Genomic DNA, 41,389 nt, shown 5'->3' with positions numbered 1-41,389 from the left:
CCACATGAAACAGGTCTCTCTCGAAATGAGTCTCTGAACCCATTTGCGTGGAGAGACCGGAACTGGATCCTTTCTGTCGCTTTGGCCCCACCATTCGCCGCGTGCTTGAACCTGACGTTGCGTCAGGTTGTACCGTTCGCCGGCGATGAAGAAACGAGCGACGAGCCAACGCCGCTGGCGGATCGGCGAGCTGGCGGATGCCACCGGCCTGACGGTGCGCACCCTCCACCACTACGAGCACCTCCGGCTGCTCGCGCCCGCGGCGCGCACGGAGGGACGCCAACGGCTCTACGACGAGAACGACGTGCGGCGCCTCTACCTCATCCGCGCGCTGCGCGACCTGGGGCTGTCACTCGCGGACATCGGCCGTATGCTCGATGACGACCGCGCCGCGCTCGCCAACACCCTGCGTGCCCACAGGGCTCGCGTCGATGCCGAGATCGAGCGGCTCGAAAGGCTTCGGACGCTCCTCGACCACGCGTGCGCGCACGCGGACCGCGACGCCGAACCCGACGACGTGCTCGCCACGATCGAGGCGATGTCCCGGGTCGTTCGCCGTGGCGAGGCACGCCAGAAGAAGGGGAAGGCCCCGGCGGATGCCGAGGCCCGGTGGCGGGAACTGGGCGACGCGCTTCGTGCCTGCATGGAGGCGGGTGAGGCCCCCTCTGCCCCGCGCCCTCGCGCCCTGGCCCGCGAGGCCCTGGCGCGGATCGTCGAGTTCGCCGGGGGTGACCGCGCCACGTTGGAGGCGCTCGCACACCTTCGCCGGCACACCCCCCCGAAGAATCTCGCCGGGTGGAACCCGGCGCTGATGCACTACCTCGACCAGGCACTGGCCAGCCTTCCCAAGACGGAGCACGAACCATGTTGAACGAACAGATCGCGAAGGACGTCGGACCGGCACATCTCGACATCGCCTGGGAGCAACGCGGTGATCCGAACCACCCGACGGTGCTGCTCCTGATGGGAATCGCCGCCCAGCTCGTGCACTGGCCGCCCGGCTTCCTGGAGGCGCTCGTGGCGCGCTCCCTCCACGTGGTGCGCTTCGACAACCGCGACTCGGGGCACTCCACGCACCTGCGCGATGCCCCGCCTCCCAATCTGCCCGCGGCGCTCCAGGGAGATCTGTCATCGGTGTCATACACGCTCTCCGACATGGCCGCCGACGCGGTCGGTCTGCTCGATGCCCTGAATATCGACGCCGCGCACCTCGTGGGAGCTTCGCTGGGTGGTGCGATCTCGCAGACGATCGCGATCGAACACCCGTCACGGGTGCGCTCGCTCACGACGATGATGTCGACGACTGGCGACATGTCCGTCGGGCAGGCACACCCCGCGACGATGAAGGCATTGTTTGGAGGGCCGCCCGCACGCACGCGCGAGGAGGTCGTCGCGCGCGCCGTGCGCAGCTACGAGGTGGTGGGCTCTCCAGCGTTCCCGGTGGATCCGGCGGCCGTGGCCGAGACCGCGGGGCTCGCGTACGACCGCGATTACGACGAGGTCGCCATCGCACGCCAGGCCGTGGCGTCGGTCGCGTCGGGTGACCGCACCCGGCTGCTGCGCGCGCTCGACGTGCCAGCGCTCGTGCTGCACGGGCTCGCTGACACGCTGTGCGACCCGAGCGGTGGGCGAGCCACGGCCGCCGCGATTCCGGGGGCCGAGCTCGTGCTCATCGACGGAATGGGTCACAACCTTCCCCCCGGGCTCTGGGAGCGGCTCGCCGATCACATCGCCGCCATCGTGCGCAAGGGAGAGGCAAAGGCGGCCAGGGCATCACCGCGGCGTTTGGAGGGTCGATGAGCCGAGGCGGGGTGTGGGCTTCTGAGCAACATGTCAGCCGAAATATCTGACATGTCAATGCCATCACTTGCGTTTTCCCATACGGCAGAACGCCCAGGCCTTCACAGAACTCCCAGGCCCTCACATTGGGAATGAATCGTGCTCAAGCAGCTGGCCAAAGAGAAGGAAGTGCAGGAATGAAGTGCGGAGATTGGTTGAGGCGATCGGGGCGAAACCTAAGTCCAGTTAAGCAGAGGGAGCACCTCTTGCGACTTTGGCCCCGCTCCCTCTCGACCCCATCTGCCGCCCCTAGCACACGCGGTGGATTCATATTATGGAGCTTCAGGAATGTAGCTTAATGCGCTGGGGTTAAAATCGGTGGAGGATCTTCATCGTGCCCTGGCATCCGAGGCAGCTGACGACCGAGCAATTGGAAGAGAGGCGGCTTGCCGCAGCCAAGCTCCTAGAAAAAGGGTATTCTCAGGTAGATGTTGCACGGAAGATAGGCGTCAGCCCGGCATCTGTGTGCTACTGGGCCAAAGCGTTGAAACTACGGGGTCGAGCAGGCTTGAGACAGCGTGTTCGGACCGGGCGTCCACCGCAACTGACGCAAGCTGCTTGGGGGGAAATAGCTCAGCTCCTCTCCCGGGGAGCGAGAGAATTCGGCTTCGAGACTGAACGCTGGACGCTCAAGCGCATTGCACAACTCATCTCGCGACGCTTTGGAGTACACTACCATCCCAACTATCTCGCTGTGCCACTGCATCGTATGGGATTTAGCCCTCAACGTCCTTTGCTCCAAGCGCGGGAGCGAGATGAAGAACTCATCAAAGCATGGTTGAAGCGGGATTGGCCCCGCATAAAAAGGGGGCTCGACGTAGAGGGGCAGCCATCGTTTTCGTGGACGAGACAGGACACTCGTTTCAAGGGCCCCCAACCACCACATGGGCTCCCGTCGGCCATGCGCCTGTTCTGAAGCGTGTAAGCAAGAGACGAGTAATCTCCAGCATTGTGGCCCTGGTCGCTCCATTGAATGACCGACCGCCAGCACTCTACGCTCGCCACTACAAGGGCAGCATACATGGCGCGGAGGTTGTTCAAGCGCTACGGTACTTTCGTCACATGGTCGGTCAGCCGTTGATTGTCGTGTGGGATCGGCTGCAAGCCCACAGAGCAAAGCTGGTAGCAGAATTCGTTGCCGCCCATCCCGATGATTTTCAGATAGAGTGGCTCCCAGGCTACTCTCCGGAGCTCAATCCAGAGGAAGGATGCAATAGCGTGGTCAAGCGAGAGCTGAAAAACATGCGACCAGCCAACGCAGATGAACTACAAAGCATGGCTCGGAGGGGTTTTGGGCGCCTACAGCGTCGTCATGACGTTCTTCGCGCATTCTTTCGCCGCACCCATCTCATTAAGCGACATACCTGAAGCTCCATACACGCTGAATTTCTCTAATGCAGAGATTGGGTAGCCCGAGTGCCTGCAGATTTTGCCGCCCAAGCCATTGCAACACCTCAGGACGATCCATTGATTGACGGGGAGCCAATGCGGACATAATCCCTGCCGTAGTGCGGGAAAGCCCAATACTTATCAAACTTACCATCGTCTGCGACGAAGCCCCCAATTCCAAGAAAAGTGGCAGCGGAGGAATCTGCTCAACAAGCTCAACCTGACCAACAGAACGAAAAGCAAATGAAAGCAAGTCCGAGTAACATTTGGTGAATTTGACGTACCTAAATCGCAGATCTTTCTCAATCAGGCCGAACACCTCCCGAATGGTCGTACCGATTGCTGGCTCACGTGTCTTGCTCTTGCGTTGTTTCATGCGTCGTTTATGTGCATCGTCGATTATTCTGGCCATCGACTCGCCGCGCATCCATCGAAGAGCCATTGTGGCATAATAGGTGTGAGAGCGATCTTCGGCACTCCGCCCTTCCAAGTGCATATGAATATTCTTAAACACCTCAGAAAGACCGAGATAGGGATCGCGCACTCTGCTTAGAGGATGGACTGGCAGTAGTTCCTTTCCCTTATTCCCTCTGACAACATGAAAGAAGTGCTCGTACAATGCCTGTTGCCTAATAGGGGATACAGTCGGATTCTTCTCAATTACCTCGACTGGGAGTGATATCCGCGTTGAGACCTGCTTGATGGCCGTTCTGATTTCATTCAACTCCTGACTTGTTAGGGGCTCTTCCACTTTAGACAATACTTGATCTAACCGACCGCTTTCATAAACCCCAAACAACTTGCTGAATGTGCTTTCGAGTTCCGGATCGGCACCTGATCGGTGCTCCTCATCTCGAATAAATTCGACGAGTTCCTCCCGACGCTCTCCAATCGCAGAGTAGAGCGCTGGCTGGATCTCTTGCTTACGCTCTCCATGGGTTGGGTCTTGTAGCCAATTCTTGTGGTCCAAGAGATAGACATACCCCTCGAACTCTTTGCCCATTCGACCAGCCCGCCCTGCCAGGTTCCAAAAATCCGCAGGCGATATTGGAGTATCTTCTCTCGTATCGCGATCTCGCCCCCTCGTTGGATTCAGCAGGAAAAGGTTTCGCGCCGGAAAGTTAACACCGTGCAATAAAGTGCTTGTACAAACCAGAAAATGTATTTCGCCATCCGCAAAAAGATCCTCGACTCCTGTACGAACGACCGAGGGCATGTTTCCATAGTGGAATGCAACGCCCTGTTCTATGGTTTGCGCCAACAAGAATTGGGGGTGAATATGAACCCTCAGGAATTGAGCGAAATCCCTAAGGGCTGGTGTCGCACCCTGCTTATCCTCTCTTGCATAGGCCTCTGCTTCAAGGTCGGAGATTCGTCGGGCAATATCTTCGCAAGCGGCAGGCCCACCGGAATAAACAAGGTTCTGTTGGTTCCTGCCAAAGTGCCAACTAAGGTTTGAGAGCATTTCGCTAGAGTCGAACAGTGGAGCTGAAAGAAATTGGGATCCAATTGTTTCGACTTTACCGCCGAGCGCTGCTCGAATAATGAACTCGTTATCTTGGCTACCACGATCGACAAAAACCAAGTGTTGAGACACCGATGGTTCGTTCGAAACGCTTTGCTGAAGCACTTCGAGATCAAACACCTTCTGAAATATCTCCGGGTTGGATATCAGTGGCGATATAAACAAAAGCTGAGGTGCCTGGGAGCGGTCCAATGCTCGTTCAATGACGCTTTGGAGCAGAACTCCGCGAGCCTCATCCCCAATCAAATGAGCTTCGTCTACTGCGATCAATGAAAAACCCAGACTTGGAGCTGCATCCAAAAGAATCTGCAAGCGCTCCTGAGTCAACACATAGAGCAATCGCTTCTCTTCGACATCTTCCGGTGGAACAGGAACTGTCGAAACAATGCTTTTTGGAATTCCAACTTCGTAGAGTATTTGCTCAAGAGAGCTAGCAACTTGTGTAATCAGCGCTCTCGTTGGAACAATATAAACAGCAGCCGCAGACGGAGACGAGGCTACACTGAGCGCAACGAAGTGCTGTAGCGCATATGACTTTCCGGCCGATGTTGGAGCAACAACAGCCGTTGGCTTTTTGTTGCTGAGGGTATTCCAAAGGTCGCGTTGGAAGTCAGTCAGAAGGAGTGACTTGCCTTGCGAAAGCGGAACCAAGTTTGTCTCTCGATGAGCTTCTGCTTCAAACCAGATGCCCAGCGGCAAATCGGCAACTGAATCGTAACCGTCTTGGCGACTTTGAAGATGCGCAGAGGCAGCAAAGTTCCCAAGCCGAGAGAATATGCACTCTAGCACGGATGCTAACTCTTTCGCTCCTGACGGACTGCAGTTCCAGGCAGCAACACCAATTTCATACGCAGCTTGACGAAATTCCGGATTGTAGGTGCCAGCAAAATGCACGGCCGACTGAAGAAGCCGGGTCACTGCCAACTCATCAGGGAAAATGATTTCGTCGCCAGGAAAGCCGAGGGCCAGCTTCGTATTCGCTTCAAGAAGTGTTCGATAATCATGCTGGAACTCAGCATGCGACCAGATGCGCTGTGAGAGTTCATCAAGCATCGCTCATTCCTAACCGCTTGAAAAACGCTTTTCGCAGCTCTTCGACATCGGGGAATGGAAGCAAGAAGAGGATAAACTCAAGCTCATCCAGGCCGCGGTTAACGATTTTCCCGCAAAACAACTCGCAAGCAGACTTGATTCGGAACAGAAATTCACTCTCAAATTTCTGCCTAGCATCTGAATCAGACAACCCCATCAACCCATCAAACTTATCAAAATCAAAACCAACAAAGCAGGCATAAACCTCCTTGCGCTGGTTGGCCTTCTCTGAATATGGGTCGAAATACTCAAGTAATGCCGCCTTTATTTTTGGATCGGAAATATTTGCATGATCGTGCAGAACGTCAATATCTCGCTCGCGTGGAGGGCGATCAGCATCGTGACCGAGAAACTCCTCGATTGAGTCGAGAATGGAATCCAAGGCTGAGGAAAGAACGGCGTAGAGCTTCGATTCTCCCCAGTACAGCACAAGACTATTTTGCTCTGCGTCCCACTGTACATGAATACTATCCGTGCCATGCACAGGCACATTTTCATTTGTTTTGAGATACATCTTTGAAACCAACTGCGGAGCTTTGAGGAATCCTTCCAACAGGATGAACAGAATCAACTCGCCTGGCTCACCAGAGGTCTTTTGTGACTTGATTGCCTTAGCAAAGAGGTTTCGAGCCTTATCGGTTAGCTCATGAATATAGCGTTCGTCGTTTGTCGCGATGAAGAGTGACTGCTTCTCCATCCGTTCGCGCCTAGTGATGCAAAAGGGAATGATTTTCCAGTAGATAAAATTGACAAATTCCTCAAGGGTCGGCTTCCCATTCTGGAAGGCTAAGTAGAAGAAACGCCCAGTTGCGCGAATGCCGTTTGCATCCCATGTGTAAACGACCTCTTTAAGGCGCGCTTCCAACCCTGTGTATACACCGGCAAGCGCAAGCGTGGTCTGAGCTGCATCTTGAGTGGGTGCTTGCATTCCAGTTGCTGGCTTTGCCGGAACGTGCGCAGCAGGTGCTGCCGGCTTCGCCGCAGGCACTGTCGGAACGGGTGCTGCTGGCTTCGCCGCAGGCCCTGCCGGCTTCGCCGCAGGCACTATCGGAACGGGTGCTGCCGGCTTCGCCGCAGGCCCTGCCGGCTTCGCCGCAGGCGCTGTCGGAACGGGTGCTGCCGGCTTCGCCGCAGGCCCTGCCGGCTTCGCCGCAGGCCCTGTCGGAACGGGTGCTGCCGGCTTCGCCGCAGGCCCTGCCGGCTTCGCCGCAGGCCCTGTCGGAACGGGTGCTGCCGGCTTCGCCGCAGGCCCTGCCGGAACGGGCGCTACCGGCTTCGCCGGACTAGGTGCTGCTGGCTTCGCGGAAGGATCTACTGGGGGTTTGTCAGGCATGCGTTATCTACTTCGCGACGTGGCTACCTGGGTAGAGAGCAGACGAGCGAGGAGCATGATTGTCAAGGCGCCTTAATGGACCTCGCCTGTCCCAAGTATCGGAAGTAAGCCGCGTCCCACCTCGCTCGCCTCACCATTCCCTCTGGCAGCCTGCGCCGGTACGCCCACCCGTGCTCCCCCACTGTTAGTGGCTACCGCCACGGGCTCCCACGAAACGCCGCCAGGCCCGCTCCAGGGCGCGTAGCATGCGCGGCGTGAGCACGGCCGGAGTCCTCCTCTTCCTGCTTCTGTTGGCCCTGCTCCTGGCGGGGATGCTGTCCATCGTCTTCCACACGTTGAAGATGGGCATCTCCCCCATGCCCACCTCCGGGAAGGTGCGCCGCCAGTTGCTCTCGCTGCTCCCCTCGGAGTTCGAGGGCACGCTGCTGGAACTCGGCTCCGGCTGGGGCACGCTGGCCTTCGCGCTGGCGGACCATTGCCCTCGTGCCCGCATCGTGGCCTTCGAGCTATCCCCCCTTCCCTACGCCTTCTCGCGCCTGCGCCTGCGCCTCGCCCCCCGTCCCAACCTCCAGCTCGTGCGCGAGGACTTCTTCCGCGCCTCCTTCGCGGGGGCATCGGCCGTGGTCTGCTACCTGTACCCCGGCGCCATGAGCCGCCTGGCGCCCAAGCTGTCCCAGGAGCTCGCTCCCGGCACCCGCATCCTCAGTCACACCTTCGCGCTCCGCGGGTGGAAACCCCTGCGCACGCTCGTCGTCGACGACCTGTACCGCACGCCCATCTACCTCTACGAGGTGCCGGCCCGGGAAGGTTGAGCCCTCCCTTCCTTCCCTCGGAAGTCATCCCGCCGAACCGCCCTGAGAGGTCCTCCGCACCCGTCAGACCCACCGGATACGATTCCCCTCGTCGCCGCCAGCCAACCGCGGCGCATCAAGGGAGGGACTCGTGGCGGACATCGCGGACGGCGCCCAGGTCGAGGTACAGGGCTCTGGTTCCAAGCCGTACATCCTGAAGAACACCGGTGGTGTGTACTCGTGCTCGTGCCCGGCGTGGCGCAACCAGTCCATCGCCATCGAGCGGCGGACGTGCAAGCACCTGCGCAAGGTCCGGGGGGATGCGGCGGAAGACGCCCGGGTGGGCGGCTCGGACGCCAGTGCTCCGGCCCGGCCGGCGGCGCGCAACGTCCGCCCGAAGTCCGGCGCCAACACCGTCGCGGGCGCGGAGTCCGACGCCGCCACGGCCCCCTCGCTGCTGCTGGCCCACTCGTGGGAGAACGACGTCGACCTCACGGGCTGGTGGATGAGCGAGAAGCTCGACGGCGTGCGGGCCTACTGGGACGGCAAGCAGTTCTTCTCGCGCCAGGGCAACCTGTTCCTCGCGCCCGACTGGTTCACCGCGAAGCTGCCCGACCATCCGCTCGATGGCGAGCTGTTCGGCGGCCGCAAGAAGTTCCAGCGCACCGTGAGCGTCGTGCGGCGTCAGGACCGGAGCGATGACTGGAAGGAGTTGGCCTTCGTCATCTTCGACGCGCCGAGGCTGGAGGCGCCCTTCGAGGAGCGGCTCGCGTATTGCCAGCGGTACGTGGAGGACGTGGCGCCCCCGTACGCCGAGTGGCTGGAGCACCAGACCTGCAAGGGCGTGACGCACCTGCGCGAGGAGCTGGCGCGCGTGGAGGGCCTGGGCGGCGAGGGGCTCATGCTGCGCAAGCCGGGCTCGCGCTACGAGGCGGGCCGCTCACACACGCTGCTGAAGGTGAAGAGCTTCAAGGACGACGAGGCCCGCGTGGTGGGGCACGCGGCGGGTGCGGGCAGGCACAAGGGCCGGCTGGGAGCACTGGAGGTGGAGCTGCGCGACGGCACCCGCTTCTCCGTGGGCACCGGCCTCTCGGACAAGGAGCGGGAGAACCCGCCGCCGGTGGGCACCATCATCACCTTCCGCTACCAGGAGCTCTCCAACGACGGCGTGCCGCGCTTCCCCTCGTATGTGGGCGTGCGCATCGACGCCGCGCCCTTCGAGCCCACGGCGCGGCGCAAGCGCGCCTGAGCCGGGATTTAACCTTCCGCGGGCTCCAGGGTTTTGACGAGCAGATGACGCCGGGCAACCGTCCCGGCGCGTCCCCCTGAAGGAGTCTCCGCCATGCGTCTGAAGCTCGCCCTGTCCGCCGCCGTTGCCTCGCTGTTGTTCTCCGCGCCCGTGCTCGCCCAGCAGCCCGCCGCTCCCACCGGCAACGAGGCGCACCATGGCAAGCACAAGCACAAGAACAGGGAAGCGAGGATGCTCCACAAGCTCGAGCGCATGGAGCACCGGCTCAACCGCGCCGTCGAGCGCGGCCGTCTCACGCGCCAGCAGGCGGACGGGTTCCTCGCCGAGGCCCGGCAGCTCCGCGATGACACCCAGGCGCAGCTCCAGGCCAGCGGGGGTCAGTTCACCGAGGAGCAGAAGCAGCAGTTCCGGGAGCGCAAGAAGGCCCTGCGCGACAAGGTCCGCGCGGCCATGAAGGCCACCCAGCCCCAGAGCCAGCCACCCACCCAGGCCCCCTGAGGGCCCCGGTGCGGCGGCGTCGAGCCAGCACCAGGAGCCTTCCCCTTCCACGGATCCAGGGAGCCCGGCCGGCCGTCACCGGCTCCCTGTCACGGGGCGCCCTACTTCGCGTCCTGGGCCGTGCCGTTGCGCATCGTGGGGTCGCCGAGGAAGCCGGAGAACATCAGCCGGTTGGGCGAGCACCTGCCCGCCTCGGCCACCTTGCCAGGCGTGGAGTTGGAGATGAGCGCGGAGGTGACGGCGTCGGGAACGGCGACGGGGTTGCGCTCCAGGAAGAGCGCGGCGAGCCCCGCGACGTGCGGCGAGGCCATGGACGTCCCGCTGATGGAGCGGGTGGCGGAGTCATCGGAGATCCACGCCGAGGTGATCTTGTCGCCCGGAGCGAAGACGTCCACGCAGGCGCCCCAGTTGGAGAAATTGGCGCGCTTGTCGGCATCCGTGGTGGCGCCCACGGTGACGGCGTTGGGGCTGCGGGCCGGGGAGCGCGAGCAGGCATCCTGGTTCTCGTTGCCCGCCGCGACGACGAAGGTGACCCCCGAGGCGATGGCCTTGGCCACGGCCTCGTCGAGCGCATCGCTCTTGCCACCGCCCAGGCTCATGTTGGCCACGGCGGGGAGCAGCCGGTTGTTGGTCACCCAGTCCACGCCGGCGATCACCCCGGCGGTCGAGCCGGAGCCGCTGCAGTTGAGCACGCGCACCGCGTGGAGCTGGACGTTCTTGGCGACCCCGTAGACCTGGCCACCCACGGTGGCGGCCACGTGCGTGCCATGGCCGTTGCAGTCGTTGCCCTTCTGCCCATCCGAGAAGGCGTCGAAGACGACCTGCGCGCGCCCACCGAACTCGGCGTGCGAGACGCGGATGCCGGTGTCGATGATGTAGGCGTGCACGCCCTTGCCACTGGCGCTGTAGAGATAGGTCTGGTCCAGGGGCAGGTCGCGCTGATCGACGCGGTCGATGCCCCAGGTGGCCTCGGGCTGGCGCTCACCGATGGCGCGCATCACCCCGTTCTCCTCCACGTACTCCACCGACGCATCCGCGGCCATCGCCCGGGCCTGCTCCGGAGTCATCCGGCTGGCGAACCCGCGCAGCGCGTGCTCGTACGTGAGGAAGGCGCTGCCTCCGTAGCGCGCCGAGAGGCTCTCCGCGATCATCGCCGGAGCAATCCCCTTCTCCCCCACGCGAGGGGGCTTGAGGACGACGATGTACTCGCCCTGGACGGGCTGGGCGGCGGCGATGAACTTCCCGTCGCGGGCCATGGATTCCACGGAGGCGGTGGGGCAAGGCGAATCAGCAGGTGGCGCGGGAGGCTTGGGCAGAGTCGCAGCCGGGCACCCCAGCAGCACGGACACGGACACCGCGGATACGACCATCCAGGATACGGTACGAAGACGCATCGATTCCCCCTATTGCTTGATAATAAAAGTCTACCTGTTTCAGTTTAATCCGACGTCTGACGCCCCATTTCCTGTCCACACCTTCCACCATCTGTTCAATAGCAGACGTCCATGGGCCGCTACTTCCGGGGTGGCGGCTCCACGGTGCGCGGCTCCTCCGGGGAAGGCTCGCGCTTGAAGGGGCTCCAGGAGACGACCACCTCCTGGCCCACCGCGTCATGGCCATACAGCTGGTCGAGGAGTTGTTTGATTTCCGGCAGGGCCTCGGAGGCGCGCACCGTCACGTAGCCGCGGAAGCCGCCATTGCCGAGCTCCTCCTCCACCTGGAGCACCTCGCGCCAGGGCCGCATGGAGGTGTCCGCCTGACCATCCCAGTGGAGGGAGATGCGCTCGAGCCGCTCCCAGGTGACGGCCTTTCCTTCCGGGACGCGAACCACCACGTCGCTGCGCCAGCCGCCCTCGGGAAGCGGGCGCCAGCGGGAGACGCGCAGCTCGACGGGAGGAGGCTCGGAGGGAGGCTGCCCGCGAGTGAGCGCGAACGCCGTGGCCTCCAGGGGCCCACCCCGGTCGAGACGGGCCTGGAGCCGCACGGTGAAGCTCTTGATCTCCTGGGGGCCGATCGCCTCGAGAGGATAGGTGTGTTCGACGCGGGGCTCGGAGGTGGTGGAGGTCGTGCCATCTCCGAAGTCCCACGCGTACGCCATGATGCGCGCACTGCCCTGATGGAGGGCCTCGAAGGAGAAGCTCCCCTGCCCTCGCTGGGAGACCCGGATGCGCAGGGGTTCGTTGCGCTGGGCCTGCTGCTCACCGCACCAGCGCACGTCGAGCTCCACTTCGCGCTCGGCCAGCACGCCGACACGCCGTCCGCCGAGATCCCTGCAGACCTGGAATCGTACCCGGTACCTGCCCGCCGTCTCCGGCGCCTGCCATTGGAGCGCCGGCCCGGGATGAAGCTCGGCGCCACTGCCGGCAACCGGCCAGACCCACCGGTAGACCGCGCCCGGCTCGGGCTCCCCGCCGAGACGGGCGGACAGATGGAGCGATTCGCCCGCGCACACCCACGAACGGTCCATGTCGATTCCCTCGATCACCACACTGGACGTCAGTGACACCCGCTCTTCGTTGAGGGCCGCGGAGAGCGCCTCGCCCGAGGCCGCCAGGGAAGTGGGTACGGGGGGCGGCGGTGGTGACGGAGCGGGAGGCGCCGGAGGCCGGACCTCCGGGGCGGAGAGACGGCGCTCGGGGACAGCGGGAGGCCGGGGTGGCTCCTCGCTGACGGGCCGGGGCCACACCGCGACGACGAGCACGAGCAACAGCGCCGTGGCGGCGAGTCCCACGGCGACGCGAGCATGCATCCTGGTGGCAGGACGCTCCGGGTTTCCAGGGGGCGCGGGGGCGTTGGGCACGGAGGACTAGAACCCGAAGTCGTTCAGGTGGCGGCGGTAGCCCTGCGAGTTGGGCCGGTACCACTGATCATCCCAGCCCTTGAACTCCACATCATCGAGCAGACGCTCGGTCTTGCTGTTGAGGGTGACGGAGTTGATGAGCTGCACCGTCGTGGAGCCCACGTTGCGGGAGACGAGCCGGTTCGAGGTGGCGGTGTCGAGGTATTGATAGGTCGTGCGGCTGCAATAGTCCTGGAGGAAGCAACCACTGTCACAGGTGCTCAGGTTGTTGTAGGTGGCGTGTTTGTCTTCGGCGACGTAGAGCGTGGGCCAGCCGCGAGAGGCATTGCGCGAGTCGATGGCCGTGTCGTACTCGAGCTGTCCATACGAGTACCAGGCCGACGAGTCACAGCTGCTCTTGCGATGGGCGGACAGGTAGGCCCAGTCCAGGTACCACCTGCCACCGGAGTAGTGGACCTCGAGGATCTGGAACTCGGGGTCCCCGTCGTGGCCGGTGGTGACACCGGTGTCCTCGAGGAAGGTGTCCATGTAGAACACCTGGAGCGTGCGGGTGGAGAAGCTGGTGCTCTTCACGGCGTAGTACGGGCGCCGGTCGAAACCGCTCTCGCCGCTGTCGAACCAGAAGAGGGGCATGAACCAGAAGGCGACCTGGTGCTCACAGTCGTCGTTGAGCCCATCGCGGTCGGCATCGGTGCCGGTGCCCCAGCAGTTGTCTCCGTAGGGGATGGTGGAGAGGCCATCGGCGCGGGCCGGGCCTGGCAGGGCGAGGAACAACCCCAACGCCACGACGACGATTCGGGTGAAGCGATGCATACGAGCCTCGGGGGAAGGAGGGCTCGTATGGTACACGTCCGCGAGACGGAAGAGGACCCGGTCCGTCCAACGAGGTAGAACGCGACGACCATGACGCCCAGACTGCGACGACACTTCGAGCACGAACTGAACCAGTCCGGAGAGGCCGAGATGCGCGGAGACCATGCCTCGGCGTGGACGTTCCTCGAGCGCGCGCACATCCTCAGCCAGGCCCATGCCGGACCGCACATCCGGGTGCATTGCGCGATGCTCGCCTTCGCCTGGCGCAGAAGGAACGTCCGTGAGTTCCTGGGTCAGATTCCGCGGGTACTGCTCGCCGGACCCGGCTCCCTGTTCGGCCGTGCACCCCTGGGCAACACGGGCGGTGCGAACGTGGGCATCTTCACCCCCATGCCCATCCCCGAGGATCTCCAGGCGCTGCTCCGCGACACATCGCCATGAGCATCACCCGGTCCGAGCAGTGGGATGTCTTTCTGAATCACAACAGCAAGGACAAACCTCTCGTCGAGCAACTGGCCCGTCGATTGCTCGAACAGGGGATCCGGCCCTGGTTCGACAAGTGGGACCTGGTGCCAGGAGATGAGTGGCTCCCCGTCATCACGGGTGCGGTGCGGGAGATTCGCTGCATGGCGGTGTGCATCGGCCCGAAGGGATGGGGGCCTGTGCAGGACTCCGAGATGCAGAACGCCCAATACCGGGCCATGAGCGACCCTGGGCGCCGGGTCATCCCGGTCCTGCTCCCAGGGGCCGAGCAGACCGAGCTGAGAGGCCTGCTCGAGAACCGGACCTGGATCGATCTGCGTCAGGACGATGCCGAGGAGTTCCGCCGTCTGTGCTCCGCGATTCATGGCAGGGCACCGGGTCCCGGCCTGCTCTCTTCCCCGGAGTGCCCCTACCGCGGCCTGCAAGCCTTCGAGCGTGAACATGCGCGAATGTTCTTTGGCCGCTCCGACGACACGGCGCTCCTGCTCGACAAACTGCGTCAATCCCAACGGCTGCTACTCGTCGTGGGCCCTTCCGGAAGTGGTAAATCGTCGCTCGTGCTGGCGGGCCTCCTCCCCGCCGTCGTCACGGGACAGCTCAACGGTTCGTATGACTGGCGCGTTGTCTCCCTGCGGCCGGGGACGCGGCCCTGTCATGCACTCGCACTCGCCCTGGGCCCGCTCGAGCCCAGAACGAACCAACCCATCGACACGACGCACTTGCAAGCACGGCGACAGCGCCTGTTGAGCAGCCCGGAGACGCTCACGGATCATGTCGATCTCGCACTCGCGCACGAACCACGCTCCCCCCGGCTGCTCCTCGTGGTCGATCAACTGGAGGAGGTCTTCTCGCAATGCCGGGATGCGGCCGATCGCGCGGCCTTCCTGGACAATCTCCTGCGCGCGGGAGCCGTGCCAGACGGGCGCGTGCACGTCATCGCCACCCTGCGCTCGGACTTCCTCGGCCATTGCCAGGAGCAGAAAGGGCTGGCGGAGCATCTGAACCGCGCCACGTTCCTCCTACGGCCCTTGACCGAGCTCGAGCTGCGCGAGACGGTGACCCGGCCAGCGGCGCTCTCCGGGCTGCGCTTCGAGTCTGGGCTCGTCGACGCGCTCCTGGCGGCCGTGCAGGCCCAGCCTGGCAATCTGCCCCTGCTTCAATTCGCACTGCTCCAACTCTGGAACGAGCGGGCGGGAGACCTGCTCACCTGGGAGGGATACCGCCGCATCGGAGAGTTGCCGGGAGCCATCGCCCGCAGCGCGGAGCAGGTCTTCCATGGACTGACGAAGACGCAACAGCAGACGGCACGGCGCGCGTTCAGCAAGCTCATCATCGTGGGAGATGGAACCGGGGATACGCGACGCCGTGTTTCACGTGCGGAGCTCGCGGAAGCCGGAGCCGATGTGTCGGACCTCCTGGACCGGTTCATCATCGAGCGGTTGCTCGTGGCGGACGGCGATGACATCGAGCTGGCGCACGAGGCGCTGGTGCATGGATGGAAGCGGCTCCGCGATTGGTTGGATGAGGATCGCGAGCTCCTGCTGCTGCGTCAGGAAGTGGCTCGCGCCACGGAGGCCTGGCAGCGCTCCGGGAGAAACGCGGACGAGCTGTGGCGAGGCACGCGGCTGGCACGCGCCAGGGAGCTGGAGACCCCCCTGGCGCCCCTGCTGACTAACGAGGAGCGTGCCTTCCTCCAGGAGTCGGTGGAGGTCCTCCAGAGAGCCGAGGAGGAAGCGGCGGCGCGGCGGAAACGAGAGACCGAGCTGACCCGGTTGGCGGTGGCTCGAATGCTGGCGATGCGCTCGGCGCAGGTGCGGCCACGACAGCCCATGTTGTCGCTGCTGCTGGCTCGTGAGGCCGTGCGCTCCCGTGGCGATGAGGAGACACGTTCGGAGCTGTACGCTGCGTTGCTGGGCAGCCCGCAGCGCAAGAGCATCCCGTTGGAGGCAGAATACCCCGCCCCCTCGGCCTACTTCCGTCCGAGCCCGGATGGAAAGACGCTGCTGGCCCTGATCGGCCGGAAGGCCGCGCTCCTGACGCTCGATGGAAAGCTGCTCACGTGGCTCCCCGTGGAGAGCAACCATGTCGGGTCCGCACGCTTCAGCCCGGACGGTGAGGTGGTCGCGATCATTCCCAGCCTTTCGTACAAGGATCGCTCCATCGCGGCGTGGCTCTTCAACACGCGCGGCGAGCTCATGTCGACGCTCCGGGATGGCGGTCAGGAGGAGTCTTCGAGCTGCGGGGAATTCAGCCCGGATGGGCAACTCCTCCTCACCGCGCGCATCGACGGTGCGGTGCGCCTGTGGAGGCGTGGCGGAGAGCTCGTGGCCCGGTTCAACATTGGCGGAACCTGGCCCTACGGTTACTTCAGTCCGGATGGCACATGGATCCTCGTCATCGCATCCGAGAACCGTATCGCGGCCCTGTGGAACAGCCGGGACGGGGAGGTGCACAAGCTCGAGGGTCACGAACACCGCATCATTGACGGTGATTGGAGCCCTGATGGCCAGCATGCCCTGACAGTGGCTCGAGACAACACAGCGCGAATCTGGGGCCGCGATGGCCAAATGGTGGCCACACTCACCGGACATACCTCGCCGCTCAGCGGTGGCGAGTTCCACCCATCGGGGAAGCGCGTGCTCACCGTCAGCGAGGATGGCACCGCGCGTGTGTGGGATCTGACAGGGAAGAGCCACCTGATCCTCCATGACGCGAGTTCAGCCCTCCAACGAGGCTCGTGGAGCCCGAGCGGCCGGCACCTGTTGACCGAGGAGGGTGATGGCACGGTGCGCATCTATCGCGCCAACGGAAGACTCCTCACCACCCTCCAGAATCAGGATGTGCAGGGATGGTTTCAGGTGAGCGTCTTTCCGGCCTGGAGCCCTGACGGCACCTCGTTGCTGACGTCGAGAGAGGATCGTGCGACAGATGGCTCACGGATAGACGTATGGGCTGTCGAACCCGGGCCAGCGCTGGCACTCCAGGGGCACGAATCGGACGTCCGGCACGTCGACCCGCAGCCACGGGGGAACCGATTGCTCACGGTGTCCTACGATTGCGTTTGCTTGTGGAATGAACACCATGCGCTGCTACGCCGTCTCGAGCCCCAGCACGATGAATCCGGCAAGACCCTCGGGTTCCAGAACGCCCGCTGGGCGCCTGGCGGCGAGCGATTCCTGACCTATGGATTCGCCGATTTCGTGCAACTGTGGGACCGGGACGGCAACGCCCTGGCCGTGCTGCGAGGAGAAAAGCGGCATCAGCACGACATCAGGCACGCGTGCTTCAGCCCCGATGGAACCCGGGTGCTCACGGTGTCGAACGATGGAACCGGGAGGCTTTGGAGCCTGGAGGGCGTGGAAGTCGCGCGGATGGGAGACCACTACTGGGGAGTCGAATACGGAGAGTTCTCCCGCTCCGGAGACCGGGCCCTCACCCGTAATGCACATCAAGAGGTTTTCGTCTGGGACCTGCGGCCTCCCTTCCTGGAACTCGATGACCCGTACAGGCCTTTCGGCGTGCATCTCCATAAGAACGGCGTTGGACCCGACACGCCCCTGGTCATCCATCATCGAGCAACGGGTGACGAGCCCACGAGCGAACCGATAAGAGAGGAAATCCATCCTGGGCCCATTGCTCCGTACAAGGCGGCCCGGCTCCTCTTTCACCGCCCCAACAAACTCACTGACCACATCGACGGTGCGCACCTGCTCCCCGATGGCACCCACATCCTGTTGCTGGAGCAGGGTGCTCCCCGCGTGAGCATCGAGAGCGGGATGAACGAGAAACCGCGACTCCTCGCGCCGGGTCGAAAGGTGACCTGCTGCACCCTGAATCCGGAGGGAGCCCGCCTCTATCTTGGCTATGCGGATGGAGTCGCGGAGGTGAGGAGCTCGAACGGCGAGGAGGTCCTCCTGAAGCTCCATGGACACGAGAAGGCCGTGCGGAAGATCGGGTCTACTCCCGATGGCCTCCGCCTGTTCACCGCGGCCGAGGACGGGACGATCTGCCTCTGGGAGTCGGACGGCTCGCGGCTGGCGACGTTGAGAGGACACCTGGACCCGATCTCGGATGTGGCCTTCCTCGGCGATGGACAGACCCTGGTCACAGCGGCGGGCCCGGTGGCGTGGCTCTGGCCCGCGACGAAGAAGGGACTGCTCGCATTGGCCAGGAGCCGGAGTCTGCGAGAGCTGACGCCCGAGGAGCGCGAGCGTCATCTGGTGCGAAAGCACTGAGACGCCAGTCTCACCCCTGGCGCAGCACGAGCAGCCGCAGCTCGGTCATGTCCTCGATGGCGTACTTCACGCCCTCGCGCCCCAGTCCCGAGCCCTTCACACCCCCGTAGGGCATCGTGTCGACGCGGAAGCTCGGCACGTCACCCACGACGACGCCTCCCACCTCCAATTCGTCCCACGCCCGCATCGCCCGCGACAGGTCGTTCGTGAAGACGCCCGCCTGCAGCCCGTAGCGCCCGGCATTTACCTCGCGCAGCGCGTCCTCGAAGGAGCCGAAGGGCTGGAGCAGCACGACCGGCCCGAACGCCTCCTCCGCGCTCAGCGGCTCGTCTGCGGGCACGCCCTCCAGCACGGTGGCCTCGAGCAACGCGCCCCGCCGCCCTCCCCCGGCCAGCACGCGTGCCCCGCGCTCCACGGCGCGGTGGATCCATCCCTCCAGCCGGCGCGCGGCGGCCTCGTCGATCATGGGGCCGAGCGTGGTGGCCTCGTCCCGGGGGTTCCCCGCGCGCAGCGCCCGAGCCCGGGCAACGAGCCGCTCGCGCAGGGCCCCGTACAGCTCCTCGTGCACGAGCACGCGCTGCACCGAGATGCAGCTCTGCCCCGCCTGGAAGAAGGCCCCGTGGGCGATGCGGTCCGCGACGAAGTCCAGGCGCTCACCCTGGTCTCGGTCCACCACGCAGGCCGCGTTGCCGCCGAGCTCCAGCACTACCTTCTTGCGTCCCGCGCGAGCCTTGAGCTCCCAGCCCACCTTCTCCGAGCCCGTGAACGACAGCAGCTTGAGCCGGTCATCCTCGATGAAGGGCCCCACGTCCTCGAGGCGCGTCGGGAGGACCGAGAAGGCGCCCTCGGGGAGGTCCGTCTCGGCGAGCACCTCGGCCATGATCATCGCGCTCACGGGCGTGCGGTCCGACGGCTTGAGCACGAACGGGCAGCCGGCGGCGATGGCGGGCGCCACCTTGTGCGCCACCAGGTTGAGCGGGAAGTTGAACGGCGTGATGAACGAGCACGGACCCACGGGGACGCGCTGGGTGAAGCCCCGGTAACCCTCGGCGCGCTTGGACACCTCCAGGTTCAGCACCTCTCCCCCGCCGCGCACGGCCTCCTCGGCCGCGGCCTTGAACGTGTCGATCAGCCGGGTGACTTCACCCCGTGCGTCGCGCAGGGGCTTGCCCGCCTCGATGCAGAGTGCGAACGCGAGCTCCTCGGCCCGCTCGCGGAAGCGGCGCACGCAGTGCTCGAGCACCTCCTGACGCGCATACGGAGCCAGACGCCGCATCGGGCCGGCCGCTCGCACGGCGGCGGCGATGGCCTCCTCCACGGCGGCGGCATCCGCGAGCGCGACGCGCGTCACGACCTCGCCCGAGTATTTGTCGGTCACGGCCAGCTCCGCGTTGGGCTGCCGCGGGCGGTTGGCCAGGTAGTACGGGTAGCGTTCTGCCAACATGGGGGTCCTCACTTTCTCTCTCTCAGGTTCGTGGCTCAGCGCACCGCGGGGTCCTCGGCACTGGCTCCGAGCGCGCGCGCGTTGTCCGAGTAGTCGATAGGCAGGTCGATGACGTGCACGCCGCCCGATTCCAGGCAGCGGGCGAGCGTGGCGCCGAACTCCGAGGCGCTCGCCGGGCGGTGCCCCTTCGCCCCGTACGCCTCCGCGTAGCGGACGAAGTCCGGGTTGCCCAGCTCCATTCCGAAGTCCGGGAGCCCCATCTCGCCCTGCTTCCAGCGGATCATCCCGTAGCCATCGTCGCGCACCACGACCACGGTGAGATCCAACTTCAGGCGGACCGCCGTCTCGAGCTCCTGCGAGTTCATCATGAACCCGCCGTCACCGCAGACGGCGAGCACCTTGCGGCGCGGATGGACCAGCTTCGCGGCGATGGCGGACGGAAGCCCCGCTCCCATGGTGGCGAGCGCGTTGTCGAGCAGCAGCGTGTTGGGCCGGCGGCAGCGGTAGTAGCGAGCGAACCAGAGCTTGTACATGCCGTTGTCCAGGCACACGATTCCGTCATCCGGCATCGCGCGCCGCACCTCGGCGACGAGCCTCGCGGGGTAGATGGGGAAGCGATCATCGCGTCCCCCCTCCGCGAGCTGTGCGTCGAGTCCCGCCCGAGCGCGCTCGAAGGAGGAGAAGTCCCAGTGCGACCGGGGGCCGACCCCCTCCGCGATGCGCCATACCGCGTTGGCGATATCGCCGGTCACCTGCACCTGCGGGAAGTACACGGGGTCGACCTCGGCCGAGGAGAAGTTCAGGTGGACCACCGTGCGGCGGTGGTCGCGCATGACGAACGGCGGCTTCTCGATGACGTCATGGCCGACGTTGATGATGCAGTCCGAGGCCTCGATGGCCCGGTGGACGAAGTCTCCGTCGGAGAGCGCGGCCGTGCCCATCCAGAGCGGATGCGTCTCATCCACCACGCCCTTGCCCATCTGGGTGCTGAAGAAGGGCACGCCGACGCGGTCCACGAAGACGCGGAGCATCTCCGAGGTGAGCTTGCGGTTGGCGCCCGCGCCGATCATGAGCAGCGGGCGGCGGGCGGACGCGATGGCCTCGACGGCCTGGGCGATGGAGGCTTCATCCGCCACGGGCCGGCGAAGGACAGCGGGTGCGAGGGGCGCGGCGTCCGTGGACTCGCGGGCCACGTCCTCGGGCAGCTCCAGGTGGGTCGCGCCGGGACGCTCCTCCTCCGCGCGGCGGAAGGCCTCGCGCACCGCCGAGGGGACGTGATCCGCGGAGACGAGCGTCCGGGTGGACTTGGTGAGCGGCCGCATCATTCCCACCACGTCGACGATCTGGAAGTGGCCCTGCTTGCTGGCCTTGATGGGCTTCTGGCCGGTGAGCATGACCATGGGCATGGCGCCGAGCTGGGCGTACGCGGCGGCCGTGACGAGGTTGGTCGCGCCGGGTCCGAGCGTCGCGAGGCACACGCCCGCCTTTCCGGTGAGCCGCCCCCACGTCGCGGCCATGAAGCCCGCGGCCTGCTCGTGACGCGTGACGACGAAGCGCACGCCCGAGGCGCGCATCGACTCGAGCAGGTCGAGGTTCTCCTCGCCGGGAAGTCCAAAGACGCAGCGCACGCCCTCCGATTCCAGGGCCTTGACGAACAGATCCGATGCTTTCATGGGCTCACTCTCCTCCGGTACGCGACAAGATCTACGCGCGGCCGGCGATTCGTACATTCGTTTGTTCCCATGGAGCCGATAGGCATTGCCTATGATGGGAGAATGGAGCTCCGACACCTCCGCTACTTCTCCGCCGTCGCCGACACGCTGCACTTCGGACGTGCCGCGAGGCGCATCCACGTCTCGCAGCCCACGCTGTCGCAGCAGATCCGCCAGCTCGAGGAGGAGCTCGGCTCACCCCTCTTCGAGCGCGCTCGCAGTGGCGTGCGGCTGACACAGGCAGGGGAGCTGTTCCGCACCTATGCCTCACGGGCGCTGGAGGACGTGGATGCCGGCCGGGTGGCGGTGAGCGCCCTACGGGGACTGACCACGGGAGCGCTGCGCGTGGGTTACCCGCCGAGCATGCGAGGGGTCGTCGTGCCGGCCCTGGCCGCCGTGCTGCGCAAACACCCGGGTCTCGCGCTGAGCGCCGAGGAGGCGGTCGTGCGGCGGTTGGAGCGGCGGCTCTCGGACGGCAAGCTGGACGTGGGGCTGGGGTATGCGCCCGCGCGCGCACCGGACCTCGACGCCGAGCCCGTCTTCGACAGCAAGCTCGCGCTCTTCGTGGCCAAGGGGCACCCCCTGGCGGGAGCGGAGTCCGTGGCCTTGCGGCAGCTCAAGGACGAGCCGTTCGCGCTGCTCTCACCCGGGCTGCGCGTGCGTGCGCGCGTGGACGTCTGGTTCGATGCCATGCGCTTCACGCCGAACATCGCGCTCGAATCGAACGCGGTGGCCACCGTGCTCGCCATCGTGCGCGCGGGCCTCGCCGTCACCGTGCTCCCCGAGCCCCGGCTGGCCGACGCCGAGCGCCTGGTGGTGAAGCGTCTCTCCCCCGCCCCACGCTCCGAGCTCGCGGCGCTCCTGTGGCGCAAGGGCGCGCCCCGCCCGCCCGCGGCCGAGCTGTTCGCCACGGAGGTGCGCGAGCGCGCGAAGGAGGTGGGAGCGTGAGAGCTCAGCCGCCCTTGGGGAAGTTGCGGCAGGCCTCGTCGTAGTCCCGCCACCATGCCTCCAGGGCCTTCATGTCGGTGGCCCGGGGCTCGTCTCCGGCGCCCGCCATGTCCAGGTAGGCGTGCAGCAACGGGCGGAAGTGCGGGTGCGCACACCGCTCGATGATGTCCACGGCGCGCCGCTTGGGCGAGCGGATGTCCATGTTGAGCGCGTAGCCGTGCTCGGTGACGACGCACTTGATGTCGTGCTCGGTGTGGTCGATGTGCCTCACGTACGGCATCACGCAGCTCACGACACGCCCGTCCTTCAGCGGCCGGGTGGACGGCGTGTGCACGATGCTCAGGTAGGCGTTGCGGAAGAAGTCACCCGAGCCCCCCAGCCCGTTGACGATGCGCGAGCCGTCGATGTGCGTGGAGTTCACGTGCCCGTAGATGTCCACCTCGATGGGGGTGTTCATCGCGATGACGAACAGCCGCGAGATGATCTCCGGGCTGTTGGACAGCCACATGGGCCGCAGCACCAGCTTGTCCCGGCAGCGCTCGAACATCTCCAGGAAGCGCTGGCGCCCCTCGGCCGAGAAGGAGACCGCCGTGGCGGACGCGTTCTCGAACTTCGCGTCGTCCTCCACGTAGCGCAGCATTCCGTCCTGGAAGACCTCGGTCCAGAAGCGGATCTTCTGGAAGGGGGATGCGTAGAGTTCGCCGATGATGGCGTTGGCCACGTTGCCCACGCCGGACTGGATGGGAGGCAGGCGCTTGCCCCAGCCGAACTGCTGGCGGCACTGCATGAGGAAATCGATGACGTTCTGGGCGATGCGGCGATCCGTGTCGCTCGCGGCCTTGAAGGGCACCGGGTGATCGGGCGTGACGGACTCGACGACGGCCACCACCTTGCTGCGGTCGAACTCGACGTACGGAGTGCCGATGCGGTCGCGCACGTTCACCAGGGGCAGCGGCCAGCCCACCTTGGGGTGCACGGCGGGCAGGACGATGTCATGGAAGCCCGTGTAGTCCGGCACCGCGGTGTTCACCTCGAGGATGACCTTGCGCGCCCGGGCGAGCGCCTCGGCGGAGACACCCACCGACGAGGAGAGGACGACACTGCCGTCCTCGCGGATACGCGACACCTCGACGACGGCGACGTCGATCTCCCCGTAGAACCCGTACATCAGGTTGCGCGCGAAGGCGGACAGGTGGACGTCGGTGAAGTCCATCTCCCCCGAGTGGATGAGCTTGCGCGAGATGGCCGAGGACATGTACGGCCCGCGCTTGCGGATGAAGGGGGCCATGGGGCCCTCGACGTCGTCCGACAGCGAGGCACCGCTCAGCAGGGTGATGCGGGCCTCGGGCGCCGTCTGGGCGAGGTGACGGGCGAGCGCCGGGAAGAAGGTCTTTGGCTCGCCCGACTTGGTGAAGCCGCTGATGGCCACCGTGCTGCCATCGGTGACGTGCTTCACCGCCTCCTCCACCGGAACGACCTTGGCCAGCAGTTCAGCGTTCTCGATTCGGTCCCGCAGTGTGGTCATGCCCTCATGCTGCATCCTCCGGCATCCCACGCAAGCGATCTCAGCAAGCCTCCAGGCCCATGGTGGGGAACTGGCGCGCCATGGCCTTCCAGATGGGCATGGCCACCGCCGGACGCGCGGCCAGCACGTGATCGAACGCCAGCAGGGCGAAGATCTCGGAGAGGACCGGGACGTTGTAGGCGATGGGCCGGGGGCCCGCCTGATCCGGAATGGACAGGAACCGGCCATCCGCCTGCTGCTGGCGGACGAGGTACCTCACGCCGCGCTCGAGCGTGGCGGGCTCGTCGAAGTGGCTGAGGGCAATCAGCGCGTACGACGTGCTGATGGGATCGCTGACGTCACCGGCCCGCTGCCCCCAACCGCCGTCCACGTTCTGCGAGCGCCGCAGGTAGTCCAGGCAGTACTCCTCGGCGAGCTCCATCGTCATCCTCAGCCCGGAGGCGCTCTCGGGCAGCAGCCTCATCGCCAGCAGGGCACGGAAGATGGCGTTCGTCTCGCTCAGGCTCCAGCTCCGCTCGAAGGAACCATCCGCCTTCTGGTGGGTGACGATGTAGCGGATGCCCCGCGCGATCAGCGCGGCGTGCTGCTCCCGGTTGGGGGCCAGGGCGTTGAGCGCACCCGCCGTCATGGCGACCTCCGACTTGCTCCCCGCGACGAACGTCGGGAAGCCGCCGTCAGCGCCCTGCATGTCCACCAGGTACGCCTCGGCCCGCTCGATGGCGTGGGCATGGCGCACCGGATCCAGGGCCCGGAGGAACTCCAGGCAGTACGCCGTGTCGTCCACGTCCGTCTGGTGCACGTCCTCGGCGTAGGCCCAGCCCCCATCGGGCTGCTGCTCGCCCACGAGGTAGTCCGCCATGCGGTACAGCAGGGACTTCCGGGTCCCGGCCTCCACCAGCGCCAGCCCCGCCGTGGCCGTGCAGAAGATTTCCATCCCCGTGATGAAGGGGATGCCACCATCCGCGTTCTGCACCGAGATCAGCAGGCCGATGCCGTTCTGGAGCGGCTGGCGGTGCCGCGGGAAGTGACGCAGCGCCAGCAGCGCGAGGATGTTGGCCAGCAGGTGCTTCTCCCAGGCCCCTTCCGTGCTCTGGGTGGCCGTCAGCAGCTCCACGTCCTCGGCGCGGATCCACTCGGGGAATCCGCTCCCCACCGCATGGAGGATGCGCAGCGAGGCCACCGTCACGCCCACCCAGCTCTGGTACTTCTCCTCGCCGCTGTTCGAGAAGTCCTCCGGCGTGAGCACGGAGTCGAACGGCGCCAGCCCCAGCTCCGCCATGAGCACGCTGAACATCATCCGCTTGCGCCGGTTGGTGAAGTGGTCGAAGCCCGCCAGGTACGCCCTGACCGCCTCCGCGTCCTGGCTCGTGCTCTCCCCCAGCGCATGCCGGCGCAGCACGGCGTGCAGGGGATCCTCCCGCTCGTCGATGCACTGGGCCCGCAGGTAGTCTTCGATCCGCCCCCGCACCTCCGAGAACAGGCCCAACTGCTGCAGCAGGTGCAGGCTCAGCACCGACTCCAGGACGCGGCTCTCACACTGGCCCCGCACACACCCGTCCTCCCCCACCTGCGTCTCCAGGTACTCCCGGAGCTGATCCCTCGCGACCACGGCACCAGGCTCCGACGGGCCGCGGGCCGGCCGACCCATCTCGAATGCGGGGACGTTCATGTACGGGGAGGTGCGCATGGGGGAGGCCCTGTGAAAGAGGGAGCGCGACAGTCGACGAACAACCAGACTGAATAATTTCAATAAGCCAGAAAAGGGTGTGAGGCAACCCTCTTGAGTCAGTTTCTACTCACTGACGACCTCCTACCTTGAGCGCCAGGCACAACATTGGATCCGGCTCCTGAAAAGCCCAGGAATTGAGAGCCTTTACGACGCCAAGGGCTCACGACCACGCGATGGAAAAAAACCGTGGAGCGAAATTCGCGCAAAAATATGGGTCCAGATACACCCAGCCCCGGCGAAGCCGAGCTTCAGGGCTCGGCCACGATGAAGGCGGACGCGTGGCGACAGGCCCGCGGAGAGGGGCCCGGCCTACCTGAAAGGTGAAGTGGTCAGCCTCGGGGCGAGGACCCGAGAACGGGGGCCGCGAGCAGCATCCGGGTGCGCTCGAGCACATCCTCCCGGGTGGCCACGGCCCACCCGCGCTGCTGGGCGAGCACCCGCAGGGCGGGCTCGGGCTCGAAGGCCAGGGGCAGGCCCAGGCGCTCGAAGAGGACTGAATCGGTGATGGAGTCACCCAGGGCGAAGCACCGCTCCAGGCGCACATCCTGTCCGCGCGTCACCGCATCGAAGATCCGGCTCTTCTCGCCCAGGGCGCCCGAGGACAGGTCCACGCTCCCCGTGTAATAGCCGTCGCGGCGGGTGAACAGGGCGCCACAAGCCTGGGAGATGCCGAGCTCGTCGGCGACGCACTGGATCATCTCCTGGGGACTTCCCGAGATGATCACGCTCCAGTAGCCCGACTCCCGAAGCAGGCCGACCAGGGGCCGCACGAAGCCGAAGAGCTTGCTCCGCTCCTCCTCCCACACCTTCCGGGCCAGGGCATCGACGGTGTCACACCGGATGCCCTCGAGGGCCTGGGCGTAGAGGGTGTAGGCGCGAGCGGCCATGGTGGGGAAGTCGATGGCCCCCTGCTTGTACTGGCGGAGGACCTCGAGGACCCCCTCGGCCCGGGGACGGTGACAGGCGCCCGTGGCCATGAGGGCCCGCAGCAGCTCGACGCCCAGGGCTCCCGGGTAGAGTGTTCCATCGACGTCGAGAACCGCGGCCTTCAGTTCGTTGCTCATCCCCATCGCGCCTCTGGGGCGGTTATATCCGAATCCAGCGGACGAACCCACCGCCAGGCCAGACCTCCGAGGTCACGTCCCTTCATTGACACCCTGGCGACAGGCTGACTACCGTCATGGGGACATGCCGGACACGTCGACTCGCGGGTTGTTCAAGCAGTTATTCCTGGTGCAGCAACTCAACAGCCTCTCCTGCATGCCAGTGGTGGTCTGGCTGGTGTCGCTGGTCATGGGCCTCACGCCAGACCAGGCCTTGCGGACGGCGGCCGTGCTGCTGCCACCCGCGGCGTTGATCTTCGGGCTCGGCCTGCCCGTGGCGCTCATCTCCACCACCTGCCGGTGGGCCCTCAGCGAGCGCCCGGGTGAACGCGCCGGTGCGCGTCTGGCGAGGATCCTCAAGGTTCCGCGGGTGTTGGAGGTGGGGTGCCTGCTCATCTACATGACGGGAGCCGCCACCTACACCGGGATTCCCGGCGTCTATTACGGCAAGGGGCTGCTGGCCATGCCGGTGGCCATGATCGTCATCGGGCTGATGGCCAGCCTCAACATGGTGTGGACGCGCATCTCCTTCGAGCGGGTGCTGCGGCCCCTGGCCCTCGCGGAGTTCAACCAGTACCCCAACCTGGAGCTCAAGGAGCAGGGTCTGCTGTGGCCGCGCTATGGCTGGTACCTGCCCTTCGTCTTCGGGCTGTTCGTGGCCACCACGCTCACCACCACGGTGGTCATCATCTGGAAGATCGCCGAGGAGAACATCACCGACCTGCTGGCGCGCATCTACACCGTGCCGGACCCGGGGGTGGCGATCCGCGAGACGGTGAGCCTGCTGTTCGAGCAGCTCGCCCTTCCGCTGCTGCTGGTGGGCCTGTTCCTGGTGGGCATCGCCGCGCTGGGTGCCTGGAGCGTGGCCAAGCACCTGGAGACCGGAGCCAACGCCGTGCGGAGCGCCATCGAGGGCCTGGCCTCGGGCAAGCCCCGCTTCCCGGAATGGGTGACGACCGACGAGGTGGGAGATCTCTCCCAGGCGACGGCCCGCGCCTTCGAGCGGCTCAAGCTGCTGACGCAGACGCTCGGCGAGTCCGCCCAGCGGTTGGGCACCTCGGCACGGGAGCTGGGCAGCTCGAGCCAGCAGCAGAACGAGACCATCACCCGCCAGGCGGCCGCGCTGCACGAGACCCATGTGACGGCGCAGGAGCTCAAGGACACGTCGCAGCTGGCCTCCAAGCGGGCCGAGACCATCCTCCAGCAGATGATCGAGGCGGAGTCCATCGCCCAGACGGGCGAGACGGTCATCGAGGGCAGCCTGAAGGGGCTGGAGCAGATCCGCACGCAGGTGGCGGCGATGGCCGAGCGCATCCGGTCTCTCGACTCGCATACGCGGCAGATCGCCCACATCACCACCACGGTGAAGGACCTGGCGGACCGGTCGAACATGCTGGCGCTCAACGCCGCCATCGAGGCGGTGCGCTCGGGAGAGCACGGCAAGGGGTTTGGCGTGGTGGCCCGGGAGATCCGCTCGCTGGCGGATCAGTCCATCCAGTCCACCCACCGCGTGCGGCAGCTGCTCGAGGACATCAGCGAGTCCATCCGGACGACAGCCACCATGACGGAGCAGGGCTCGGAGAAGGTGGGCGAGAGCCTGGAGCAGATCCGCGCCTTCGGCCACAACATGCGCCAGCTGTCCAACCTGGTGCAGAACAACGCGGCGTCGGTGAAGCAGATCTCCGCCGCGGTGGGTCAGCAGGGCACGGGCATCGAGCAACTGTTCACCGCGGTGACGGCCCTGACGGAGATGATGGAGGACACCATCACCCGCATCCGCGCCACGGATCAGTCCATCACCGTGGTGAGCAACGTGGCGAACAACGTGAGCACCTTCGTCGACAGCTACAACTGGAAGGCGTGAGCGGAAGGAGCGGGCCTGCCCGGAGCGACTGCCGCTCCGTGCTACGCCACGGGCTTCCTTTTGAGACGGGACAAGTGCTCTTCGCCATTCTCCGCGAAGAGCCGCGCCAGCACGGCCTGGCCCTCCGCGCCGTGCTCCAGCAGGTACGCCAGCTCCGAGGGCAGCAGCACCTTGACGGTGACGAGCTTCACCTCCCCATACGGTGTGGAGAAGTGACTCGGCAGCGTGCGTGACTCCACGCCCAGCAGCACGGCCACCCTGCCCTCCTGGGTGACGAGGGATTTGGGCATGCCCTTGCCGGACACCTCCATGGAGAAGAGGCCCGCCTTCACGCTCTCGCGCACGTGCTCGTGCTCGGCGACTTCATCCGCCACACGGTCCAGCAGCATCAGGGGCCAACCCTTCGAGATGTCCTTCACGGCTGCGTCCACCTCTAGGGCAAGCTCCAGGCCAAAACCCGTGGAAGGCTCCAGCCGCTCAATGAACGGGTCCGAAAGCCCATGAGTGACGAGCAGGGTGCGCCCTGCCTCGCAACGGATGACACTCCAGAGCTGCCGCTGGCCCGGCCACGAGCCGCTCATGGCGATGGGCATGAAGACCTCCTTGTCCAGCGACCCCAGGGTGCGCCAGGCCGCCTCACGAGCGGTGGCCGCCGTCTCCAGCAGCTCACGGCTCTTCCGGTCCCGTGCTCGCTCCTCCGCGCTGATGGTGCTGGGGCCGGTGACCTCCTTGAACTTCGGCCCCGTCGCGCCCAGTTCCTCAAGAGATTCCTTGATGACCTCGGAGACAACGATGGCTACCCAGCCCCAAGTACGGAATACCTGGGCATCACCCACCTTCGTGGGATCGATCCGCATGCCGATCACGGACCTGTACTCTCCGATCTGGTCTGGCAATCCATGCGCTGGCGTCACATAGCGCACCTCGTCGGAAGCCTCGTCGTCGATGCACTTCACGACACGTGTGATGTTGAGCAGGATGTACGGTTCGCGCTGTCCGTCCACCTCCACCGGAATCAGCTGCACATCACCGGGCGCCAGCGCGGCGAACACGGCCGCCACCCTGTCATGGACCACGGGAATCGACGAACCCGCCAGCAAGGTGAAATCGAGCGCCTTGCCAGGGGCATAGATAGGAATGCGGATTCGTCCCTCGACGTGAGTGGGCTCGCCCCGCTCAAACAGCCAAGTACGAATCTCCTGCTCCCGCTCATCCAGAGGACTTCCCAGTTCCCACCGGCCCGGGGTGTAGACGTCGTCGACCAGTCTGAAATACCGCTTCGCCATGAAGAACTCCTAGGGCGGTGACCTTTTGGTCGTCAGCAGCTTGTTGAGCCTGCTGCCCTTCGTGGTGATTTCCTCAGCCAACTCACGGAGCGCTTGCCTCAATGCTACGGCGCACTCCTGCTGATTGGGGCACCTTGCCGTCGCCTTCTTCAAGTGATCAAAGACTAATTGATGGTACTCCTCGGGATGAGGCCCCTTGTGCCCGGGCAGTGGAACCGTATTCGCCGGATCCTTCATCGACATGCCCGCCTTATCGAAGAATGGCTTGAGTTTCTCCGTCCAAGGCCCGCCACGGACGGTGGCAATCGTGTTCTCGATGGTGGCGATGTGGTGCACGTCCGGTTTCTTTCTGGCCGGAGGAGCCGCACGTGCCGGAGCGCCCTGCGGCGCCGCCATGCTCAAGACGTTGGCGGGCAGGACGACACTGAAGGTGCCCTCGGCCACGGCGACCTTCACCTTGTCCGCCTCATGCACGGCCGTCAGCACGTCTCGGATGCCGGCATGGGACTCGAGTGCACCGGAGGCTTTCGCGAAGCCCGGTAGCGTCGGAGCCTTGGACACGAGCGCCGCTGTTTCCCCCACCGCCGCCGTCCCCAGCAGCAGGAGAATCCGCACGCTGTTGGGCCCGATGACCTTGCCGAAGCGCTCTCCCGCCTCGCGCAGCTCCGCGAACGTGCTGGCCTCCGCCGCCTCCTTCCACAGCTGGAACCAGGCCCGTATCAGGTCGAAGAGCTCCCAGCCCAGGTAGCCCCACATGAGCAGAGCCAGTGCGGCAGCGACGCCTTTAGAAACGGGCTCGGGTGCCGAAACCAAGGCGAGATATCCAATGAGGGTGAGGCTCAGCGTCATCCACAGCTGCTTCGCGGAGAACATGCCTCGCAACTCCGCATCCCGGGCCTCCAGCGCCGCATTCACGGAGAGCGCCAGGGCGAGGTCTCGCTTGTCCTCGCCAGCCAGGCCCGGCCCGTCCTTGAACAACCCGAGGCAGTCACCCGGCGTGCCTTGTCGCTCGCAGAAGCTCCCGTAGGACCGGGCCAGGGGCGTGCGCCACTCCTCGCCTGAGAGCGGAGCGGAGGCCAGCGCCAGCTTCCGGTGGAGATAGAGCGGGACAGGGCAGTCGGCCAGCCGCAGCGGCACGTTCAGCACCAGGGTGGCCAGGGCCTCATCGAGCTCGGAGTCGCTCACCCGCACCGCTCCGAATCGGGTGGGCAGGGAGAGGCGAACCAGCCCGTCCGCGGCCGTGCCCTCCGGCGCCTCGGCCTTCGCGACAGCCGTGGACGACAGCGCGTCCCCAGGGGAACGGTGTGTGGCCCGAGGAAGGCCCGAGACACACGCGGCGTGGAGGAAAAGGATGATGAGGGCCCATGCGCCCAACCAGGGGCGAGGCCTCGTGCCCGACGGGCGCGAACCAAGGAGACGGGTGGACACGCCGCAGCTCCAGTCAGGGACGGATCAGGATGGGCCCCAGAAACGAAAAAAGCCCCCGAGTCACTTGGACTCGGAGGCTCATTTCGGAGTGCCCAGGGCGGGATTCGAACCCGCACACCTTTCGGCGCCACCCCCTCAAGATGGTGTGTCTACCAGTTCCACCACCTGGGCATTTCCGGCGCGGTCTCGACTGAGTGAGTCGCCCCGGAAACAACGCGGCCTCTAGTACCACGAACCGCGCTGTCTGCAACAACGAATTTTCAACCGCCTCGCCATCCGCTTTCTTCCGCGGGTGGCCGCCCGCCTACTGCCCGGGCGCCGGGGTCTCGGCCGGACGCGGCTGCTCCACGCTGCCAGGAGCCGCCGGAGCCGAACCCGCGGGAGGCGCCGCCTCCTGCGGATTGGCCGGAGGAATCTGGCCCGCCGGAGGAGCCCCACCCCCCAGCTGCTCCGTGCCCTGCTGCTGCGCCGGAGCCGGCTGCGTCGCCGCCGGCTTGTTCGCCAGCGAGCCCGCCACCGACGTGCGCATGCCCACGAAGGACAGGCCCAGCGACGTCAGGAAGAACAGCGCCGCGCAGATGCCGGTGATCTTGGTCAGGAAGGTCGTCGCGCCGCGGCCACCGAAGGCGCTCGTCGCGGCACCGCCACCCAGGGCCGAACCCATGCCGGCGTCCTTCCCGGGCTGCAACAGGATGACGAAGATCATGAACACGCACAGCACGACGTGCACGATCGTCACGAAGGTCAACATGCTTTAAGCTCTTCTTTCCGGTCCTGGATGAAAGGCCGCGCAGCCTAACCGAACGGGCCGGGCGGTGACAATCTTCCTGCGATCAGACCCCGCCCTTCGCGATCGCCGAGAAGTCGCCCGCCTTGAGGCTCGCCCCTCCCACCAGCGCCCCGTCCACGTCCGGCTGGCCCAGCAGTTCCGCCGCGTTGTCCGGCTTCACGCTCCCACCGTACTGGATGAGCACCCGCTCCGCCGTCCCCCGGTCGTACAGCCGCCCGAGCTGCTCGCGGATGGCCCGGTGCACCTCCTGGGCCTGGGCGCTGGTGGCCGTCCGGCCCGTCCCAATCGCCCACACCGGCTCGTAGGCCAGGACGAAGCCCGCCACCTCGGCCGCCTGGAAGCCCTTCAGCGCCCCCGCCACCTGCCGCTCCACCACCTCCAGGGTGCGGTTGCCCTCGCGCTCGGCCAGCGTCTCGCCCACGCAGATGATGGGCGTCATCCCCGCCCCCACCACCGCCCGGGTCCTCTTGTTCACCGTCTCGTCCGTCTCGCCGAAGTACTGCCGGCGCTCGGAGTGGCCCACGATGACGTAGGCGCACCCCACGTCCTTCAGCATCGCCGCGGACACCTCGCCGGTGTACGCCCCGCTGGCCTCCCAGTGGCAGTTCTGGGCGGCCAGCTTCACCGCGGAGCCCTCGAGCTCCTTCGCCACGGCCTGCAGCGACACGAACGGCGGTGCCACGGCCAGCTCCACCCGGTCTCCCGGAAGCGAGGCCACCAGCCCCTTCAGCTCCCGCACCAGCGCGAGCCCCTCGGGGATGGTCTTGTTCATCTTCCAGTTGCCGGCGATGAGCTTGCGTCGCGCCTGTGCCGCCATGAGGTCTGCCTCCGTGGTGTTGGGTACGGCCGACTACTTCGTCTCCAGCGCCTTCACGCCCGGCAGCTCGCGGCCCTCGAGGAACTCCAGCGAGGCGCCGCCACCGGTGGACACGTGGCTCAGCTTCGGAGCAATCCCCATCTGCGTCACGGCCGCGGCGCTGTCTCCTCCGCCCACCACCGTGATGGCGTCCTTGTTGAGCGCCATGGACTCGGCCACCGTGCGCGTGCCCGCGGCGTACTTCTCGATCTCGAACATGCCCATGGGGCCGTTCCAGATCACCGTCTTCGCGCTCTTGATGTGCTCGGAGTACATGGCCCGCGTCTTGGGGCCGATGTCCAGGCCCATCAGGTCCGCGGGAATCGCGCGGTCGGTCACCTCGCGCACGGGGCCCTTGTCCGTGGGCTCGGTGCTGCAGACGTGATCCACGGGCAGCACCAGCGACGTCTTCAGCCGCTGCGCCGCCTCGAGCATGCGCGTGGCCAGCGACAGCTTGTCCTCCTCCACGCGGCTCTTGCCCACTTCAATCCCCTGCGCCTTGAGGAAGGTGTAGGCCATGGCGCCGCCAATGAGCAGCGCGTCCACCTTGGGCAGCAGGCTCTCGATCACCTTGATCTTGTCGGTCACCTTGGAGCCGCCCAGGATGGCCACGAAGGGCTTGGCCGGGTTCTTCATCACCCCGCCCAGGTACTCCAGCTCCTTGCGCATCAGGAGGCCGGCGCCCTTCTCCTTCACGTGGGGCACCATGCCCGCGGTGGAGGCGTGGGCGCGGTGCGCGGTGCCGAAGGCGTCGTTGATGTAGACGTCGGCGAAGGAGGCGAGCTCGCGCGCGAAGGCGTCGTCGTTGGCCTCCTCCTCCTTGTGGAAGCGCAGGTTCTCGAGCATGAGCACCTGGCCGTCCTTGAGGTCCTTCACCAGCTTGCGCACGCCATCACCCACGCAGTCGTCGGCGAGGATGACCTCGTGCTTGGCCCCGAGCAGCTCACTGAGGCGGCTGGCGGCCGGCTCCAGCGAGAGCTTCGGGTCCGGCCCCTTGGGGCGCCCGAGGTGGGAGGCCAGAATCACCTTCCCGCCCATCTCCAGGGCGCGCCGGATGGTCGGCAGCGCCTCGCGGATGCGGGTGTCGTCGGTGATGCGCTTGCCCTCCAGGGGAACGTTGAAGTCCACCCGGATGAAGACGCGCTTACCGGTGAGCTGCATGTCGTCGATGTAGCGGATCATCTCGGTCCTCGCACTCGGAACGCCCGTTGAACAGGCTGACTACAGGCCCTTGGTGGCGAGGAACTTCGCCGTGTCCACCATGCGGTTGGAGAAGCCCCACTCGTTGTCGTACCAGGCCATCACCTTGAGCAGGTTGTCGCCCATGACCATGGTGTTGGTGGAGTCGAAGATGGAGGAGTGCGGGTTGCCGTTGTAGTCGACGGACACGGTCAGCTCGTCGCTGTACTGGAGGATGCCCTTGAGCGGGCCCTCGGCGGCGGCCTTGAAGGCGGCGTTGACGGCGTCGACGGTGACGGACTTGCTCGTCACCACGGTCAGGTCCACCAGGGACACGTTCGGGGTGGGCACGCGCACCGCCTGGCCGTTCATCTTGCCCTTGAGGGCCGGGAGCACCTCACCGATGGCCTTCGCGGCGCCGGTGGAGGCGGGAATCATCGACAGCGCGGCGGCGCGGGCGCGACGCAGATCCTTGTGCGTGAGATCCAGGATGCGCTGGTCGTTGGTGTAGCTGTGGATGGTGGTCATCACGCCCTTCTCGATGCCGAAGCTCTCCAGCAGCACCTTGCCCAGCGGCGCCAGGCAGTTGGTGGTGCACGAGGCGTTCGAGAGGATGTGGTGCTTCTTCGGATCGTACTGGTCATGGTTGATGCCGTAGGCGAGGGTCAGGTCCGGGCCCTTGGCCGGGGCGGAGATGATGACCTTCTTGGCGCCCGCGCCCAGGTGCTTCTCGGCGCCGTCGCGCTCGGTGAAGCGGCCGGTGCACTCGAGGACGATGTCCGCGCCCAGGGACTTCCAGGGCAGCGCGGTGGGGTCCTTCTGGGCGGTGACGGCGATCTCCTTGCCGTCGATGATGATGGCCTTGTCCGTGGCCTTCACGGTGCCCTGCCAGGTGCCGTGCACGGAGTCGTACTTGAAGAGGTGGGCCAGGGCGGCCGGCTCGTCCAGGTCGTTGATGGCGACGAAGTCGAGGTTCTCCTTGCGGCTCAGGGCGGCGCGAAGCACGCAGCGGCCAATGCGACCGAACCCGTTGATGGCAATCTTGGTGGCCATGTCTCAGTCTCCTTGAGAAGTTGGAAAGCTCACAGGCACACGACGGGCCGTACGCCCTCCCGTCGTGGGAAAGGGCGGCCGACCGTAGGCATGTGACGCACGCGAGTCAACGCTCTGTGAAGAGAGAACGACGACGCGTACGCCATAGCTGAACACTGGAGAGCAGCAACAGCCACGCAACGGACGCGCCGCCGCCCGCTCGGCAGCCACAGCCCGTCTCCGCGTTTTCGTAGGTCCCGGGAATGCGCTCCACGAAGCAGGGCCCGGGGCTCGAAGAGACCCGCACGACGGCACCCGGAGGCAGGACCTCCTCTCCGGTGGGCGGCGTGGGGGCGGAGGCCAGCACTCCCGCCCGGGCCAGGAAGGACCCCATGAGCCAGGCGCGGCGCTCGGGATTGACGATGCCCTCGAAGGGCACGCTCAAGAAGAGCACCTGTCCCCCCGGCGCCGAGGCCACCGCCGCGGCCGAGTCCGTCCCGGCATAGCCCAGCACGGGAGAGCCCCCGTCCAGAGGGAGGAGCACGTCCGTCGTTCCCACGGGGTAGGAGCCCCGTAGCCCGTCGTCGAGCAGCGAGCTGGAGAGGCCCGGGAGCCAGCCCTCCGAGAGCCCGTTCACCAGAAGCGCCGATGCGCCGCAACCTGGCAGGACATGGAGGATGTCCGTCAGGAAGGCCCGCTCCTCCGCGCCCCCCGCCGCGAGCGAGGAGGCCACATGACTGCCCGAGAGCAGAAGGTGCCCGCCCCCCGTGACGAAGGTGCGCATCAGCGCCTGCTCGGCGGCGGTGGGACCCTGCCCCCCTATCCCGCCCCGGCCGATGAACCAGTCCAGCACCCGGTAGCCCACGGGGGTGAGCAGGCCCGCGGAGATCGCCTCGCTGGTGGCTCCATCGAAAGCCACCGCGTGCTGAGCCACCGCGTCCCCGTGCCGCCGCAGGGCGGTGCCGTCATTCATGGACTCCAGCAGCTCGCGCAGCGGAGTGCCCAATGCGTAGGCCGAGAGGTCCTCGGCGCGCGCCAGCTCCGCGTCCAGGCGGCGGAAGGCGTTGACCACCAGCACCTCGGGAACCTTGCCCGCCTCCGGGACGCGTACCCCCACCACGTCCGAGGGGAAGGACTCACCGCCCTCGTTGAGGGAGGCCACGCGGAAGTAGCGCGTCGTGCCCGCCGGCAGGGTGATGGAGAAGGAGGTGGAAGCCACCTCGGAGCCCCCATTCCAGGCCAGGCCATCCGCGCTCTCGTAGACGCGGTAGCCGGTGGCCGCGTGCCCGCCCAGGTCCAGCGCATCCACGGACGGCTCGGTCCACTTCACCTCCACCCGGCCACTGCCCGCATGGCGCGCCACCAGGGCCGCGGGCGGCTCGGGCGGCAGGCGCACCGGCAGACTGTCTCGCGTGGCGAAGTACTTGATGAGTCCCTGCAGCAGGGCGCGCGCGGCCACCCGGCGGAACTCCGGCTGCTTCAGGTGCACCGCGTCCGCCGGATGGTCGTGGTAGGCCACCTCCACGAGCACCGCTGGCGTCTCCGGGTTGTGGGTCGGGTTCACCTCGCCCAGGTTGGCCGAGCGCAACGAGCGCACCCGCCAGTTCGGATCGACGGCGTTGCGGATGTCCTGCCGCAGCTCGTCCAGCAACGCCCGGCCGAGCACGTCGCTGCCCGGCACCCCCGTGAAGTTCAGCGTACCGTCCACTGGATTGGGTCCATAGACGTACACCTCGGTGCCACGGAAACGGTCGTCGGGCGTCGAGAGCCCGGAGGCGTTGGTGTGCCAGGCGACGTAGACGGCGTCCTCCCCCTCCTCGTGGAGCCAGGCGGCGAAGCGCGCACGCGAGGAGACGTCGTCGTTGCGCTCATTGGAGAGCGCGTTGATGCCCGAGGGCGCGAACACCGCGGGCGGCGCCCCGCTGAACTGGGTGTGGTAGCGCGCGCACTCCTCGAAACGGGGACGCGGCAGGGGCGCGAGCGCCCCGTCACCGATGACGCCCGTGCCACCACCCATGCGTACCGCGTCCAGCGACAGGGTGCCCGACTCCGCCGAGTCGTTGAGCGCCGCCACCGAGGCCGTCTCGGGATTCTGGCCCGCCCGGAAGTAGAAGCGGCCCAGCAGCACCCACGTGCCTCCATGGCGGCGCTGGTTCACCCGGAAGTGGCTCTCGCCGCCCGCGTGCCGCACCACGTAGTGCGCATCCGAGACACGGCCCGGGTCCGCCCCATACGAGACGTACACGTGGTAGGCGCCATCGGCTGGAATCGAGGGCGCCCAGGTGGCCTGCGCCGTGGCCGTGGGCGCGGCCGTCATCAACCGGTGGTCCCCGAGTTGGAAGGGCTGCACCGCGTTGCCCATCGGCGCCGGCGGCGGACCCCAGCCGGGCGTGGCGGAGGTGAAGAGCTCCGTGGCCCCGGTCTCCGTGTAGCCCGCGGCTCCGTTGTCGACGATGACCATGCGCGGGTTGAGGTCCGACTCGCGCACGGGAATCACCGTGGCGCCCGCCCCCATCAGCATCGGCAGCAGGTACTGGTTGAGCGTCTCGATGGAGACCAGGTCCTCGACGACGTCATTCGTGTTGCCCCGCTGGGTGGCCCACCGGCCCAGGGGCGAGCTGCGAAAGAAGCCATGCCCCGGGCTCAGGTAGATCGTCTTCCCCGACAGGGCCCCGGTGCGGATGCGCGTCTGGGGCACGCCCGCGAGCGCCGACACGGAGCCCTTGGGGTCCTCGCGGCGCACCAGGGGCGGCTCGGAAGGCGACCAGCGTGTCTCGTGGGGCCTCGGGCCCGGAAGTGGCACATAGACGGCACCTGGCGGCTCCAGGCCGCAGTCCTGGGCGAAGGAGCCATCGTCCTGGGCCAGGCTCATGCCCGGCAGGCAGAGCAGCGAGACCAGCATCCAGGCGGTGGTATGTACGTGAGCAGGAAGAGCCATGAGGAGGCGGACGTTAGGCCCCGGCGCGAGGGCATGCCAATCAAACCGTGAGTGCCTGCCTGCTCTCCCGCTAACCTGTTTCCGAGATGAGCTCTCCCGCCCTATCACCCCCGCTTCCACCCTCTTCCGAGAAGCAGCCCCCACCGCATCCTCCCCGGGGCGGCTCCGGCATGCTGGCTTCCTTCGTCCATGCCTGGAACGGGCTCATCCACACCGTCGTCCACCAGCGCAACATGCGCGTCCACCTCGTCTCCGCGCTCCTCGTGGGCCTGGTGGGCAGCGGCATCGAGCTGGGGCTCGCGGAGAAGGTGACGCTCATCTTCTGCGTCCTCCTCATCTTCTTCGCGGAGATCCTCAACAGCGCGCTCGAGCATCTGGTGGACCTCGCCACCCGCCACTTCGACGAGAAGGCCCGCCTCACCAAGGACGCCGCCGCCGCCGGCGTGCTGGTGCTCGCCACCGGTACCGTCGTCATCTTCGCCGCCATCCTCGTGCACAACTGGCAGACGGTGCTCAACAGCGGGCCTCGCATCGCCCGGCAGGTGGCGCTCGGCCTGCCCCTGGCCCTGTGCGTGCTGGTGCTGGTGCTCCCTCAACCCCGCTCCGTCTGGGTGGACCGGCTGGCCTTCGTGGGGGGCGCCCTGCTGCTCGCCGCGCTCGCTCCCGGTACCGCCAGCTCCGTCTTCACCGCCATGAACGCCGGGTTGCTCGTCGTCGCCGGGGCCGCGGCCCGCCAGCGCCGTCTCGAGCGCACCCGCCACGACTAGGGGGCGGAACGCGGACACAAAAAAACCGGCACCAGGCCGGTTTCTTCTTCGCCACCTGGAGGGCTGCTCGAGCCCCGGGGCCTGCCCGGAGCCCGGCTACCCGCCAGGGACGGAGCCAGTCTATCTGCTCAGGCGTCCTTGCGGAACTCCGGCCGGGCCTCGACCGTCGCCTGGGCAACGTTCTCTCCCTTGATGTCCTCCGTCACCAGGTCCAGCAGCTCCGTGGCGATGCCGATGATCTGCATGGGGGTATAGCCGCTCGCGCGCAGCTGGTTGAAGAAGGTACGGGCGAGAATCCGGGTGCCCTGCTTGTCAGTACTCAAGGACGTGTCCTCCGAGAAGCGGTTGGACCGCGTAATCACTGGCGGTTCCGTCTTCAACCCGCGTGCCAGCAGTGGCCTTCCTGACGAATTCTCCATGCACTTCGGGCGGTTGAGAGAAACCGGGGGCTGGCCGTGTTGTCCGCAGATGCGAAGGGGCGTTCGCACCCCGCCCGCCGTCCAGGGGGAGTGCATGCGAGGGGTGCATCGTCAAGTTCGCACCCGCTCGCTCCAAAGGTGTTCAACAGCTTGCATTCGGGGGCCCGGGTGACGCAGATACGCGCCCCCTGTCCCCGGCTTCAGGAGAAGAGCAGCGCATGGCGTATCGGGTGAACAACATCGGGCTGTGGTTGGACGAGCCGGAAGAGCTGCTCGGCCAGCGAGCAGCTGAGAAGCTCGGAGTGACTCGCTCGGACCTGGCGTCCGTGCGCGTCGTGCGCGCGGTGCTGGATGCTCGCAAGAAGGGCAGCCCCCGCTACATCTATACGCTGGAGGTGGAACTGGCCCCGGGCCGTGCGCCCCAGCGGCTGCCGCCGGACGTCAGTGAGTCCGCGCCTCCACCCGAGCCTCCCCAGCGTGTGAAGGAGCCGGAGCGCATGCCGCTCATCATCGGCACCGGACCCGCGGGTCTCTTCGCCGCGCTGGGACTACTGGAACGCGGCGTTCGCACCATCCTCATCGAGCGCGGCCGCGAAGTCGTGGCCCGGCGGAAAGATGTGGCGAAGCTGATGCGGGATGGCTCGCTGGACCCCGAGAGCAACATGAACTTCGGGGAGGGTGGGGCTGGCGCTTATACCGACGGCAAGCTGTCCACGCGCATCAACCACCCCATGGTGCGCAAGGTGATCGAAACGTTCGCCCGCTGCGGCGCGCCGGATCACATCCTCATCGAGGGCAAGCCGCACATCGGCTCGGACCTGCTGCCGGGCGCGGTGGCGAAGCTGCGCGACGAGCTGATCGCCGGAGGCTGCCAGGTGCTCTTCGAGCACAAGGTGGAGGAAGTGCTCTACCGCGACGGCCGGGTGTCGGGCGTGAGGCTGGCGGACGGGCGCACGCTGGAGAGCGATCGGGTGGTGCTCGCCCCGGGCAACTCGGCGCGCGAGCTGTATGAGCGCTTCGCCGCGGACGGGCGCGTGGTCATCGAGCCCAAGCCCTTCGCGCTCGGCTTCCGGGCCGAGCACCCGCAGGGGCTCATCAACTCCATCCAGTACGGGAGCGCGGCGAAGAATCCAAAGCTGCCGCCTGCCGACTACAAGCTGGCGGAGAACCTGGACGTGGACGGAGAGGTGCGCGGCATCTACTCGTTCTGCATGTGCCCTGGCGGCATCGTGGTGCCCACGCCCACCCAGGACGGGCTGCAGTGCACCAACGGCATGAGCAACTCGCGCCGCAACGCGAAGTACGCCAACGCGGGCATCGTCGTCACCGTGTCCGTGCAGGACTTCGAGCGCGAGGGCTTCAGCGGCCCGCTCGCCGGCCTGGAGTTCCAGCGTCACTGGGAAGCCAAGGCGTACGAGCTGGGCGGGGGGAAGTTCTTCGCCCCCGCGCAGACCATCCCGGACTACCTCGCCGGGCGCGTGAAGAAGGATCCGGGCGGCACCAGCTACCGGCCGGGGCTGGCGCATACGGACCTCAACAAGCTCTTCCCCGAGCGCCTCACGCAGTCGCTGAAGCAGGCACTCAAGGCGTTCGACCGGAAGATGCGCGGCTTCATCAGCGACGACGGCAAGCTCATCGGCATCGAGAGCCGTACCAGCTCGCCGGTGCGGATCACCCGCGGCGAGGACATGCAGTCCGTGTCGATGCGCGGGCTCTACCCCGCGGGCGAGGGCTGCGGTTACGCTGGCGGCATCGTCTCCTCGGCCATTGATGGACTGCGCGTGGCTGAGCAGATTGCGAGCGAGCTCGCCTGAGCCACGGGAGGGAGCCATGGGCTACCGCGTACGTACACCGGAGGGAGAGCTGGCCTACCCCACGTTGAGAGACGTGGAGGTGGCGTACGTCCAGGGGCTGGTGGAGCCCAACGACGAAGTGCTCGAGGATGGACACTCCACCTGGCGCAAGGCGTCGAGCATCCCGGCGTTGGCCCGGGCCCGTCCCGAGTCGAAGGGGCTCGCGGGGCGGACCCAGATATTGAGCGTCCTCGCCGCGGTGGTCCTGGGGGCCGGGGCGCTGGCCCTCATCATGAGCGACTCGTGGCCGCGAAGGGGATTGGGCATCGTCCTGGCACTGGCCATGAGCGTGCTGCTCACCCGGCTGACGGCCAAGGCCCACAAGCGGCCCGCCTCACAGAGGGACTGAGGCCCTACTTCCCCTCTCCCCTCGGGAGAGGGACGGGGTGAGGGTATCGGGTGTAACCAGGTTGCCCCTCGCGCTGTCCCTCCACTCGGGGACTCCGTACTGACGCACGGGTCAAGAGAA

Annotated in this window: 33 protein-coding genes and 1 tRNA gene; 15 read left to right on the top strand and 19 right to left on the bottom strand. The window is 66.3% G+C overall.

All coding sequences use genetic code 11. The features are described from left to right. The first annotated feature begins 145 nt into the window (after nucleotides 1-145). From Q664_RS03810 to Q664_RS62860, 4 genes are all read left to right on the top strand, one after another. Complete coding sequence (locus Q664_RS03810; protein WP_052517637.1) at nucleotides 146-871, top strand: MerR family transcriptional regulator; 726 nt, start codon at nucleotides 146-148, stop codon at nucleotides 869-871. Then, nucleotides 865-1,800, top strand: coding sequence for an alpha/beta fold hydrolase (locus Q664_RS03805; RefSeq protein ID WP_052517636.1), 936 nt, complete (start codon nucleotides 865-867; stop codon nucleotides 1,798-1,800). The genes Q664_RS03810 and Q664_RS03805 overlap by 7 nt, the downstream gene beginning before the upstream one ends. A gap of 373 nt (nucleotides 1,801-2,173) precedes the next feature. After that, a complete protein-coding gene (locus tag Q664_RS51535; RefSeq protein ID WP_052517635.1) occupies nucleotides 2,174-2,755 on the top strand; it encodes a winged helix-turn-helix domain-containing protein in 582 nt (193 codons plus the stop codon). After that, nucleotides 2,680-3,207, top strand: coding sequence for a transposase (locus Q664_RS62860; RefSeq protein WP_160174327.1), 528 nt, complete (start codon nucleotides 2,680-2,682; stop codon nucleotides 3,205-3,207). The genes Q664_RS51535 and Q664_RS62860 overlap by 76 nt, the downstream gene beginning before the upstream one ends. Here the strand turns inward: Q664_RS62860 and Q664_RS54435 are convergent. Both Q664_RS54435 and Q664_RS54430 read right to left on the bottom strand, forming a co-directional pair. After that, entirely contained in the window at nucleotides 3,191-5,806 is a 2,616-nt protein-coding gene (locus Q664_RS54435) for a DEAD/DEAH box helicase (protein ID WP_084609503.1), read from the bottom strand. The two genes, Q664_RS62860 and Q664_RS54435, sit on opposite strands and share 17 nt — an antisense overlap. Next, nucleotides 5,799-6,773: a HamA C-terminal domain-containing protein gene (locus tag Q664_RS54430; protein WP_084609502.1), complete on the bottom strand. Its 975-nt coding sequence runs from the start codon at nucleotides 6,771-6,773 to the stop codon at nucleotides 5,799-5,801. The genes Q664_RS54435 and Q664_RS54430 overlap by 8 nt, the downstream gene beginning before the upstream one ends. Here Q664_RS54430 and Q664_RS57280 point away from each other — a divergent pair. The 4 genes from Q664_RS57280 (at nucleotide 6,764) to Q664_RS03790 (ending at nucleotide 9,716) form a co-directional block, all read left to right on the top strand. Beyond that, complete coding sequence (locus tag Q664_RS57280) at nucleotides 6,764-7,132, top strand: hypothetical protein (RefSeq protein ID WP_160174326.1); 369 nt, start codon at nucleotides 6,764-6,766, stop codon at nucleotides 7,130-7,132. The two genes, Q664_RS54430 and Q664_RS57280, sit on opposite strands and share 10 nt — an antisense overlap. 300 nt (nucleotides 7,133-7,432) lie before the next feature. Then, nucleotides 7,433-7,990, top strand: coding sequence for a class I SAM-dependent methyltransferase (locus Q664_RS03800; protein ID WP_235216543.1), 558 nt, complete (start codon nucleotides 7,433-7,435; stop codon nucleotides 7,988-7,990). A gap of 130 nt (nucleotides 7,991-8,120) precedes the next feature. After that, nucleotides 8,121-9,218 (top strand): DNA ligase, encoded by a 1,098-nt coding sequence (locus Q664_RS03795; RefSeq protein ID WP_043389891.1) that lies wholly within the window; start codon nucleotides 8,121-8,123, stop codon nucleotides 9,216-9,218. 93 nt (nucleotides 9,219-9,311) lie between these two features. After that, nucleotides 9,312-9,716: a hypothetical protein gene (locus Q664_RS03790; protein ID WP_043389890.1), complete on the top strand. Its 405-nt coding sequence runs from the start codon at nucleotides 9,312-9,314 to the stop codon at nucleotides 9,714-9,716. A gap of 101 nt (nucleotides 9,717-9,817) precedes the next feature. Here the strand turns inward: Q664_RS03790 and Q664_RS03785 are convergent, their stop codons facing one another. From Q664_RS03785 to Q664_RS03775, 3 genes are all read right to left on the bottom strand, one after another. Then, nucleotides 9,818-10,972 (bottom strand): S8 family peptidase, encoded by a 1,155-nt coding sequence (locus Q664_RS03785; protein ID WP_235216542.1) that lies wholly within the window; start codon nucleotides 10,970-10,972, stop codon nucleotides 9,818-9,820. Between the two features lie 257 nt (nucleotides 10,973-11,229). Next, nucleotides 11,230-12,465, bottom strand: coding sequence for a PKD domain-containing protein (locus Q664_RS03780; RefSeq protein ID WP_052517634.1), 1,236 nt, complete (start codon nucleotides 12,463-12,465; stop codon nucleotides 11,230-11,232). Nucleotides 12,466-12,522: 57 nt separating this feature from the next. Beyond that, nucleotides 12,523-13,329 (bottom strand): hypothetical protein, encoded by an 807-nt coding sequence (locus tag Q664_RS03775; protein ID WP_043389888.1) that lies wholly within the window; start codon nucleotides 13,327-13,329, stop codon nucleotides 12,523-12,525. A 90-nt stretch (nucleotides 13,330-13,419) separates the two neighbouring features. Between Q664_RS03775 and Q664_RS03770 the strand changes: the two genes are divergently transcribed. Continuing rightward, a complete protein-coding gene (locus Q664_RS03770) occupies nucleotides 13,420-13,770 on the top strand; it encodes a DUF3703 domain-containing protein (RefSeq protein WP_043389887.1) in 351 nt (116 codons plus the stop codon). Further along, entirely contained in the window at nucleotides 13,767-18,047 is a 4,281-nt protein-coding gene (locus Q664_RS03765; RefSeq protein WP_052517633.1) for an nSTAND1 domain-containing NTPase, read from the top strand. The genes Q664_RS03770 and Q664_RS03765 overlap by 4 nt, the downstream gene beginning before the upstream one ends. A 10-nt stretch (nucleotides 18,048-18,057) precedes the next feature. Here Q664_RS03765 and Q664_RS03760 read toward each other — a convergent pair whose 3' ends face one another. Beyond that, entirely contained in the window at nucleotides 18,058-19,491 is a 1,434-nt protein-coding gene (locus Q664_RS03760; protein WP_043389885.1) for an aldehyde dehydrogenase family protein, read from the bottom strand. Nucleotides 19,492-19,526: 35 nt separating this feature from the next. Further along, on the bottom strand, nucleotides 19,527-21,164 hold the full coding sequence (locus Q664_RS03755; RefSeq protein WP_043389884.1) for an acetolactate synthase large subunit: 1,638 nt from the start codon (nucleotides 21,162-21,164) through the stop codon (nucleotides 19,527-19,529). Nucleotides 21,165-21,266: 102 nt separating this feature from the next. Here Q664_RS03755 and Q664_RS03750 point away from each other — a divergent pair, with 102 nt between their 5' ends. Then, on the top strand, nucleotides 21,267-22,151 hold the full coding sequence (locus tag Q664_RS03750) for a LysR substrate-binding domain-containing protein (RefSeq protein ID WP_043389883.1): 885 nt from the start codon (nucleotides 21,267-21,269) through the stop codon (nucleotides 22,149-22,151). 4 nt (nucleotides 22,152-22,155) lie between these two features. Here Q664_RS03750 and Q664_RS03745 read toward each other — a convergent pair whose 3' ends face one another. The 3 genes from Q664_RS03745 to Q664_RS03735 form a co-directional block, all read right to left on the bottom strand. After that, nucleotides 22,156-23,676 (bottom strand): acetyl-CoA hydrolase/transferase C-terminal domain-containing protein, encoded by a 1,521-nt coding sequence (locus tag Q664_RS03745; RefSeq protein WP_043389898.1) that lies wholly within the window; start codon nucleotides 23,674-23,676, stop codon nucleotides 22,156-22,158. Nucleotides 23,677-23,716: 40 nt separating this feature from the next. After that, a complete protein-coding gene (locus tag Q664_RS03740; RefSeq protein WP_052517632.1) occupies nucleotides 23,717-25,285 on the bottom strand; it encodes a prenyltransferase/squalene oxidase repeat-containing protein in 1,569 nt (522 codons plus the stop codon). Between the two features lie 449 nt (nucleotides 25,286-25,734). Next, nucleotides 25,735-26,469 (bottom strand): HAD family hydrolase, encoded by a 735-nt coding sequence (locus Q664_RS03735; protein WP_043389882.1) that lies wholly within the window; start codon nucleotides 26,467-26,469, stop codon nucleotides 25,735-25,737. 124 nt (nucleotides 26,470-26,593) lie between these two features. Here Q664_RS03735 and Q664_RS51530 point away from each other — a divergent pair, with 124 nt between their 5' ends. Further along, a complete protein-coding gene (locus Q664_RS51530) occupies nucleotides 26,594-28,372 on the top strand; it encodes a methyl-accepting chemotaxis protein (protein WP_084609500.1) in 1,779 nt (592 codons plus the stop codon). 41 nt (nucleotides 28,373-28,413) lie between these two features. Here the strand turns inward: Q664_RS51530 and Q664_RS03725 are convergent, their stop codons facing one another. The 8 genes from Q664_RS03725 to Q664_RS03690 form a co-directional block, all read right to left on the bottom strand. Further along, nucleotides 28,414-29,658 (bottom strand): imm11 family protein, encoded by a 1,245-nt coding sequence (locus tag Q664_RS03725; protein ID WP_043389881.1) that lies wholly within the window; start codon nucleotides 29,656-29,658, stop codon nucleotides 28,414-28,416. 9 nt (nucleotides 29,659-29,667) lie between these two features. Continuing rightward, nucleotides 29,668-31,086, bottom strand: coding sequence for an AHH domain-containing protein (locus Q664_RS03720; RefSeq protein WP_075207319.1), 1,419 nt, complete (start codon nucleotides 31,084-31,086; stop codon nucleotides 29,668-29,670). Nucleotides 31,087-31,175: 89 nt separating this feature from the next. Continuing rightward, nucleotides 31,176-31,257, bottom strand: a tRNA-Leu gene (locus Q664_RS03715). Between the two features lie 133 nt (nucleotides 31,258-31,390). Further along, nucleotides 31,391-31,837, bottom strand: a complete 447-nt coding sequence (gene secG, locus Q664_RS03710; RefSeq protein WP_043389880.1) for a preprotein translocase subunit SecG — start codon at nucleotides 31,835-31,837, stop codon at nucleotides 31,391-31,393. Between the two features lie 82 nt (nucleotides 31,838-31,919). Then, nucleotides 31,920-32,693 carry a triose-phosphate isomerase gene (gene tpiA, locus Q664_RS03705; RefSeq protein WP_043389879.1) on the bottom strand — a complete coding sequence of 258 codons (774 nt, stop codon included), beginning with the start codon at nucleotides 32,691-32,693 and terminating at the stop codon, nucleotides 31,920-31,922. Nucleotides 32,694-32,726: 33 nt separating this feature from the next. Further along, the gene (locus tag Q664_RS03700; RefSeq protein ID WP_043389878.1) at nucleotides 32,727-33,914 is read right to left on the bottom strand and encodes a phosphoglycerate kinase; all 1,188 of its coding nucleotides are present in this window, start codon (nucleotides 33,912-33,914) and stop codon (nucleotides 32,727-32,729) included. 39 nt (nucleotides 33,915-33,953) lie between these two features. Next, nucleotides 33,954-34,964, bottom strand: a complete 1,011-nt coding sequence (gene gap / locus Q664_RS03695; protein ID WP_043389877.1) for a type I glyceraldehyde-3-phosphate dehydrogenase — start codon at nucleotides 34,962-34,964, stop codon at nucleotides 33,954-33,956. A 106-nt stretch (nucleotides 34,965-35,070) separates the two neighbouring features. Continuing rightward, a complete protein-coding gene (locus tag Q664_RS03690; protein ID WP_235216541.1) occupies nucleotides 35,071-37,881 on the bottom strand; it encodes a golvesin C-terminal-like domain-containing protein in 2,811 nt (936 codons plus the stop codon). A gap of 86 nt (nucleotides 37,882-37,967) precedes the next feature. On the opposite strand from Q664_RS03690, the gene Q664_RS03685 reads away from it, so the two are divergent. After that, complete coding sequence (locus Q664_RS03685) at nucleotides 37,968-38,648, top strand: diacylglycerol kinase family protein (RefSeq protein WP_043389875.1); 681 nt, start codon at nucleotides 37,968-37,970, stop codon at nucleotides 38,646-38,648. A gap of 128 nt (nucleotides 38,649-38,776) precedes the next feature. Here Q664_RS03685 and Q664_RS03680 read toward each other — a convergent pair whose 3' ends face one another. Beyond that, on the bottom strand, nucleotides 38,777-38,971 hold the full coding sequence (locus Q664_RS03680; RefSeq protein ID WP_043389894.1) for a hypothetical protein: 195 nt from the start codon (nucleotides 38,969-38,971) through the stop codon (nucleotides 38,777-38,779). A 314-nt stretch (nucleotides 38,972-39,285) separates the two neighbouring features. On the opposite strand from Q664_RS03680, the gene Q664_RS03675 reads away from it, so the two are divergent. Next, nucleotides 39,286-40,881: an NAD(P)/FAD-dependent oxidoreductase gene (locus Q664_RS03675; protein ID WP_043389873.1), complete on the top strand. Its 1,596-nt coding sequence runs from the start codon at nucleotides 39,286-39,288 to the stop codon at nucleotides 40,879-40,881. A 16-nt stretch (nucleotides 40,882-40,897) separates the two neighbouring features. Continuing rightward, complete coding sequence (locus tag Q664_RS03670) at nucleotides 40,898-41,269, top strand: hypothetical protein (RefSeq protein ID WP_043389872.1); 372 nt, start codon at nucleotides 40,898-40,900, stop codon at nucleotides 41,267-41,269. Nucleotides 41,270-41,389: the final 120 nt, after the last annotated feature.

Source organism: Archangium violaceum Cb vi76 (assembly GCF_000733295.1).
Lineage (GTDB): Bacteria > Myxococcota > Myxococcia > Myxococcales > Myxococcaceae > Archangium > Archangium violaceum.
This window is presented reverse-complemented; position numbering and strand designations above follow the sequence as displayed.

What these genes read in the sequence shown, in the direction of transcription:
- Q664_RS03775 (WP_043389888.1), bottom strand. Translation starts at nt 13,329, where the DNA reads ATGCATCGCTTCACCCGAATCGTCGTCGTGGCGTTGGGGTTGTTCCTC.
- Q664_RS54435 (WP_084609503.1), bottom strand. Translation starts at nt 5,806, where the DNA reads ATGCTTGATGAACTCTCACAGCGCATCTGGTCGCATGCTGAGTTCCAG.
- Q664_RS03805 (WP_052517636.1), top strand. Translation starts at nt 865, where the DNA reads ATGTTGAACGAACAGATCGCGAAGGACGTCGGACCGGCACATCTCGAC.
- secG (WP_043389880.1), bottom strand. Translation starts at nt 31,837, where the DNA reads ATGTTGACCTTCGTGACGATCGTGCACGTCGTGCTGTGCGTGTTCATG.
- tpiA (WP_043389879.1), bottom strand. Translation starts at nt 32,693, where the DNA reads ATGGCGGCACAGGCGCGACGCAAGCTCATCGCCGGCAACTGGAAGATG.
- Q664_RS51530 (WP_084609500.1), top strand. Translation starts at nt 26,594, where the DNA reads ATGCCGGACACGTCGACTCGCGGGTTGTTCAAGCAGTTATTCCTGGTG.
- Q664_RS03750 (WP_043389883.1), top strand. Translation starts at nt 21,267, where the DNA reads ATGGAGCTCCGACACCTCCGCTACTTCTCCGCCGTCGCCGACACGCTG.
- Q664_RS03670 (WP_043389872.1), top strand. Translation starts at nt 40,898, where the DNA reads ATGGGCTACCGCGTACGTACACCGGAGGGAGAGCTGGCCTACCCCACG.
- Q664_RS03690 (WP_235216541.1), bottom strand. Translation starts at nt 37,881, where the DNA reads ATGGCTCTTCCTGCTCACGTACATACCACCGCCTGGATGCTGGTCTCG.
- Q664_RS03675 (WP_043389873.1), top strand. Translation starts at nt 39,286, where the DNA reads ATGGCGTATCGGGTGAACAACATCGGGCTGTGGTTGGACGAGCCGGAA.
- Q664_RS54430 (WP_084609502.1), bottom strand. Translation starts at nt 6,773, where the DNA reads ATGCAAGCACCCACTCAAGATGCAGCTCAGACCACGCTTGCGCTTGCC.
- Q664_RS03735 (WP_043389882.1), bottom strand. Translation starts at nt 26,469, where the DNA reads ATGAGCAACGAACTGAAGGCCGCGGTTCTCGACGTCGATGGAACACTC.
- Q664_RS03755 (WP_043389884.1), bottom strand. Translation starts at nt 21,164, where the DNA reads ATGAAAGCATCGGATCTGTTCGTCAAGGCCCTGGAATCGGAGGGCGTG.
- Q664_RS03725 (WP_043389881.1), bottom strand. Translation starts at nt 29,658, where the DNA reads ATGGCGAAGCGGTATTTCAGACTGGTCGACGACGTCTACACCCCGGGC.
- Q664_RS03700 (WP_043389878.1), bottom strand. Translation starts at nt 33,914, where the DNA reads ATGATCCGCTACATCGACGACATGCAGCTCACCGGTAAGCGCGTCTTC.
- Q664_RS03685 (WP_043389875.1), top strand. Translation starts at nt 37,968, where the DNA reads ATGAGCTCTCCCGCCCTATCACCCCCGCTTCCACCCTCTTCCGAGAAG.
- Q664_RS03790 (WP_043389890.1), top strand. Translation starts at nt 9,312, where the DNA reads ATGCGTCTGAAGCTCGCCCTGTCCGCCGCCGTTGCCTCGCTGTTGTTC.
- Q664_RS03765 (WP_052517633.1), top strand. Translation starts at nt 13,767, where the DNA reads ATGAGCATCACCCGGTCCGAGCAGTGGGATGTCTTTCTGAATCACAAC.
- gap (WP_043389877.1), bottom strand. Translation starts at nt 34,964, where the DNA reads ATGGCCACCAAGATTGCCATCAACGGGTTCGGTCGCATTGGCCGCTGC.
- Q664_RS03810 (WP_052517637.1), top strand. Translation starts at nt 146, where the DNA reads ATGAAGAAACGAGCGACGAGCCAACGCCGCTGGCGGATCGGCGAGCTG.
- Q664_RS03780 (WP_052517634.1), bottom strand. Translation starts at nt 12,465, where the DNA reads ATGCATGCTCGCGTCGCCGTGGGACTCGCCGCCACGGCGCTGTTGCTC.
- Q664_RS03745 (WP_043389898.1), bottom strand. Translation starts at nt 23,676, where the DNA reads ATGACCACACTGCGGGACCGAATCGAGAACGCTGAACTGCTGGCCAAG.
- Q664_RS03760 (WP_043389885.1), bottom strand. Translation starts at nt 19,491, where the DNA reads ATGTTGGCAGAACGCTACCCGTACTACCTGGCCAACCGCCCGCGGCAG.
- Q664_RS03785 (WP_235216542.1), bottom strand. Translation starts at nt 10,972, where the DNA reads ATGGCCCGCGACGGGAAGTTCATCGCCGCCGCCCAGCCCGTCCAGGGC.
- Q664_RS03770 (WP_043389887.1), top strand. Translation starts at nt 13,420, where the DNA reads ATGACGCCCAGACTGCGACGACACTTCGAGCACGAACTGAACCAGTCC.